At 70.8% G+C, this 56,458-nt stretch carries 56 protein-coding genes (2 of these 56 only partly in view); 25 read left to right on the top strand and 31 right to left on the bottom strand.

All coding sequences use genetic code 11. From position 1 onward, the window contains the following. The 4 genes from NE236_RS13885 to NE236_RS13870 form a co-directional block, all read left to right on the top strand. On the top strand, window positions 1-364 hold the 3' portion of the coding sequence (locus tag NE236_RS13885; RefSeq protein ID WP_252842358.1) for a LuxR C-terminal-related transcriptional regulator. It extends 308 nt beyond the left edge of the window; the window shows 364 of its 672 coding nt (coding positions 309-672); its start codon lies off the left edge, out of view; it ends in the stop codon at window positions 362-364. 166 nt (window positions 365-530) lie between these two features. After that, entirely contained in the window at window positions 531-1,238 is a 708-nt protein-coding gene (locus NE236_RS13880) for an ATP-binding protein (protein WP_252842357.1), read from the top strand. Continuing rightward, window positions 1,235-1,885, top strand: coding sequence for a response regulator (locus NE236_RS44470; RefSeq protein WP_252842356.1), 651 nt, complete (start codon window positions 1,235-1,237; stop codon window positions 1,883-1,885). The genes NE236_RS13880 and NE236_RS44470 overlap by 4 nt, the downstream gene beginning before the upstream one ends. Window positions 1,886-2,076: 191 nt before the next feature. Next, window positions 2,077-2,853 (top strand): DeoR/GlpR family DNA-binding transcription regulator, encoded by a 777-nt coding sequence (locus tag NE236_RS13870; protein ID WP_252842355.1) that lies wholly within the window; start codon window positions 2,077-2,079, stop codon window positions 2,851-2,853. A gap of 9 nt (window positions 2,854-2,862) precedes the next feature. Here the strand turns inward: NE236_RS13870 and NE236_RS13865 are convergent, their stop codons facing one another. Then, window positions 2,863-3,663: a DUF427 domain-containing protein gene (locus tag NE236_RS13865; protein ID WP_252842354.1), complete on the bottom strand. Its 801-nt coding sequence runs from the start codon at window positions 3,661-3,663 to the stop codon at window positions 2,863-2,865. 109 nt (window positions 3,664-3,772) lie between these two features. Next, complete coding sequence (locus NE236_RS13860; protein WP_252842353.1) at window positions 3,773-5,338, bottom strand: cellulose binding domain-containing protein; 1,566 nt, start codon at window positions 5,336-5,338, stop codon at window positions 3,773-3,775. A 242-nt stretch (window positions 5,339-5,580) separates the two neighbouring features. Here NE236_RS13860 and NE236_RS13855 point away from each other — a divergent pair, with 242 nt between their 5' ends. Continuing rightward, on the top strand, window positions 5,581-6,924 hold the full coding sequence (locus NE236_RS13855; RefSeq protein WP_252842352.1) for a cytochrome P450: 1,344 nt from the start codon (window positions 5,581-5,583) through the stop codon (window positions 6,922-6,924). Window positions 6,925-7,026: 102 nt separating this feature from the next. Here the strand turns inward: NE236_RS13855 and NE236_RS13850 are convergent, their stop codons facing one another. Continuing rightward, the gene (locus tag NE236_RS13850; RefSeq protein WP_252842351.1) at window positions 7,027-8,178 is read right to left on the bottom strand and encodes an alpha/beta hydrolase; all 1,152 of its coding nucleotides are present in this window, start codon (window positions 8,176-8,178) and stop codon (window positions 7,027-7,029) included. A 315-nt stretch (window positions 8,179-8,493) separates the two neighbouring features. Between NE236_RS13850 and NE236_RS13845 the strand changes: the two genes are divergently transcribed. After that, entirely contained in the window at window positions 8,494-9,708 is a 1,215-nt protein-coding gene (locus NE236_RS13845; RefSeq protein WP_252842350.1) for a sensor histidine kinase, read from the top strand. After that, window positions 9,705-10,370: a response regulator transcription factor gene (locus NE236_RS13840; RefSeq protein ID WP_252842349.1), complete on the top strand. Its 666-nt coding sequence runs from the start codon at window positions 9,705-9,707 to the stop codon at window positions 10,368-10,370. Before NE236_RS13845 ends, NE236_RS13840 begins: the two co-directional genes overlap by 4 nt. 25 nt (window positions 10,371-10,395) lie before the next feature. On the opposite strand, the gene NE236_RS13835 is transcribed toward NE236_RS13840, so the two are convergent. From NE236_RS13835 to NE236_RS13825, 3 genes are all read right to left on the bottom strand, one after another. Next, window positions 10,396-10,827 carry an ATP-binding protein gene (locus NE236_RS13835; RefSeq protein WP_252842348.1) on the bottom strand — a complete coding sequence of 144 codons (432 nt, stop codon included), beginning with the start codon at window positions 10,825-10,827 and terminating at the stop codon, window positions 10,396-10,398. Between the two features lie 124 nt (window positions 10,828-10,951). Then, on the bottom strand, window positions 10,952-12,802 hold the full coding sequence (locus NE236_RS13830; protein ID WP_252842347.1) for a serine/threonine-protein kinase: 1,851 nt from the start codon (window positions 12,800-12,802) through the stop codon (window positions 10,952-10,954). A gap of 52 nt (window positions 12,803-12,854) precedes the next feature. Then, the gene (locus NE236_RS13825) at window positions 12,855-13,931 is read right to left on the bottom strand and encodes a serine/threonine-protein kinase (RefSeq protein WP_252842346.1); all 1,077 of its coding nucleotides are present in this window, start codon (window positions 13,929-13,931) and stop codon (window positions 12,855-12,857) included. A gap of 100 nt (window positions 13,932-14,031) precedes the next feature. Between NE236_RS13825 and lysX the strand changes: the two genes are divergently transcribed. Together lysX and NE236_RS13815 are read left to right on the top strand one after the other, a co-directional pair. Further along, window positions 14,032-17,292, top strand: coding sequence for a bifunctional lysylphosphatidylglycerol synthetase/lysine--tRNA ligase LysX (gene lysX / locus NE236_RS13820; RefSeq protein ID WP_252842345.1), 3,261 nt, complete (start codon window positions 14,032-14,034; stop codon window positions 17,290-17,292). 71 nt (window positions 17,293-17,363) lie between these two features. After that, window positions 17,364-18,026 carry a hypothetical protein gene (locus NE236_RS13815; RefSeq protein ID WP_252842344.1) on the top strand — a complete coding sequence of 221 codons (663 nt, stop codon included), beginning with the start codon at window positions 17,364-17,366 and terminating at the stop codon, window positions 18,024-18,026. 310 nt (window positions 18,027-18,336) lie between these two features. Here NE236_RS13815 and NE236_RS13810 read toward each other — a convergent pair whose 3' ends face one another. Beyond that, window positions 18,337-19,539 carry a TIGR02679 family protein gene (locus NE236_RS13810; protein WP_252842343.1) on the bottom strand — a complete coding sequence of 401 codons (1,203 nt, stop codon included), beginning with the start codon at window positions 19,537-19,539 and terminating at the stop codon, window positions 18,337-18,339. 93 nt (window positions 19,540-19,632) lie between these two features. Then, on the bottom strand, window positions 19,633-19,809 hold the full coding sequence (locus NE236_RS13805; RefSeq protein ID WP_252842342.1) for a hypothetical protein: 177 nt from the start codon (window positions 19,807-19,809) through the stop codon (window positions 19,633-19,635). Between the two features lie 174 nt (window positions 19,810-19,983). Between NE236_RS13805 and NE236_RS13800 the strand changes: the two genes are divergently transcribed. Further along, the gene (locus NE236_RS13800) at window positions 19,984-20,343 is read left to right on the top strand and encodes a nucleotide pyrophosphohydrolase (protein WP_252842341.1); all 360 of its coding nucleotides are present in this window, start codon (window positions 19,984-19,986) and stop codon (window positions 20,341-20,343) included. 55 nt (window positions 20,344-20,398) lie between these two features. On the opposite strand, the gene NE236_RS13795 is transcribed toward NE236_RS13800, so the two are convergent. Both NE236_RS13795 and NE236_RS13790 read right to left on the bottom strand, forming a co-directional pair. Next, the gene (locus NE236_RS13795; RefSeq protein ID WP_252842340.1) at window positions 20,399-21,145 is read right to left on the bottom strand and encodes a C39 family peptidase; all 747 of its coding nucleotides are present in this window, start codon (window positions 21,143-21,145) and stop codon (window positions 20,399-20,401) included. 248 nt (window positions 21,146-21,393) lie between these two features. Further along, window positions 21,394-22,665, bottom strand: coding sequence for an extracellular catalytic domain type 1 short-chain-length polyhydroxyalkanoate depolymerase (locus tag NE236_RS13790; protein WP_252842339.1), 1,272 nt, complete (start codon window positions 22,663-22,665; stop codon window positions 21,394-21,396). A 365-nt stretch (window positions 22,666-23,030) separates the two neighbouring features. On the opposite strand from NE236_RS13790, the gene NE236_RS13785 reads away from it, so the two are divergent. Next, window positions 23,031-25,097, top strand: a complete 2,067-nt coding sequence (locus NE236_RS13785; RefSeq protein ID WP_252842338.1) for a cellulose binding domain-containing protein — start codon at window positions 23,031-23,033, stop codon at window positions 25,095-25,097. A gap of 572 nt (window positions 25,098-25,669) precedes the next feature. Here NE236_RS13785 and NE236_RS13780 read toward each other — a convergent pair. The 3 genes from NE236_RS13780 to NE236_RS13770 form a co-directional block, all read right to left on the bottom strand. Next, complete coding sequence (locus tag NE236_RS13780) at window positions 25,670-26,377, bottom strand: DUF433 domain-containing protein (protein WP_252842516.1); 708 nt, start codon at window positions 26,375-26,377, stop codon at window positions 25,670-25,672. 119 nt (window positions 26,378-26,496) lie between these two features. Continuing rightward, window positions 26,497-26,928: an ATP-binding protein gene (locus NE236_RS13775; protein ID WP_252842337.1), complete on the bottom strand. Its 432-nt coding sequence runs from the start codon at window positions 26,926-26,928 to the stop codon at window positions 26,497-26,499. Beyond that, window positions 26,913-27,173 (bottom strand): hypothetical protein, encoded by a 261-nt coding sequence (locus tag NE236_RS13770; RefSeq protein WP_252842336.1) that lies wholly within the window; start codon window positions 27,171-27,173, stop codon window positions 26,913-26,915. The genes NE236_RS13775 and NE236_RS13770 overlap by 16 nt, the downstream gene beginning before the upstream one ends. 76 nt (window positions 27,174-27,249) lie before the next feature. Here NE236_RS13770 and NE236_RS13765 point away from each other — a divergent pair, with 76 nt between their 5' ends. Continuing rightward, on the top strand, window positions 27,250-28,119 hold the full coding sequence (locus NE236_RS13765; RefSeq protein ID WP_252842335.1) for a helix-turn-helix domain-containing protein: 870 nt from the start codon (window positions 27,250-27,252) through the stop codon (window positions 28,117-28,119). 810 nt (window positions 28,120-28,929) lie between these two features. On the opposite strand, the gene NE236_RS13760 is transcribed toward NE236_RS13765, so the two are convergent. The 11 genes from NE236_RS13760 to NE236_RS13710 form a co-directional block, all read right to left on the bottom strand. Further along, complete coding sequence (locus NE236_RS13760) at window positions 28,930-29,556, bottom strand: LutC/YkgG family protein (protein WP_252842334.1); 627 nt, start codon at window positions 29,554-29,556, stop codon at window positions 28,930-28,932. Continuing rightward, window positions 29,553-30,971, bottom strand: a complete 1,419-nt coding sequence (locus NE236_RS13755) for a lactate utilization protein B (RefSeq protein ID WP_252842333.1) — start codon at window positions 30,969-30,971, stop codon at window positions 29,553-29,555. Before NE236_RS13755 ends, NE236_RS13760 begins: the two co-directional genes overlap by 4 nt. A 64-nt stretch (window positions 30,972-31,035) precedes the next feature. Beyond that, window positions 31,036-31,740, bottom strand: coding sequence for a (Fe-S)-binding protein (locus tag NE236_RS13750; RefSeq protein WP_252842332.1), 705 nt, complete (start codon window positions 31,738-31,740; stop codon window positions 31,036-31,038). A gap of 4 nt (window positions 31,741-31,744) precedes the next feature. Next, window positions 31,745-32,614: an amidohydrolase family protein gene (locus NE236_RS13745; RefSeq protein ID WP_252842331.1), complete on the bottom strand. Its 870-nt coding sequence runs from the start codon at window positions 32,612-32,614 to the stop codon at window positions 31,745-31,747. A gap of 9 nt (window positions 32,615-32,623) precedes the next feature. Then, window positions 32,624-33,541, bottom strand: coding sequence for an aldo/keto reductase (locus NE236_RS13740; RefSeq protein WP_252842330.1), 918 nt, complete (start codon window positions 33,539-33,541; stop codon window positions 32,624-32,626). A gap of 2 nt (window positions 33,542-33,543) precedes the next feature. Next, the gene (locus tag NE236_RS13735; protein ID WP_252842329.1) at window positions 33,544-34,557 is read right to left on the bottom strand and encodes an ABC transporter permease; all 1,014 of its coding nucleotides are present in this window, start codon (window positions 34,555-34,557) and stop codon (window positions 33,544-33,546) included. Then, entirely contained in the window at window positions 34,550-36,067 is a 1,518-nt protein-coding gene (locus NE236_RS13730; RefSeq protein ID WP_252842328.1) for a sugar ABC transporter ATP-binding protein, read from the bottom strand. Before NE236_RS13730 ends, NE236_RS13735 begins: the two co-directional genes overlap by 8 nt. Beyond that, window positions 36,064-37,122, bottom strand: coding sequence for a sugar ABC transporter substrate-binding protein (locus tag NE236_RS13725; RefSeq protein WP_252842327.1), 1,059 nt, complete (start codon window positions 37,120-37,122; stop codon window positions 36,064-36,066). Before NE236_RS13725 ends, NE236_RS13730 begins: the two co-directional genes overlap by 4 nt. A gap of 9 nt (window positions 37,123-37,131) precedes the next feature. Further along, window positions 37,132-37,878 (bottom strand): SDR family NAD(P)-dependent oxidoreductase, encoded by a 747-nt coding sequence (locus NE236_RS13720; RefSeq protein WP_252842326.1) that lies wholly within the window; start codon window positions 37,876-37,878, stop codon window positions 37,132-37,134. Window position 37,879: 1 nt separating this feature from the next. Beyond that, the gene (locus NE236_RS13715; RefSeq protein ID WP_252842325.1) at window positions 37,880-39,163 is read right to left on the bottom strand and encodes an enolase C-terminal domain-like protein; all 1,284 of its coding nucleotides are present in this window, start codon (window positions 39,161-39,163) and stop codon (window positions 37,880-37,882) included. Then, window positions 39,160-39,999: a fumarylacetoacetate hydrolase family protein gene (locus tag NE236_RS13710; RefSeq protein ID WP_252842324.1), complete on the bottom strand. Its 840-nt coding sequence runs from the start codon at window positions 39,997-39,999 to the stop codon at window positions 39,160-39,162. Before NE236_RS13710 ends, NE236_RS13715 begins: the two co-directional genes overlap by 4 nt. A 157-nt stretch (window positions 40,000-40,156) precedes the next feature. On the opposite strand from NE236_RS13710, the gene NE236_RS13705 reads away from it, so the two are divergent. Further along, on the top strand, window positions 40,157-40,894 hold the full coding sequence (locus NE236_RS13705) for a FadR/GntR family transcriptional regulator (protein WP_252842323.1): 738 nt from the start codon (window positions 40,157-40,159) through the stop codon (window positions 40,892-40,894). Window positions 40,895-40,896: 2 nt separating this feature from the next. After that, window positions 40,897-41,211: an L-rhamnose mutarotase gene (locus NE236_RS13700; protein WP_252842322.1), complete on the top strand. Its 315-nt coding sequence runs from the start codon at window positions 40,897-40,899 to the stop codon at window positions 41,209-41,211. Between the two features lie 123 nt (window positions 41,212-41,334). Here the strand turns inward: NE236_RS13700 and NE236_RS13695 are convergent, their stop codons facing one another. Both NE236_RS13695 and NE236_RS13690 read right to left on the bottom strand, forming a co-directional pair. Further along, window positions 41,335-41,514 carry a PspC domain-containing protein gene (locus NE236_RS13695; RefSeq protein ID WP_252842321.1) on the bottom strand — a complete coding sequence of 60 codons (180 nt, stop codon included), beginning with the start codon at window positions 41,512-41,514 and terminating at the stop codon, window positions 41,335-41,337. Between the two features lie 109 nt (window positions 41,515-41,623). Continuing rightward, entirely contained in the window at window positions 41,624-42,262 is a 639-nt protein-coding gene (locus NE236_RS13690) for an MBL fold metallo-hydrolase (protein ID WP_252842320.1), read from the bottom strand. Between the two features lie 133 nt (window positions 42,263-42,395). Between NE236_RS13690 and NE236_RS13685 the strand changes: the two genes are divergently transcribed. From NE236_RS13685 to NE236_RS13675, 3 genes are all read left to right on the top strand, one after another. Continuing rightward, window positions 42,396-43,493: a phosphotransferase family protein gene (locus NE236_RS13685; RefSeq protein ID WP_252842319.1), complete on the top strand. Its 1,098-nt coding sequence runs from the start codon at window positions 42,396-42,398 to the stop codon at window positions 43,491-43,493. After that, window positions 43,490-44,587 (top strand): Rv3169 family protein, encoded by a 1,098-nt coding sequence (locus NE236_RS13680; protein ID WP_252842318.1) that lies wholly within the window; start codon window positions 43,490-43,492, stop codon window positions 44,585-44,587. The genes NE236_RS13685 and NE236_RS13680 overlap by 4 nt, the downstream gene beginning before the upstream one ends. 80 nt (window positions 44,588-44,667) lie before the next feature. Beyond that, window positions 44,668-44,979 (top strand): hemolysin XhlA family protein, encoded by a 312-nt coding sequence (locus NE236_RS13675; RefSeq protein WP_252842317.1) that lies wholly within the window; start codon window positions 44,668-44,670, stop codon window positions 44,977-44,979. A gap of 67 nt (window positions 44,980-45,046) precedes the next feature. Here the strand turns inward: NE236_RS13675 and NE236_RS13670 are convergent, their stop codons facing one another. From NE236_RS13670 to NE236_RS13660, 3 genes are all read right to left on the bottom strand, one after another. After that, the gene (locus NE236_RS13670; RefSeq protein WP_252842316.1) at window positions 45,047-45,337 is read right to left on the bottom strand and encodes an iron-sulfur cluster biosynthesis family protein; all 291 of its coding nucleotides are present in this window, start codon (window positions 45,335-45,337) and stop codon (window positions 45,047-45,049) included. Window positions 45,338-45,472: 135 nt separating this feature from the next. Further along, window positions 45,473-46,417 carry an LLM class F420-dependent oxidoreductase gene (locus NE236_RS13665; RefSeq protein WP_252842315.1) on the bottom strand — a complete coding sequence of 315 codons (945 nt, stop codon included), beginning with the start codon at window positions 46,415-46,417 and terminating at the stop codon, window positions 45,473-45,475. 11 nt (window positions 46,418-46,428) lie between these two features. Further along, window positions 46,429-47,202: an SDR family oxidoreductase gene (locus NE236_RS13660; RefSeq protein WP_252842314.1), complete on the bottom strand. Its 774-nt coding sequence runs from the start codon at window positions 47,200-47,202 to the stop codon at window positions 46,429-46,431. Between the two features lie 82 nt (window positions 47,203-47,284). Between NE236_RS13660 and NE236_RS13655 the strand changes: the two genes are divergently transcribed. Next, window positions 47,285-48,067 carry an SDR family oxidoreductase gene (locus NE236_RS13655; protein ID WP_252842313.1) on the top strand — a complete coding sequence of 261 codons (783 nt, stop codon included), beginning with the start codon at window positions 47,285-47,287 and terminating at the stop codon, window positions 48,065-48,067. A 29-nt stretch (window positions 48,068-48,096) separates the two neighbouring features. Here NE236_RS13655 and NE236_RS13650 read toward each other — a convergent pair whose 3' ends face one another. Beyond that, complete coding sequence (locus NE236_RS13650) at window positions 48,097-48,957, bottom strand: LysR family transcriptional regulator (protein WP_252842312.1); 861 nt, start codon at window positions 48,955-48,957, stop codon at window positions 48,097-48,099. A gap of 71 nt (window positions 48,958-49,028) precedes the next feature. Between NE236_RS13650 and NE236_RS13645 the strand changes: the two genes are divergently transcribed. After that, the gene (locus tag NE236_RS13645) at window positions 49,029-50,309 is read left to right on the top strand and encodes an MFS transporter (RefSeq protein WP_252842311.1); all 1,281 of its coding nucleotides are present in this window, start codon (window positions 49,029-49,031) and stop codon (window positions 50,307-50,309) included. A 16-nt stretch (window positions 50,310-50,325) separates the two neighbouring features. Here the strand turns inward: NE236_RS13645 and NE236_RS13640 are convergent, their stop codons facing one another. Continuing rightward, the gene (locus tag NE236_RS13640; protein ID WP_252842310.1) at window positions 50,326-51,462 is read right to left on the bottom strand and encodes an alkene reductase; all 1,137 of its coding nucleotides are present in this window, start codon (window positions 51,460-51,462) and stop codon (window positions 50,326-50,328) included. An 88-nt stretch (window positions 51,463-51,550) separates the two neighbouring features. Between NE236_RS13640 and NE236_RS13635 the strand changes: the two genes are divergently transcribed. The 6 genes from NE236_RS13635 to menC form a co-directional block, all read left to right on the top strand. Continuing rightward, on the top strand, window positions 51,551-52,447 hold the full coding sequence (locus NE236_RS13635) for a LysR family transcriptional regulator (protein WP_252842309.1): 897 nt from the start codon (window positions 51,551-51,553) through the stop codon (window positions 52,445-52,447). 82 nt (window positions 52,448-52,529) lie between these two features. Next, entirely contained in the window at window positions 52,530-52,997 is a 468-nt protein-coding gene (locus tag NE236_RS13630) for a Zn-ribbon domain-containing OB-fold protein (protein ID WP_252842308.1), read from the top strand. Beyond that, window positions 52,994-54,190 (top strand): lipid-transfer protein, encoded by a 1,197-nt coding sequence (locus NE236_RS13625; protein ID WP_252842307.1) that lies wholly within the window; start codon window positions 52,994-52,996, stop codon window positions 54,188-54,190. The genes NE236_RS13630 and NE236_RS13625 overlap by 4 nt, the downstream gene beginning before the upstream one ends. A 228-nt stretch (window positions 54,191-54,418) precedes the next feature. Continuing rightward, complete coding sequence (locus NE236_RS13620; RefSeq protein ID WP_252842306.1) at window positions 54,419-55,516, top strand: MCE family protein; 1,098 nt, start codon at window positions 54,419-54,421, stop codon at window positions 55,514-55,516. A 49-nt stretch (window positions 55,517-55,565) separates the two neighbouring features. Then, window positions 55,566-56,330: a GNAT family N-acetyltransferase gene (locus NE236_RS13615; RefSeq protein WP_252842305.1), complete on the top strand. Its 765-nt coding sequence runs from the start codon at window positions 55,566-55,568 to the stop codon at window positions 56,328-56,330. Further along, window positions 56,327-56,458 carry the beginning of an o-succinylbenzoate synthase gene (menC, locus tag NE236_RS13610; protein WP_252842304.1) on the top strand. 969 nt of this gene lie beyond the right edge of the window, so the window shows 132 of its 1,101 coding nt (coding positions 1-132); its start codon is at window positions 56,327-56,329; its stop codon lies off the right edge, out of view. Before NE236_RS13615 ends, menC begins: the two co-directional genes overlap by 4 nt.

The raw sequence follows: 56,458 nt of genomic DNA, 5'->3' as shown, positions 1-56,458 counted from the left end.
GGTGCCCAAGACGGAGAGCGCCGATCTCGTCGCGCGAGTGATCCGCGGTGCGGCGGGGCGGGGCGGATGGATACCTCCGGACGTCCTCGGCGACGTGCTGCGCCGGTTGCTGGCCTCCGGCGAGGGGGACGGAGGGGTGCTCACCGGACTCACGCCCCGCGAGCGCGAGGTGCTGCAGGGCATGGTGGACGGGTTGAACCGGGCGCGGCTCGCCGAGCGGCTGGGCCTGTCGGCCAACACGGTCCGCACCCACACCCAGAATCTCCTCGCCAAGCTCGGCGCGCATTCGGCGGTGGAGGCCATCACGATCGCCATGCGCGCCGGGGTGACGCCCACCGATCCGCGCGAGGGGCCCGCTTCCTGACCCGCGATTCCATCAGGACGCCCGGATTTCAAGGCCGGTTCACGCACCGTGACGCCATGACCACCTGTGGCCAGGATGGGTCTGGTTGCGGCCACTCACCTGGACACCCGCGTCCTACAGAGTGACCGTCGAAACGGTCACACACTTCTGAAGACGGGGGTCTTTCATGATCAGTGCGCAGGCCCGGTCCTCGCCGCCGAACGCGCCCGCGCGCGTCAGCTGCGTCGCGGGCACCGCCATGCCCGAAATACCGCCGCTCGACACCGAGGCCGGCGATCCGTCGCTGTGGCGCAGCAGGATCCGGCACGACATCCGCCACGAGCTCGGCACGATCATCATGCTCGCGTCCGCCGTCGCGGTCTCCGACGACGTCGGCGCGGTGAGCCGCGAACGCGTCGAGGCGCTGCTCGGCGAGACGCGCTGGCTCGACCACCTGCTCCGGCAGCTGGAGGCGGACGAGGAGGGTCCCGTGCCGGCCGGCCCGGAACGAGTCCGGGTGGACGAGCTCGTCGGTGAGATCGCCGCCGGGCTGCGGCTGTCCTCGCCCCGGCGCATCGGGTACGCCGCCGGCCCGGCCTGGGCCCACATCGCTCCGCTCGCGCTGTGGCGCGCCGTTCGCAACGTCCTGGACAACGCCCACCGGATCGCCCGGGACCGCGTCGAGGTGCGCGTGAGCGTGGAGGCGGGCTGGACGGTCGTGCAGGTCGACGACGACGGCCCCGGTTTCGGTTCCGGGTCGAGCGGCCTGGCGTCTCTGGGCCTGGGCATCGTGAACGATCTGATCTCCGAGTACGAAGGCCTGATCGAGATACGGAGGTGCGAACTCGGCGGGGCGCGAGTACGGATACTGCTGCCCTCGGCGGACCGCCCGTGAAGGTGCTCATCTGCGACGACCACGCCGTGTTCGCCGACTCGCTCGCCCTCGTGCTGCGCGACAAGGGACACGACGTGGTCGGCGTCGTCTACTCCCCGAAGGCCGCGCTGCGGCTGTTGCCGGGCGTTCGCGCCGACGTGTGCCTGATCGACCTGCGGTTCCCCGGCGGTTCGGTGCTGGGCTGCCTGCCGGAGCTGGTCGCGGCGGCGCCCCGGACGAGGTTCGTGGTGCTGACCGGCGGGGCGGACCCCGGCACGGTCGAGACGGGCCTGGCCGCCGGGGTGCGCGGCTTCGCGCACAAGGGCCAGCAGGCCGGTGAGATCGTCGGCCTGCTGGCCCGGGTACACGCCGGGGAGGTGGTCGTCGATCCGGAGACGGCCGGCCGGCTGCCGTCCCGGCCCCCCACCGAGGCCCAGCGGCTCGCGAACTACCTCACGCCCCGCGAACGCGAGGTGCTGACCCGCCTGGTCCGCGGGGAGAACACCGCCGCTCTCGCGCGCAGCATGAAGATCACCCGCAGCACCGCCCGCAGTCACGTGCAGAGCGTGCTCACCAAGCTCGGCGTCCACTCGCAGCGGGAGGCCGTCATCGTCGCCGCGCGGCACGGTCTGGTCAGCGTCAGCACCGGCGAGTGGCTGTTGCCGTGAGCCCGCCGGGACGCCTGGCTCGTCCCCTTCGACACAGCGTGGAAGGAACACTCCCTTAACTCCGGCCGCATGCACATTCGTGCGCGGTGCAGGCGATGTACGATCAATAAAGCTCAGGCGTGGCAAGTGGTCTAATCGTTGACCTGCGCCCTGCCTAACCGCACTGAGCAACGGGCGGAAGGGAGGCGCGGGTGAGCAGATACGAGCGCTGGAACGACCTGCTGTCGCTACTGGCGAGCCGAGGGCGTCTCAGCGTCGAGGAGGCCGCCGCCGAGCTGGCCGTCTCGACGGCGACCATCCGCCGGGACTTCGACCAGCTCGCGCAGCAGCAGATGCTGACCCGCACGCGCGGCGGGGCGGTCGCCCACACGGTCACCTACGACCTGCCGCTGCGGTACAAGAGCGCGCGGCGGGCCTCGGAGAAGCAGCGGATCGCGGCGGCCGCCGCCGAGCTCGTGCAGCCGGGCGCGGTCATCGGCGTCAACGGCGGCACGACCACCACCGAGGTCGCGCGGGCCCTCGCCACCCGCGCCGACCTGCACGCCGAGAACGGTTCGTTCGCCATCACCATCGTGACGAACGCGCTGAACATCGCCAACGAGCTCGTCGTACGGCCGCACGTGAAGATCGTGCTGACCGGCGGGGTGGCGCTGCCGCAGTCGTACGAGCTGGTGGGGCCGCTCGCCAAAGGGGTGTTCGACCAGGTGACGCTCGACATCGCGTTCCTCGGCGTCAGCGGCCTCGACGTCGAGCGCGGTGCCACCTGCCACAACGAGGACGAGGCGAGCATCAACCGGCAGATGGCGGTCCGCGCGGAGCGGGTCGTCGTGGCGGCGGACGGTTCCAAGCTCGGCGAGCGCGCCTTCGCCAAGATCTGCGGAATCGGCGAGATCGACGCGCTCGTCACCGACACGAACGCCGACACCCACGCCTTCGAGGAGGCCGGCGTCAAGGTCGTCCACGCCTGATCCGGAGGGTCAGGACCAGCGGGACGGCGGGCGCTCCTGCGGTTCGCCGTCGATCTCCAGGTCGACCCTCTCGTTGTAGAAGCACACCAGGTCCCGGACGCGCTCGCCGTCGTGCAGCGGCTCCTCGTACGTCCAGGCGACGTCCTCGCCGCCGTGGGACCAGTGGCGCGCCCGCCCCTTGTACGCGCACCAGCTGACGGTCTCGGACGGCTCCAGCAGCTCCACGCGCACGTCCTCACGCGCCAGGTAGTAGCGGACCGGCAGGCCGGTCTCGAACAGCACCATGGGCCGCTCGGACTCGGCGAGCACGGTGCCGCCCACGCTCACCCGTACACGCCGGGAGCCGCGCAGCACGTCGATGCGGCTGTACGGGTCGTGCGGATGGGCGAAGACCTGCTCGTCCTCTTCGTACCAGGCGTCCATCGCGTCCCAGAAGAAGGCGACGAAGCCCTCCAGCCAGGGCGCGATCGGGTCGGGGTAGCCCCACACCGCGTTCTCGGCGGTACGGCCGCCGGCGGACACCGTCCAGTACGACGCCTGCCCCTTCACGGGGCAGTGGGTCGCGTGGTCGGTCGGCCGCAGCAGGTCCATGCGCACGTCGGCGACCGGGAAGTAGTAGACCGGCAGGAGCCCGGTCTCGAACAGCAGGTGCGCGCCGGTGCTGTCGGCGATCGTCTCGCCGCCGAACTCCACACGGATCCGCTTCGGGGTGGCTTCGAAATAGAGCAGGTGACGGGGGGCCGTGACGTCCCCGTTGAACACTCCGGCAGGCTTTCCGGACAGTGGCGCTCCAGGCAGCGTGAGGCTCATACCCGGGAGAACCTCCGCGCCGCGCGAGGAATTCCGGTGGCGCGGTCGGGGGCGGAACGGCCGCGGGGCGGGAACGGCCGCGATGACCGTTCCCGCCCGCGCCGATGGGTCAGGAGTACTGCGCCACGATCTTGGTGTAGTCCCACGGCTGCTGCGCGACGCCGCTGCACGCGTCGGCGCCGGTGCCGCCGCCGCAGGGGCGGTCGCGGTTGACCGACCAGAACGTGAACCGGCTGAGCCCGTGCTGCTGGGCGTACGACCGCATCGTGGTGAAGTCCGCGGTCGTCACCGTCTCACTCTGGTCGGTCGTGCCGTTCATCGACGAGATGCCCTGCATGGCGTACAGCTCGGCGTCCGTCCTGCCGGGGTAGTTCTGCTTCAGCACGCTGTGCAGGCCCTCCGACGCCTGGATCGACAGCTGCCCCATGTTCCCCGAGCCGCCGCCGAAGTCGAACGGCATGATGGTGAACGTGTCGATCGGCACGCCGAGCGCCGCCGCCTGCTGCACCAGGCGCGTGCCCCACCAGTTCGGACCGCTCGTGGTCGTGCCGAAGGTGAGGATCGCCTTGAGGCCGGAGTTGTTCTGCTTGACGATCTTCAGTGCCTGCAGGACGCGGTCCTGGTTGGCCTCGCTCTCGAACTCGGTGCTCTCGATGTCGATGTCGATCGCCTTGAGCGCGTAGGCGTTGATCACCTTCTGGTACGCGCCGGCCAGATCCTGCGCGGTCGAGCAGTGCTCCCCCAGCTTGTTGCCGCTCCAGCCGCCGAACGAGGGGATGACGTCACCGCCGGCCGCCCGGATCTGCTGGATCTTGGTGGCGTCGTCCCCGGTCAGCGACCGGGTGCCGTCCCAGGCGGGGTTGCAGCCGCCGTCGGACAGGACGAACGCCAGGGTGAACCACTTGACCCCCGTCGCGGACATGACCGTCGCCGGGTCGGGCGGGCTCCCCCAGCCGAAGTAGAGGTACGGCGCCGCGGCCATCGCTCCCGGCGGGGTGCCGCCGCCGCCCTGCTGGGTGGTCGCGGTGACCGAACCGCTCTTGGCGGACTCGTTGCCCGCCGCGTCGTACGCGCTGACCTGGTAGGTGTGCGAACTGCTCGCCGCCAAGCCGCCGACGGTGGCACTCGTCGAGGAGACGTTCGCGACGACGGAGGACCCCTCGTACACCTTGTAGCCGGTGACGCCGACGTTGTCGGTCGAGGCGGTCCACGCCAGCGAGATCGAACTGGAGGTCGTACCGGTGGCCCGCAGGCCGGTCGGCGCCGACGGGGCCGTGGTGTCACCCGATCCGCCGCCGCCGGTGCAGGACTGGCCGTTCAGTGCGCAGTTCGCGGGCACGGCGGACGACGGCGAGCCGATGAAGCCGAAGCTCACCGAGCCGCCCGCGGGGATCTGGGCGTTGTAGTCGCGGTTCGTGAAGGTGTAGTGGGATCCGCTCTGGGTCATGAGCGCGTCCCAGTACGAGCCGACCGATCCGCCGGAGGGCAGGTCGAACTCGACCTTCCAGCCGTTGATCGCGGAACTGCCGGCAGTGATCGTGTACTTGGCCTCGTAGCCGGTGCCCCAGTCGGAGGTCTTGGCGAAGGCGGCGGTCGGTGCTGCGGCGGCGTGGGCGGCGGCCGGGACCAGCAGGGCCGCCAGGAGACAGAGAAGGAACGGGATGGTACGTCTCACGGTCACTCCTGGTGTGGCGGGAAGACCTGGAGGGCGGGACGAGCCGGTCGGCAGTCCCGCACGGGACCCCGATATCGATGCACTTACAGGAAACTTTCCTATAAGTAGGCTGAAGGCTAACCCTCCCGTACTCACCCGTCAACGGACCTCGGTCGCCGGGGCGCCCTGAACGACGGCCGGAACCGGCCCTTGGTCCGGGGCAGGCGCGCGGGATACGGTCCTTAAACGCGGGAGGGGAACTCATGACTCAACGACGAGTCGCCACGCCGGTCTCCGATACCGACACCATCTACAGCCCCGACACCTACGTGCGGGGCGTGCCGTACGACGCGCTGGCCCGCCTGCGCGGCTCGACACCGGTCGCCTGGGTGGAGGAGAGGCCGGTCGACGACGAGCCCGCCGGCCCCGGGTTCTGGGCGGTGCTCCGGCACGCCGACGCGTGCCACGTCCTGCGCAACCCGAAGCTGTTCTCGCCGCGCGGGCCCGCGGACAAGGACCTCGGTCACGGGCGCGGCAGGACGCCCGTCGTGGATCCGCCCGCGCGTTCCCGGCTCCGCAGACGGCTGCCCAAGGCGTTCGGCGCACGGACCGTCGCCCACCTGTCCGAGCGCATCGCGTGCCGGGCGCAGGCCCTGGTGGACGCGGTGGCCGAGAAGGGAGAGGCGGACTTCGCCGCGGAGATCGCGGCGGAGCTGCCCCTGCTGAGCGCCGCCGACCTGCTCGGGGTCCCCGAAGCGGACCGGTGGCTGCTGTCGGACTGGTCCGACCGCGTCACCCGCCGCTCGGCCGCCGGGTACCCCGTCGGATACTCCCCGGAGGCCCCGTTCGATCCGGTCGGCTGCACCGGAATGGCCCGCCGGGCCGTCGCCGCGCGGCCGCACGGCCCGTCCGATACGGAAGCGCCCGGCCCGGCCGAGGAGACGGGAGGGGAGCTGCCCGATCTGCGCCTCTACGCCCGAGAGCTGGCCGAGCACAAGCGCCTGCACCCCGGCGACGACCTCATGACCGCCCTCGTGCAGCACGCCGGCGGCAAGAACGGCCCGGCTCCGGACGAAGAGTTCGAGAACCTCTTCCGCGTGTTCGCGGCGGCCGCGAACGACATCGTCCGCGGCGGGCTGTCCGGCGGGATGCTCGCCCTGCTGAAGAATCCGGCCGAGACCGCCCGGCTGCGCGCCGATCGGGGCCTCCTCGACTCCGCGGTCGAGGAGATGCTGCGCTGGTGGTCCCCTGTCATGTGCCTCGGGCGCACGGCCGTCACCGACACCGTCGTCGGCAACGTTCCGGTCCGCAAGGGCGAACGGCTCGTCGTCTGGCTCGTCTCGGCCAACCGCGACGAGCCGGTGTTCGCCGAGCCGACCCGCTTCGACGTGGGACGCGCCCCGAACGACCACCTCGCGCTCGGCCTCGGGCCGCGGGCCTGCCTCGGCACGCACTTGGTCCGGATGCAGATGCGCGCGATGTTCGGGGCCGTCCTCGACCGCTTCGACGCCCTCGAGCCGGCCGGTGAGCCCCGGCGACTGCGGTCCAACGTTCACAACGGCATCAAGCACCTGCCGATCCGCTGGCGGCCCAAGCCGGCCGGCTGACGCGCGCGGACCGCGCCGAGGCCGCCGGCGCGCGAGGACACCACTGGCTCCAGGGGGTCCCTTCCGGCCGACGCCCGTCGCTCCGCGGGCGCCGACGGTCGGTCAGGAGCCCTCGTGGGCCAGGTGGGCGCTCATCCACTGCAGGGCGCTCGGCGTGACCCGCTTCCACGTGTGCGGGTTGTGGCCGCCACCGGGCACCATGATCTTGTCCGTGGTCAGGGGCGCCGTGGCAAGCTGGAGGAACTTCCGCGCCTCCCCGAAGTCACGCTCGCCGTCCTTGCTCGTGGTGACGAGCACGGAGACCGGGGGCGGCGGCAGGTGCTGCAGCCGCCAGATCAGGCTGTTGTCCATCTTGACCTGCTTACTGCCGCCGTACAGGTCGCCGGTCTGCCAGTCCTGCCGCGGGTAGAAGTAACCGGCCATCGAGACCGCCGCGGTGAACCGGTCGGACCGCTCCATGGCCAGCTTGACCGCGCAGTACCCGCCGGTCGAGTCGCCCATCACGCCCCAGCTCCGGTAGCCGGCCGCCACCCGGTAGGTCGACATGATGCGTTCCGGCACGTCCTGGGAGTAGAAGGTCAGCACCTGCGGGCCGCCGGGAACGTCCGTGCACTCGGTGTCCCTCGGCATCACCGACGTCGGCGACGGGCGCATCATCACGATGACCATCGGCTGCACCCGCCCGGCGTTCATCTCCTTGGCGGCGATCGCCGGGACGCCCAACCGGGTGATGAGCTGCTCGGGGACGCCGGGGAAGCCCGTGAAGTCGTACATCACCGGGAAGTGGCGCTTGTTGAACTTCTTCTGGAAGTACTGCGGAGGCAGGTAGACGTACGCCTGGGTGGTCAGGCCTGTGCGGTCGCCCCGGATCTGCACCTGCTCGATCTGGCCGTCCTTGGCGGGGTCGGCCTTGTGCTTCTGCCCGATGGTCGTCATCTGGCGGGCCAGCGGCCGTCCGCCGCCCTGGGGCTTGGTGGCAGTGCTGGCGTTGTTGTTGTTCAGCTGCACGTTGACGGCCTGGTGGTTGGTGCCCATCAGGTCGGACCACGACGCGTAGAACAGGAAGTAGTTGTTCACCCCGACGAGCAGCACCATGATCAGCGTGACCTGGGCGGTCAGGAAGATCCCGATCCGGGCGAGGAACGGACCGATGCCGGACCCGGCGAACTTCGCCCACCACCAGATGGTCACACCCGTCACCACCACGGCCACCAAGATCAGAAAACCGAAGAAGCCCCCGCTCGTCAGTCCCACTGGTGTCCTCTCAGACTCGGCTCGCCCGCTGACGGAGCGCGCCTGAAGTTAAGCAAGTTCTCAGCATGGCCCAATGCCGCGCCCAGCCGATTACGGTATCCGCGAACCCATGCTTCCCTTCACAAGATGCCTGAGTTGCCGGAAAAGTTGCCTTCGGCACCTAGATCGTCCTGCGATGCCACCAGTGTCCGTGCTGGAGGGCTATCGGCCGGTAAATCATATGGTTCGCGGCGGCGTGGGTACTCCCCACGGCGTACGCGAGGTGCCCACCAGGACCGGATGCCCCGGCGGGCGTCCACGACTTAGAGTCCGAATGTGAGCGACGAGGGGACGACGGCCCGATGGCGGCCCGGTGCGCTGCCGGTGTTCGCGGTTCCCCTGATCGTCGGTCTGATCCAGGTGATGGGCTCAACGGGCGCCAACTGGAACATGCACTACCAGGCCCGGCACCTGGACATACCGGCGTACGCCCTGCTCGTCGCGGGGCCGGTCGCCCTGCTCGCACGGCGGCGCCTCCCGGTCACGACGCTCGCGGCCGTCCTGGCGGTGACCGACTGCTACATCCTTCGCGGGTACGTCCTCGGGCCGGTCTTCCTCAGCATGGTCGTCGCCATCGTGGCCGCGGTGAGCACCGGGCGGCGCGCCGCCACATGGATCGTCACCGGGGCCGGATTCGCCGTGCTCAGCGTCCTGGGCCCGCTGGCGCCGTTCGGTCCGTTCCGGCTGCACGGCTGGTCGGCCGGGCACGCCCTGGTCATGCTGACCTGGCTGCTCCTGGTCCTGACCGGGGCCGAACTGGTGCGCATCCGCAGCGAACGGGCGGCCGAGACGCGCCGCACCCGCGCGGAGGAGCAACGTCGGCAGGCGAGCGAGGAACGGCTCCGCATCGCGCGGGAACTGCACGACGTGCTGGCGCACAACATCTCGATGATCAACGTTCAGGCGGGCGTGGCCCTGCATCTCATGGACGAACGGCCCGAGCAGGCACGGACGGCCCTGGCCGCGATCAAGGAGGCCAGCAAGGAGGCGCTGACCGAGGTGCGGTCCGTGCTCGGGGTCCTGCGGCAGGTGGACGAGGACGCCCCCAGAGCACCGGCCCCGGGCCTGGGACGAATGGACGACCTGGTCTCCCGCGCGCGTGCGGCGGGCATCACGGTGCGCACCCGCGTGACCGGGCGACCGTACTCGCTGCCCGCGGGGATCGACCTGGCGGCCTTCCGCATCGTCCAGGAGGCGCTGACCAACGTCACACGGCACGCCGGGCCGGGGGTGAGCGCCACCGTGCGCGTCACGTACGGCGAAGACGACCTCCGGCTGGAGATCGAGGACGACGGACGGGGCGCCCCCGGAGACCTGCCCGGGGGCGGCGACGGGATTCCCGGGATGCGCGAACGCGTCACCGCCCTCGGCGGGGACCTCGTGGCGGGGCGGCGGTCGGGCACCGACGGATTCCGGGTTCGCGCGACGCTCCCGGTGCCCGTGAAGGGAACGGACGCGGGAATCCCCGCCCTGGACAAGGAGCACGATTGATCCGCGTACTGCTCGCCGACGACCAGGCCCTGGTCCGGGCCGGATTCCGGGCGCTCCTCGACGCCCAGCCCGACGTCGAGGTCGTCGGCGAGGCCGGGGACGGCGCCGAGGCCGTACGCCTGGCCCGGCGAGAGCGGCCCGACGTCGTGCTCATGGACATCCGGATGCCGGTGCTCGACGGTCTCGCCGCGACGCGGGAGATCATCGGTGACGACCGGCTGACGGACACCAGGGTCGTCATCCTCACGACGTTCGAGCTCGACGAGTACGTCTTCGAGGCGCTGCGCGGCGGGGCCAGCGGTTTCCTGGTCAAGGACACCGAGCCGACCGACCTGATCCGCGGCGTGCGCGAGGTGGCCTCCGGCGACGCGCTGCTGTCGCCCGGCGTGACCCGGCGCCTCATCGCGGAGTTCGCCGCGAAGGCGAAGAAGCCCCGGTCCGCGGCGGAGCTGCGCGGCCTGACCGACCGGGAGCGCGAGGTCATGGCGCTGGTGGCCGAGGGACTGTCCAACGAGGAGATCGCCGCGCGCCTCGTGGTCAGCCCGGCCACCGCCAAGACCCACGTGAGCCGCACCATGGTGAAGCTGCACGCCCGCGACCGCGCCCAGCTCGTCGTTATGGCGTACGAGACGGGCCTGGTCAAGCCGGGATGGCTCGATTAGGAACCCGGCTCGGCGCGCCCCGCCTTCATTCCACCGATGCCGCGCAGCGACAGGTCACCGACGCCCAGTCCGACGCCGCCCGGGTGGGGAGTCGGAACCACACCGTCTTGGACTCCGCGGCGTACGACACTCCCCAGGCGGCGGCCAGCAGGACCGGCATCAGCAGCCCGCGCCCGCTGACACTGAGGTCGCAGCCCTCCCGGGGCGCGGGCAGCACCCTGGTCGGTTCGCGGTCGATCACCTCCACCTGGACGGAGGAGTCGGTCACACGGCAGATCACCTCGAACGAGGTCCCCGCGTGCGTGATGGCGTTGGTCGCCAGCTCGCTCGTCAGCAGAACCGCGTCGTCGATCGCATCTTCGGCCCCCCACGCCATGAGCGTGTTCCGGACGAACCGGCGCGCCTGCGCCACGGCGGTGCGGTCCGCCGGATAGGCCGCCCGCACAGTCGTATGCACGGGAGCTCCCTTCACGAGTCTCTCGCCTCACCTGGCCCTACATCGTGACAGAGAGTGTTGATCGATTACTCGTTGTGAGAGAAATAGCGCCGGAAGAAGCGTGGTCGCCCTCAGCGGACGGGTGTCACCGGCGGCCCGGCTGGAAGGACGTGAACGCCTTGCCGAAGTAGCCATTGGCAACGGAGCGGTCCTTGTCGGCGGCCATGAGGGAGTACTGGGTGCCGTTGGCTGTGAAGCCCCGGTCGAAGGCGTACAGCTTCCCGTGGCTGCCGGAGTCCCAGCTGTACTCGGCGTCGCCCGCCTTCCAGCCGCGCTCCGTCTCGTAGTTGGGTGGGTCGACCCATTGGAACCCTGGGAGGTTCTTCGGCGCGTCCTCGCCCCACTTCATCCAGTGCTTCACCGGGTCGGCCGTACCCCAGGGGATGGTGTCGAGCTGGACGTGGCTTCCCGTCCGTGAGTCGATCCAGAGCTCGGACTGCGGGCTATTGATCTTGTGCACCCACCCCTTGGGCACCACGAGCCTCGCCCCGTCCTGGGCGGTGACCTCGTGGTAGCCCTTCGGGACGGCAGGGGGCGTGGGCGAGGCCTTGGTCGACGGCGTGCTCGACGGTGTGCTCGACGGCGAGGCCCCCGACGTCTGCGGTTTCTCGTGGGACGGGTCATCGTTCTTCTTCGAGAAGTGGAGGAACAGCGCCAGCGCGAGACCGGCCGCGACGAGGACGGCCCCGAGGGAGAGGACCACTGCCTTCGCTCTGGGCCCGTTCTGTCCGGTGCCGACGGTGGCGGGCCCGCCCGTGGGCCGGTCGTAGGTCCGCATCCACGACTCGTCCTGCGAGCCCCCCGCGGCGTTCGAGACGGCGCCGGCGGCGTTCGAGACGGCGCCGGCGCCTCGTGGGTCCGCCGACGGCCCGCCCGGGTCCGGGCGGCCGGCCCCGGAGGGGACCGGCTCCCGCGCGGGGGTCGGGCCGTACGCCCGCGAGCCGGCTCCGGGCGCGGTGACGGCGGCGGAGGGCTCGTACGGCGGCGCAGGCTCGGCGGTGAGACGCCGTCCGCCCGGCCGTTCGTGTCCGAGGGCCGTGCCCTGGCCGTTGCCGGCCATCGCGGCCGGGTCCGGGGCCGGCAGGGGCCGGGTGCTGTGCGCGGCGCGGGTCAGGCCCTCCGCGACCTGCTCGGCCGTCAGGCGCGTGGCCGGGTCCTTCACGAGCAGGCCCATCAGCACCGGCGCGAGCGGCCCGGCGTGGCGTGGCGGCGGTGCCTCCTCGGAGATGATCGAGGTGAGCGCCGCCATCGCCTCGGACCGGTGATGGGGCGAACGCCCCTCGACGGCGGCGTAGAGCGTGGCGCCCAGCGCCCACAGGTCGGAGGCCGGCGAGGCCTTGTCGCCCCGTGCGCGCTCGGGGGCGATGTAGGCCGGCGACCCCATGATCAGGCCGGTCTGGGTCAGCGTCGAGTCGCCCTCCATCGTGGCGATGCCGAAGTCGGTGATGACCACGCGGGTGGAGCGGGAGATCGGCTCGGCCGCATCCCCGGCGAGCAGCACGTTGGCCGGTTTGACGTCGCGGTGCGTGATGCCCGCGGCGTGCGCGGTGCGCAGGGCGGCCAGCACCTGGGCGCCGATCTCGGCGACCTGGATGGGCGGGAGCCGGTCCTCCTGGTCGAGGACCTCCTGGAGGGAACGCGCGCGGACGAACTCCATCACGATGCAGGGACGGCCGTCCTCCTCGACCACGTCGTGCACCGTGACGATCCCCGGGTGGTTGAGCCGCGCCGCCGAGCGCGCCTCCCGGAGCGTGCGCTCGTACATCACCTTGTGCTCGTCATCGGTGAGGCCGGGCGGGAAGAGGACCTCCTTCACGGCGACGTCGCGCGCGAGAAGATCGTCGTGGGCATGCCAGACGGTGCCCATGCCGCCTCGCCCGATCTGCGAGAGCAGGCGGTAACGACGGCCGAGTACGGAACCCTCCCCCAGTGGCATAGCTGATGACGATACCGATCGGTGATGACGGATCAGCATCGTTTGCCGGGAGTCAGGTCACGCGGGTAAGGATGATCAGACCCAGGAGGATCAGCGCGATGACGGCGGCGATCGCCAGGTTGCCGTTCCGGCCGGAGAGCCAGACCGGCCGGGCTTCCTCGGTCCCCGTGTCGTCGGTCACCGTCTCGTCGGGCTCCGGCGGGGTCATGACCTGGCCGGTGACCGGCATGTCCGACGGCTCGTCCGGCTCGGTCCGTGCCGCCAACGACTCGACGTTGACCGTTCCCATCACCCGCGTCGCGCCCTCCCTCTCCATGAGGATCCGCTCGAGCATGACGGCCGCCTCCGCGGCGCTCAGCCGCGTGTCCTGGTCCTTGTGGAGCAGACCGGCGATCACCGGCGCCAGCGGGCCGGCGTGCGGGGCCGGCGCGGGCTCCTCGGTGAGCACGGCCACCAGGCTCGCCATCGCCTCGGTCCGCTCGAACGGCGACTTGCCCTCCACGGCGGCGTACATCGTCGCGCCGAGCGACCACAGGTCGGAGGCGGGCACCGCCACGCGGCCGCGTGCGCGTTCGGGCGCGATGTAGGCCGGAGAGCCGATCAGCATGCCGGTCTGGGTGAGCGTCGCGTCGCTCTGCGCCCGCGCGATGCCGAAGTCGGTGAGCACGGCGCGGATCGAACGCGTGTCGGAGACCAGCACGTTGCTCGGCTTGACGTCGCGGTGCAGGATGCCCGCCTCATGGGCGGTCATCAGTGCGCTCACCATCTGCCGCCCGATCTCGGCGGCGCGCCGGGGCGAGAGCGGGCCGTCCTGCTTGATCATCTGCTCGAGGGAGCGGGCCCGGATCAGCTCCATGACGATCCAGGGGCGTCCGTCCTCTTCGACGACGTCATAGACGGTCACGACGCCGGGATGGCTGAGCCGGGCGGCGGTGCGCGCCTCACGGAAGGTCCGCTTGTGCTGGATCTCCCGTTCCTCGTCGGAGAAGCCGTGCGGGAGGATCACCTCTTTGACGGCGACGTCGCGGCCGAGCGCTTCATCTCGGGCGTGCCAGACCGTCCCCATACCGCCACGCCCCACTTCGGTGAGCAGGCGGTAACGCTGGGCAAGAAGGGGTTTTTCCGGCATAGTCCATGCACGATACCGACAGGAGGAGCGTTCATTTGGCGTGACGCTCACCTAATCCCCGGTACAAAGAAAGAATGTGCGGCATGACGACGGGGGCGCGATGAGGACGAAGGTGGCGGAGACATGGCAACGGGTCGTCGATGCCGTACCCACCGCGCTCTTCTGGTATCTCCGAGTATCGGGCGTTTTGTCCGTTCTTGCCTGGTTGAGCGCCAGCCTGATCGAGTGGCTGTCCGGCATCTGGCTGCTCCGCTCGATCAACTACTTCGGCTGGTACCCGAGCCTCCCGTACGGCCTGCTGCTCTTCCTGCTGTCGGTGGGCGTACGCCGCCGTAAGAAGGCCGCCTGGCGCATCAGCCTCGTGTTCTTCCTGGTGTTCTTCGGCGTCTGGGCACTCGCCGGCATCGTCGGCGGCGGCGGCGAACTGGCCACGGCCATCGCGTTCGGAGGCGCCGTCGTCCTGCTGGTGGCCGCCCGCGGGCACTTCTCCGCGCTGCCCGACCGCGCGAACCGGCGGCTCGCCCTCGTGGTGTTCTCCGGACTCCTCGTCGTCGGCGGCGTCGTCGGCACCAGCCTGGTCTTCCTCACCGACCGCAACCCGCGCGGCGCCGGGTGGACGCACCTCGTCTACGCCGCCCTGCAGACCCTCCTCGGCGCCGGCGTCAGCGGCGAGGAGCTCTACGTCAACGTGCCCGGCTGGGTCGACGGCATCCTCGGCGTGCTCGGCAGCGGCCTGCTCGTGGTCACGGTCTGGGTGCTGTTCCGGCCGGGGCAGCGCCGCGCCGTGCTCACCCCCGACGAGGAGCTGCCCGCCCGCGCCCTGCTGGCCGAGTGGGGCGAGCAGGACTCCCTGAGCTACTTCGCGCTCCGCCGCGACAAGGACATCATCTTCTCCCCCAACGGCCGCGCCGCCATCTCCTACCGCGTCGAGGGCTCGGTGTCCCTGGCCAGCGGGGACCCCCTCGGCGACCCGGAGGCGTGGGACGCCGCGATCAACGAGTGGCTGACCGAGTGCCGCGCGCACGCGTGGATCCCCGGCGTGATCGGTGCCAGCGAACGCGCCGCCGCCGCGTACGGACGGTGCGGCCTGGACGCTCTCGAGCTCGGCGACGAGGCGATCCTCGACCTGCGCGAGTTCAACCTCGAGGGCCGCGACATGCGGCAGGTCCGGCAGGCCGTCCGCCGCGTCGAGCGCGCCGGTTACACCGTCCGGATCCGGCGGCACGGGGCGATCGGCCCCGAGGAGATGGCCGAGCTGATCGCCGACGCCGACCGCTGGCGCGACGGCCACACCGAGCGCGGCTTCTCCATGGCGATCGGCCGCCTGGGCGACCCCACGGACGAGCGGTGCGTGATGGTCGAGGCGTTCGACGGCGCGGGCCGGCGGCGCGGCCTGCTGAGCTTCGTCCCCTGGGGCCGGCCCGGCCTGTCCCTGGACCTCATGCGACGCGACCGCGACGCCGAGAACGGCCTCAACGAGTTCATGGTCGCCAAGCTCGCCGAGAACGCCGCCGTCGTGGGCGTGACCCGTGTCTCGCTGAACTTCGCCATGCTGCGGTCGGTGTTCGAGCGCGGCTCGGCGATCGGCGCCGGTCCCATCAGCCGGCTGGCCTACCGGCTGCTCTCCTTCGCCTCCAAGTTCTGGCAGCTGGAGTCGCTGTTCCTGGCGAACGCCAAGTACAACCCGGTGTGGACGCCGCGGTTCGTGTGCTTCGAGCAGAACCGCGAGCTCATCCGCATCGGGCTCGCCATGGCCCGAGCCGAGGGATTCCTGCCGACAGTGTTCGGGCCCGGCCTCGACACTCCGACACCCTCCCCGGCGCTTGTGGAGAGGATCAAGTCGATCGAGGAGTCCGCGGAGGCCGCGCGGCTGCCGACGCGCCGCCTCTCGGAGCAGGAGCGGGTGCGCCACGCCAAGCTCGACCGGCTGCGCGAGGCCGGTATCGAGCCCTACCCCCTCGGCTTCGAACGTACGGCGACCGCCGCCGAGGTCAGGGAGCGGTTCGGCGACCTCGCCCCCGACACCCACACCGGCGAGCAGGTGGCGATCGCCGGACGGGTCATGCTCGCCCGCGAGCACGGCAGGCTGATCTTCGCGCGGCTGCGCGACGAGACCGGCGACCTGCAGGTGATGCTCGCGGCGGACGTCGTCGACCCCGAGGCCCTGCGGCGGTGGAAACAGCTGATCGACCTGGGCGACCAGGTCGGGGTGCGCGGCGAGGTCATCACCTCCCGCACCGGCGAGCTGTCGGTTCTGGCCTCCTCCTGGGCCCTCACCGCCAAGTGCCTGCGCCCCCTCCCCACCGGCTCCGGCGGGCCCGGCAGGGCCCTGTCCGACGAGACACGGGTCCGCCAGCGGTACGTCGACCTGATCGTCAATGACGAGAGCCGGCGGATGCTGCGCATGCGCGGCGAGGTCGTCGGCGCCCTGCGCGACCGCCTCCGCCGGAGCGGCTTCCTCGAAGTGGAGACGCCCATGCTGCAGCCGGTGCACGGCGGCGCGGCGGCGCGGCCGTTCACGACGAAGATGAACGCCTACAACATGGACCTCTTCCTGCGCATCGCGCCCGAGCTGTACCTCAAGCGCCTGCTCGTCGGCGGCGCCGGCAAGGTGTTCGAACTCAACCGCAACTTCCGCAACGAGGGCGTGTCCCCGCGGCACAATCCCGAGTTCACGATGCTGGAGGCGTACGAACCGTACGGCGACTACGACACGATGGCGGCGCTCACCCACGACCTCGTCACCGAGGCGGCCCGCGCGGCCAACGGCACGACCGTCGTCGTCCGCGACGGCGTGGAGTACGACTTCGGCGGGCCGTGGCGCGAGGTCACCGTCTACGGCTCGGTGTCCGAGGCGCTCGGCGAGCAGGTGACGCCGGGCACCACCCTGCGCACGGTCCAGAAGCACGCCGACCGGGTCGGCCTCGCGTACGACCCGTCGTGGGAGCAGGGCAAGCTCGTCCAGGAGCTCTTCGAGGCGCTGGTGGAGCACACCCTGCAGGCGCCCACCTTCGTCCGCGACTACCCGGCCGCCACCTCCCCGCTCACGCGTCCCCACCGCGACGACCCACGGCTCGCCGAGAAGTGGGACCTGATCGTCTTCGGTCTCGAGCTCGGAACGGCGTACTCCGAGCTCATCGACCCCATCGTCCAGCGCCGCAACCTCACTGAGCAGTCACTGCTGGCCGCCGGCGGCGACCCGGAGGCGATGGACCTGGACGAGGACTTCCTGCGCGCCCTCGAGTACGGCATGCCTCCCTCCGGCGGCCTGGGCATGGGCGTCGACCGCCTGCTCATCACGCTCACCGGCCGCAACATCCGGGAGACCATCCCGTTCCCGCTGCTGCGACCGGGCTCGTAAGCGAGGGCTCCGACCGCCCGCAGGTTCCGCAACCGGCGATCTCGCTCGGCGAACGCCAGTACAGTCGTGTCGTGAGCGACAAGGACGATAACGTCACACGGCTCCCGACGAGCGAGGTGGAGGGCTACGACGACCTCCTCGAGTTCGACGCGGACGAGTTCCTGCGAGAGTGGCAGGAGGCCGACCGCGTCGCGGTGGAACTCCTCCGGGAGGCACTGCCCGAGGTGGTGGGCACCGCCGTTCCCGCCGAGCACCTGCACCCGGCCGTCGAACGCATCCGCGGCCGGCTGAAAGACTGGCCGTACCGCCACCTTGTGGCGGCCGCCGGCTGGCGCGACGGTCCGCCCGCGGACGACGAGGCCCTGTGGACCCAGGCCGCCGGAGCACTGATCGCCATGAACGGCGAGTCCGGGCTTGGCACCCACGAGGAGAGCGCGCTGATGACCCTGCAGCACGCCGACTGGGCGGGTGCGGTCATCGGCCTGGCCAGGGCCGGCGTCGGCGCCCGCGCCTGGCCGGAGGACCTGTTCGACTACGCGGACCGCTGCCCCGAGATCGAGGGCTCTTACGACCCGGACGACCGTGAACCGGTCGTGCAGGGGTTCGAGCTGATCGTGCCCGTCTGGGAGGCCGTCGGTGCGCTGGACGAGCACCGGCGCCTCACGCCGCTCGGGCACTGGGGCCTGCCTCGCGCCCTGGCCTGGGCCTGGGACGGATCTCTCGACGAGAACTGACCGCTGTGGGCGAAGCCCCGGAGGGCGCCCGCCCGAACGGAGGCGAGGGCCGCGTCGCCGGACCGACGCGGCCCTCTGTCTTTCAGCCGTAGCCGAAGACCCTGTTCAAGGATGGAATGTTCCGGCCGGGGCTCACTAGATCCTGCGGTCCTCATTTGAATCGGGACTCCAGACCCAGTGACGCGCCGCCCTTCTCGCGGCGGCGCGCCCCAGCGACGGATCCGTCGGCCCCCGGCCCGTCCGGATGCGGCCAACCTGCCGCTGTAGTACAGCGAGTGGCGAAGCCCGCCGACCGGCGGGCGCGTGGAGATCACTCCCCCCTGGCGTCGGCCCGCAGATCTTCCAGCAGTACGGGGACGAGGTGCTCCTCGCGGACGGCGCGCCGCTCCCTGGCCATCTCCACCGCGAGGCGTTCGTCCCACGGCGTGGCGGCCCGCGCTCCGCACAACGGATCGCCTCCCGCGCGCACGGCCTCCAGATAGTCCTCGGCGCCCATCCGCCACGGCACGGCGGCGTACCGGTGGACGGCCGCGGCCGTCGTCCGCAGGGCCGCCCAGTCGAAGTCGCCGTGCCACCGGATCCGCGCCCCGGAAGCGGCCGCGGCCGTGAGAAGACGACGGCAGGCGACCGACACCCGGCCCTCCGTGCACACGAGGGCCGCGCAGCGTACGCCCAGCCGCGCGGCCGCCGCTCGGACCACCGCCGTGCTCTGGCAGACGAAGATCTCCCGGTCCTCGGGCGTCGGCGGGCAGCTCATCAGCTGCTGCAGAGTGAGCCGGAAGGGAAGACCCGCGGACGCCGCGTCACCCAGCCACCGGGCGAGCGCGTGATCTTCGGCCACCCGCAGGTTCAGCACCAGGACCTGACTCGCCAGGTCGTCCACGACGACCCCCGCGTCATCCCAGATCCGGTGTTCGACCGCAGGGTCGGACGGCGGCGCCGCACCCTGCCACAGCCGGAGCGCCCGCAGCACCAGGTCGGCGAGCGGAGTGGCGTACAACGCCGTCGCGTCCCCCGTGGCCCACTCCGCGAGCACGGGCAGCGGCAGGTCGTTCGCCGGCAGCCGATCGAGTACGGCCGCGGCGCGGGCGAGGACCTCCCCTTGCCCCTCCCGTACGAGCCGGGCGACGGTACCGTCCCGCGACATCTGACCGAGCCACGCCGAATACCACCCCTCGCCCGCGTGGCGGCCCCGCAACGCGGCCTGCAGCGCGGCGACCGTTCCCGCCGGCCGTTCCGGCGCGTCGATCCGCGCGAGCGCGACGAGCAGGCCGGCGCCGTACGCCCGGCGCAGCATGCGGTCGAGTTCGCCCAGCGAGACGGTGACGCGCCGGGGCCGCTGCCCGCCGCGGTACCGGTCGGTGATGCGGTCGACGACGCGGCGTTCGGCGTCGGTGGGATCGGTGAGCCCGGCGGAGCCGACCGGCTCCCCACCGGTCTTGTCCAGCCTGCGGCGCGCCGCGGCCAGCAACCGCTGCCATTCCGCGGCCCGCAGCTCGGCGAGCTCCTTCATGGGAATCAGTCTGCCCCGCCCGGTCCGCGCCGGACCGGTGGTTCTGGGACGTTCGTGCGGACGGCGCGGCCTCGGGGGCACCGGCGCGACCGCTCAGCCGCCGGCCGCGGTGCTCGCGCCGCTCGCGATCACCGCCGCCGCCACCGCGGCCTGGGTCGCCGCCCGGAGCCCGGCCACACCGCAGTCCAGCTCGGTGGAGCCGACCAGCGCCCTGCCCCCCTCCTCCGGCAGGGCCAGCAGAAGAAGCTCGTCGGCCAGTGTCAGCTGCACGTCGTCCACCTCACCGTCTCGAGGGCGATCCGGACGGTCTCCTACCCACTCGGCGGCACCCGACGAACGGAAGATCGCCACACTGTCCCCTCGACGTCACCGATCCGGCCCAGGGTTCCCGGGCGTGCGCTCCGGGGCGACGGCCGGGCACGGCCGACCCCTTACGGTGGGCTCGTGACGACGGCACTGGAGGAGCTGGCGGTCCGGCTGCGGGAGTTCGCTGCCGCGCGGGACTGGGAACAGTTCCACACACCCAAGAACCTCGCCATGGCGCTGGCCGGTGAGACCGGTGAACTGCTGGCCGAGCTACAGTGGCTGACCCCCGAGGAGTCCGCCCGGGTCATGCGGGATCCCGAGGCGGCGCGACGGGTGCGCTCGGAGCTGGCCGACATCGCCACCTACCTCGTCCGCCTGGCCGACGTACTGGGCGTCGACCTCCTCGATGCCGCCCACGCCAAACTCGACGAGAGCGAACAGCGCTACGACGCCGACACCTACCGCGGCTCCGCTCGCAAGGCTCCGCCGTTGTCCTAATCCGGGAGAAAGCGGCGGGAGGCGGACCGGGTCCGACTCCCGCCGATCAGGCCGGTCAGAACTTGGTGCCGGTCCACGCGACGACGAAGCGGCCGGCGTAGGCGATCTTCTGCCACTGGGTCGCCTTGAGCTGACGCTTACCGTGCGCGGGGTCCCAGATGAGGTAGGTCGACTGGTCCCAGTTCGTGGTGTCGTCGAAGCCGTAGATCACCACGTAGTGGGCCATGGTCGTCGGCGCCTTCGGATACCAGCTCTTCCTGGAATAGACGGTGATGATGACCGGGCCGGTGTTGTAGAAATACGAGCCGCGGACCCCGTCCCATAGGTTCGGGTTCGTGATACTCCGGTATGTCTTGTACTTGGTGCCCTTCTTCTTCCATGCCTTGTTGATGTAGTTGGTCATCTCGCGGCCCAACGCGATCGGCGAAGTGAATCCGATCTTGTTGGTGCCCATCTTCTTCGCGAGGTAGGCCTGGGTGCCCGAGTTGACCTTGACGTCCGGCTGCTTCGTCAGGGCCGAGGCTGCCGCGGCCGGGCCGCACCAGTTGCTCTTCTTCTGCTTCTGGCCCTTGATGGACATGGACTTCCAGTAGTGGGCCGCCACCGTGGCGTCCGACGGCGGCTCCGCGAGCAGCTTCCAGTGGTGACCACTGGCGTCGGCCTGCGAAGCCGCCGCAGCGCCGGCGGGGGCCTTCGGGGCGGCGGGAGCCTGGGGAGCGGCGGATGCCAGGGACGGGGTGGCCGCCGCGACACTGGCGGCGGCGATCAGAACGGAAGCGACACGAGTCGAGGTACGCGCCAAGATTCCTCCTCGGCAAGAGGGTGGGAGGTGCCAAGCTCGGAGGATCGTTTCACTCCGCGATCCGGGCACGACAGGGACTCACGGCTCAATTACTTTTGTGACCAGAGGTCCATCAATTTGGCGCGTACTTTAGTGACCAGAGGTCCCATCCATTTGGCGCGCGGCGAGAGCGATCGGCCTTAATTCCTGGCGCATGCTGCGTTTCTTTACGCAGCATGCGCCAGGGATCTGGCTTTCGTCGGCCGCCTTCAGGCGACCGCGCAGGCGGTGCCGTTCAGCGTGAACGCGGTCGGCGTGGCCGTGTTGCCGGTGTGGGTGGCCTGGAAGCCGACGCTCGTCGACGCGCCCGCGGCCAGGGAGCCGTTGTAGGAGACATTCGTGGCGGTGACCTGGCCACCGGAGGAGGTGAAGGTCGCGTTCCAGCCGGACGTGATCGTCTGACCGCCGGGCAGAGTGAAGGCCAGGGACCAGCCGTTGATCGCCGACGTGCCGGTGTTCGTGATGGTGATGCTCTCGGTCAGGCCGGTGTTCCAGGCGTTGACCGTGGCGCCGACCCGGCAGGCGCCCGTCCCGCCTCCGGGCGGCGGAGTCGACGTGTCGCCGATGAGGCCCATGAACCGCAGGGCCAGTTCGCCCATGCCGGAGCCGTAGATGTTGTGGCTGCCGCCCTGGACGCTGATCGCCTCGACCGGGGCGGTGGTGCCCGTGCCGCCGTATCGGGTGCGGGTCCACGTGGACTGTGGGTGGTCGGTGAAACTCGGTGTCTGACTCACACCGAGCACGTTGGTCCACTGCTTGGTCTCTTCACCGAAGTTCGCGTAGTACAGCGTGGTGTCGTTCGTCCCGTGCCAGAGCTGCATGCGTGGCCGGGGCCCGGTGTAGCCGGGGTAAGCGCCGCGGACCAGGTCGCCCCACTGCTGCGGGGTCTTGGTGACGGTCCCGTTCGCGCAGGCGCTGTTCCACAGCGAACCGTCGGTGGTGGCGAAGCACGCGAACGGCACACCCGCGAACGCCGCGCCCGCCTTGAACACGTCCGGGTAGTCGCCGAGCAGCACGTTGGTCATCATCGCGCCGGAGGAGATGCCCGTGACGTACACGCGACTCGCGTCGCCGTTCCGGTGCTGCTCCTCCCACTGGACCATCGACACGATGCCCGCCGGGTCGCTGTTGCCGTTGTGGGTGAGCGCGCCCGGCGTCGAGACGTCGAAGCAGTGGCCGTCGCGCGTCGCCTCGGGGTACACGGCGATGAAGCCGTAGCGGTCCGCCAGGGAGGCGAACTCCGTACCCGAGTACATCGCCGGTCCCGAGCCGGTGCAGTAGTGCACGGCCACGAGGATCGCCGGGTGTGCCGTCACGCTCGCCGGGACGTACTCGTACATGCGCAGGCCGGTGGGGTCGGCGCCGAAGCCGGTCACCTCGGTCAGCGACGCGGCCGACGCCCGGCGCGCCGACGCGAACCCACCGCCCGCCGCCAGCACCACGGCGAGCAGTGTCGCCAGAATCCTCGTCCTCAGCTTCATGACCGGTTCGGTCCTCCTCACGATGGGGCGGGCTGGGTGGGACGGCCCTGTGCGGTGCGGAAGTCGCCCGGTATCCCGGACCTGCCGAACGCTAAGAACCGTCCATCGGACCGGTCAACGCCGCGTGTGGAGAGGCCTCCGCCACCTGGTGTCCCGCGCGAAAGTTTCACGCCCGGCGCATTGGGCGCGCCCGGCCCGCGGCATGGATCCGCCGGCGTCCGCCCGAGCCCGGACCAGGCCGGATGCCCCGCCCACGCCGGCGACCCGTCCGCTCCGGCCGGGCCGTACGCCGTCGCGTTCCGTTGACAGGCCTCGGCCGGGATCTGAGCATGAGGCGACTTTGATCACCGGTGATTGGACTGCCGATGCGGATTCGCCCACGCCCCGCCGTCGCCGCGACGGTGACCGCGCTCGTCACGGCCGTGTCACTGGTCGGGCCCGCCTCGCCGGGCGCGAGAGCGGCCGACACGTCCGTCAAGGTCACCGTGAACGCCCGAGCGGGGCTGGCGACCATGCCCGACACCGGGCTGGGCGTCAACGACGCGGTCTGGGACGCCGAGCTCGGCACGCCGGCCGTGTCGGATCTGCTGAAGACCGCCGGCGTACGGATGATCCGGTATCCGGGCGGCTCGTACGGCGACATCTTCCACTGGAAGACCAACACGGCGCCGGGCGGCTACGTCGCCCCGAACACCGACTTCGACACCTTCATGGCCTCCGTACGGCGCGTCGGCGCCCAGCCGATGATCATCGCGAACTACGGCACCGGTACTCCCGATGAGGCGGCCGACTGGGTGCGGTACGCCAACGTGACGAAGGGGTACGGCGCCAAGTACTGGACCATCGGCAACGAGAACTACGGCAACGGCCACTACGGGTCGAGCTGGGAGGCCGACGACCACAGCGACAAGAGCCCGGCGGCGTACGCCAGGGGCGTCGTCGCGTTCGCCGACGCGATGAAGGCGGTGGACCCCACCATCAAGGTCGGTGCGGTGCTCACCACGCCGGCGAACTGGCCGGACGGGGTGGTCGCCGGCGGTGACGCGGGCACGTGGAACAAGACCGTGCTCTCCATCGCCGGACCGAAGATCGACTTCGTGGATCTGCACTGGTACCCCGGCGGCGGCACGGCCGCCGAGGCGCTGACGAAGCCGGAGCAGATCGACGACGCCGTCTACCTGGCACGCCGTCAGATCGACCAGTACGCCGGGGCCGGCGCCGACCGCATCGGCATCAGCCTCACCGAGACGAACGTGGGCGTCGGCCAGGACACCCAGCCGGCCGCCATCTTCCTCGCCGACGCGTACAGCGGCCTCATGGAGAACGGCGTGTTCACCGTCGACTGGTGGAACGTGCACAACGGGATCGGGACGGTGTCCACGGTGGCCGGGCAGACCGACTACGGCGACTTCGGCCTGCTCTCCAGCGCCGGCTGCACCTCCGACGGGAAGACCTGCGAGCCGGCCCTCAACACACCCTTCGCGCCATACCACGGCCTGTCCATGATGAACGCCTTCGCCCGCCCCGGCGACCAGTTCGTCCGGGCCGGCACGGACCAGTCACCGGTCACCGCGCACGCCGCACGCCGCCCCGACGGCGACGTCGCGGTGCTGCTGGTGAACAAGGACCCGGACAACGCCCGCTCGGTCACCATCGACTACTCCGGCTTCAGCCCGGCCGACGGCGCGCCGTCCGTCTACTCGTACGTGAACGGCGGCACCTCCGTCACCTCGGCCCGGACCGGCAGCGCGACGGCCCAGACGCTCCCGCCGTACTCACTGACCACGATCGTGCTGCACCCGGACGGCACGCCCACCGGAGCACCCGGGACGCCCGGCCGGCCCACCGCCTCCGGGGTCACCGACCGGACCGCGACCCTCTCCTGGCCGGCGGCCGCCGCAGGCGCTCATCCGATCGCCAAGTACGAGGTGTACCGGCAGAACGGCGCGATCAGCGAGGAACTCGGCGAGACCATCGGTACGTCGCTCGCCGTCGGGAACCTCACGCCCGGCACCCGGTACACCGTCAACGTCCTGGCCCGCGACACCGCCGGGAAGGTCTCCTGGGCCTCACCGCCGCTGACCTTCACCACCGGCAGCCCCGCGACGAGCACCTGCACGGTCCGCTTCACGGACGCCAGCGACTGGGCCAGCGGCTACGTCGCGAACGTGGACATCACCAACAACGGCCCCGACCCGATCGACGGCTGGACGCTCACCTTCACCTGGCCGACCGGCCGGCAGCAGATGAACAGCGGCTGGAACGCCACCTGGACGCAGAGCGGCCGCGACGTCAAGGCCACCAGCCTCGACTCGAACGGAAAGCTCGCCGCCGGAGCGAGCGTGAGCACCGGCTTCGTCGCCGCCTACACCGGCCCGAACATCCCCCCGTCAGTGTTCACCCTCAACGGCACCGTCTGCACCACCGCCTGAGCCGCTACGTCAGGTGTCCGCGCTAAAGGACTTCTCAGGAGACCTCGATCACGCCGAGGTATTAGGCCAGGCGAACCTGAACCTGCGTCGGTAGTTCCGGATCGAGAGCTCCTGATCGCTCCTCAAGTGCGGCCTTCAACCGCAGCGCCTTGCGACTGAGGAGATTTGACCCCACCCGCCAGATATGGACGTTCTAGTCATCCAGCAAACGATGATTGGCTTCTCGGCGCAGGTCCGCCAGTTGGTCGATCTCCCAGGCCAGGTCCTCACCACCGCCAGGCTCATCGTCGGGTAGCGGCATTCGCTCGGCTATCTGCTGGAGCCGCCTGAGGCCCACCACCAGATCCCCGAAACGGTTATATCTGGCCAAATCGTCTCGAACCTCACTACTTTCGATCAAGGCCAACGGCTACGGCCGAACGTCCCGCCGCATCGCCCACCGCCGAACGCAGGGCGGCAACAAACGAACGCTTGTTGTGGGTGAGCGTAGGCGCCGCCGTCATGGTGCTCTACCGGATGCTCCGCGGTTGCATCGGTCCAGGACCCGCCCCAGGCTGCGGTCGACGAAGAACTTAAGCGGCTGCTCTTGTTGCGACACGCAGGGCGTCCTCGACTTCGGCCTGGGTGAGTCCGAATTCCTCGGCGACGGTCTGGATGGGTTCCCCTGCCTGGAAGAGATCGATCACGTCTTCCAACTTGGCGCCTCCGTGGGCGAATCGCGGCCTGCCGAAGGCGTGTTCCGCATCGATGAGAACATCGGCGACGCGGTACTGCGGCAGCCGGATCACCTGGGCGTATCCGTCGTCCGCGAACTCCACGCGGCGTAGGTAGTCTTCGACGACCTCGGCGAAGACCCGCTGGTTGTTGCGGACCACGACGAGTTCCCTGGCCGAGACGCCTTCGGGGGTATCCGCCGCGTGTTCGGCGTAGTCGTACAGCACCTCTGCCCCGTCGGTGAACAGCTGCCTGCTGGCCAGCGCGTACTCCAAGCCGAGTTCTCGCTTGAGCGCGTCGATGGCCGGCCTGATCCGCTGCAGGGGAACACCGGCATGGCGGAAGGCCGCCAGTGCGTACCCCTCGGCCAAGCCGACGAACGGGACCGCCGGCTCGTTGCGCCGAGCCGGGTGGACCGCGGTGATAACAGGCCGCGCACTCACCAGCCCACCGCCGGGCCTCTTGCGCTCATAGCCGAAGGCCCACGTCGTGAACGTCGACGCGGGGACCGCAAGGTAGTGCGCAGCCTCGGCGATCCCGTAGAGCGGTGTGGAGAATCGATCCACGGCCAAGCCAGTCACCTCCGACCTCGACTTCCCAGAATGAAGCATCCTGGCAGACAGGGGAAGGAACGACGCCACCGTCCCGGCCCGATCCCCGCCGCGCCGAGCAGTCCTGAGAGCGTTCATGAGAACGACTCCCCACACAACTCGGGGGTCTGGTCGGGAGACGCGCAGCGCTCCAGTTCGAACCACACGGTGCTGCCGACTCCTTCGCGGAGGACACCCCAGCGGGCGGCAAGGCTGTCCAGGAGTTCGGTCCCCCGCCCGTTGGTGGCATCCTGACCCGCACGGCACCAGCAAGGCAGTCTGGATGAACCGCCATCGCATACGCTGATGCGCGCCCAGGTGCCGGTGCACTCGACGCGCAGGGTGAACTTCCCCCCGGCCATCCCGCTGCCGGAATGGGTGATGGCGTTCGTGGCCGTCTCGCTGCTGAGCAGTAAGGCGTCATCAAGGCACGGGTGGCCGTCACCGAGCGCGGCACCGACGATGCGCCGCACCCTGCGCACCTGGTCTGGCGTGCCGGGAAGGATCTCCGTCATCGTCTGAACCACGCCAGCTCCTTCTGGATCATTGCCGGCGCGTGCCGGTCGTCGGTGAGAGCCCAGCCGCGCGACCACACATACGCCCAGCGACCGTCAGGTGTCAGCACGCAGGCGACGAACATCACCCGCCGGCCACGTGACACCCGCAATAGCTCCGCACCGTCGCAGATGGCCGGGACGGCCACCAGACCTCGGACGAGAAGCTTGTCCGCTAAACGACGCAACATGACGCGGTATAGCGCGGTACTCTCCATGAACCGAGCATGCGGTAGCCAACTGTGGTCATGCAACTGCTTTGAGTCGATAGCCCCGAGATTCTTTGGACGGATCATGAGCGCGCGAGAGTCATCCCCCACCGCCCGCCGTCGCCGGCTCGGCGCGGAGCTGCGTCGCCTTCGCGAGACCGCCGGCCTGACCAGCTATGAGGCCTCCGAACGCCTCGGCTGGTCGTCGAACTCCAAGACCTCCCGCATCGAGAACGGCCGCATCTCGGTCGCCTGGGGCGACGTCTCCGACATGCTCGACCTGTACGGAGTCGGCCCCGGCGAGACCCACAACCGCCTCATCGCCCTCGCCCGCAAGTCGAAAGAGAAGAGCTGGTGGCAGCCGTTCAGCGACCTACTCGACAAGGAGTACGCCACCGTCATCGACCTGGAGACGGCCGCTTCCCAGCTCCGCATCTTCCAAGCCCTGGCCATACCTGGCCTACTCCAGACCCCCGACTACGCCCGAGCCATCATTACCCGCAGCGGACCACTCGACCTCGACGAAGAGGAGGTCGAACGCCGCGTCCAGCTACGCATGCAACGCCAAGCCATCCTTGCCAGGGACGGCGACCTCGGACTCTGGGTCGTACTCGACGAAGCGGCCCTGCGACGAGTGATCGGCAGCTCTCAGATCATGCACGGGCAACTCATCCATCTCGCCAGGGAAGCACGCCAGCCAAATGTCACCGTTCAGGTGATCCCGTACGACGTTGGTCCACATGCGTCGCTTCCAGGATCAGCTGGGATTTTTTCGTTCCCGCAACCCCGCGACCGCGACGTTGTCTTCGTCGACACCCTTGCGGGCACACTCTTCCTCGAACGCGAAGCAGATGTACGAGCGGCTACCCTCGGATTTGATCATCTCCGCGCATCGGCGTTGAGCGTTGCCGAATCGGTAGAAATGATCAGCGCAGTGGCGGAGTCATACCGGTGAACGAGAGAGGCAGTTTATGGCGAACATCGCCATTGACCTCAGCAACGCCATATGGCGCAAGGCAAGTCTCACACAGACCCAGAATGATCAGTGCGTCGAAGTGGCGACCACCATGACTCGATGATCGAGTCTCCGACCGTGCGGCGCCACTGCCAAGAGAGCGATGACCAGTGATCCTTGGTGAGCGGTGCTGTTCTTGAGGCTGTCGCACTACTCGCGATCTTGATTGCTCAAGGCCATGGCGATGCAGCGAGCTGGCGCGCAAAGGCTGCGAATCGGGCTGCCGCCGGCGCGGTTCGGTGTGCTGAAAGCTCGGCGAACGACCGTGCGGTTCATCCCGTTAAGGGGACGCGGCGGGGCAATTCGGCTCGCCGTAGGGGTGTTCTCCGAGAGTTCTGCACGGTGGCGGCCGTGGCGAGGCCGGGGCGACATCCGGAGGGGTCGGCGGGCTCGCGGCGTCGGTCGGGCTCCGCCGGGTGGGTCGGCCGGTCACCGTGCTGGAACGGGCGGCCGACGAGCTGAGCCGAGGGCGGGCAGAACGCTCGGCGAAGGCCACGCGCGGCCCACCTCACCAACGGCAAACCCGGGCGAACCGGGCCGCTGCCGGTTTGTTCCCGAGCGTTCTGCGCGCCGCCCTCCGCCGGGTACACACGTCCGCGTCGGCCGACCGATGCCCGCACCCGGTCGAGGACGCCTTCGCCAGGGTTTTTAAATCCCTCCCAGCGTGACAGCCCAGGGCACACTGGCCCGCCTGAGCGGCCTGGTTCGGAGTTAGGCGACAGCCTCTCTTACCGCACCGATCGCCAATGATCAGCTGACAGCGCGCACGATGAGGACCTCCAACGTGCGGGGGCCGTGGACGCCCTCCACCCGGTTCAGCTCGATGTCGCTGGTGGCCGACGGGCCGCTGATCCAGGTCTGGGGGCGGGACGGGTCGAGGCGTTCGAGGGCCTCGGGGACCGTGCGGACGATCTGGTCCCGCCGTACGACGCACAGATGGTAGTCGGGGATCAGGGTGAGCGCACGGCGGCCCTGGTCGTCGCCGCCGTCCAGGACGATGGTGCCGGTCTCGGCGATGGCGACCGCGCAGCCGGTCACCACGCCGTCCAGGGCGTCGAGGTCAGCGGCGGACAGGGCCGGGTCGTCGCGGATCGCCTCCGCGTCGCCGAACCACTCCGCGGGGATGCCCACCGGTGCGGCCACCCGGCGGGCCGCGCGCCCGCGCAGGGCGTCCGCGACCGCCGCCGCGACGTCGGTGGCCTCGTGGACGACCGCCTTGTAGTCGACGAGGCGGTCGACCAGGAGTTCGACGACGTCCGGGCCGGAGCGGGTCCGGTCGTAGTCGCGGGGCACCTCGACGTCCTCCGGCCGTTCCGTACGGGGCACGTCGGCCAGCGCCGACCGTACGCGGGCCAGGATGCGGTCACGGGAGCTCATCGATCTCCCTCCTGGTTCGGCCGCCGCACCCACCAGTCGCGGAAGGACTCGCGGGGCGGTACGGGCACCTCACGGGTGTCGGACCAGGCCGACAGCGGACCGGGCAGGCGGCGCGGGGCCCAGCGGCGCAGGCGGCCGGCGGAACGCTGCGCCATCGCGAGCCACTTCGGGTTGTCCAGCACACGGCGAGCGGCGCCCATCGCGAGGCGCTCACCGCGGTGCCCCTTCGTGACCACCTTGGCGCGCAGGTCGAGGAGCACCTCGGGGATGTCGATGGCGACCGGGCAGACCTCGTAGCACGCGCCGCAGAGCGTGGAGGCGTACGGCAGCGACTCCTCCAGCGGCCCGGCGATGCCGTGCAGCTGCGGGGTGAGGATCGCGCCGATCGGCCCGGGGTACACCGAGCCGTACGCGTGGCCGCCCGCCCGCTCGTAGACGGGACAGACGTTCAGGCAGGCGGAGCAGCGGATGCAGCGCAGCGCCTGGCGGCCGACCCGGTCGGCGAGCACCGAGGTGCGCCCGTTGTCGACCAGGACGAGGTGGAAGTCCTGGCCCTCGGTCGCCCCGGTCCACGTCGAGGTGTACGGGTTCATCCGCTCCCCCGTCGACGAGCGGGGCAGCAGTTGCATGAAGACCTCGAGGTCCCGCCAGGTCGGCACGATCTTCTCGATGCCGACCACCGAGATGAGCGTCTCGGGAAGGGTCAGGCACATCCGGCCGTTGCCCTCGGACTCCAGGACGACGAGGGTGCCGGTCTCGGCGACCGCGAAGTTGGCGCCGGAGATGCCGACCTTGGCGGACAGGAAGCGCTCGCGCAGGTGCAGGCGGGCGGCCTCGGCGAGCGCGCGCGGATCGTCCTCGAGGTTCTCCGGCGCGGGACGTCCCCAGGCGGCCATGCGGCCGGTGAAGATCTCCCGGATCTCCGCGCGGTTGCGGTGGATGGCCGGGACGAGGATGTGGGAGGGCAGATCGTCGCCGAGCTGCACGATCAGCTCGGCGAGGTCGGTCTCGTACGCGCGGATGCCGGCGGCGGCCAGCGCGGAGTTCAGCTCGATCTCCTGCGTGGCCATCGACTTGACCTTGACGACCTCGGTCTCGCCGGTCGCCTTCACCAGGTCGACGATGATCCGGTTGGCCTCGGCGGCGTCCTCGGCCCAGTGCACGTGCCCGCCGGCCGCCGTGACGGCCGACTCCAGTCGTTCGAGGTAGACGTCGAGGTGCCGGAGCGTACGGTCCTTGATCGCCGCACCCGCGGCGCGCAGCTCGGCCCAGTCGGGCTGCTCGCCGACGACGGCCGCGCGCCTGGCGCGGATCGTGTGGGTCGCCTTGCGCAGGTTGTAGCGCAGCTGCGCGTCGTCGACCGCCCGCGACGACGCCTCCGGAAACGCCGGCATCCCGACGAACGTGCCGCTCATGCGGCCTCCTTCGTCGGAGGAGTGACCGGGCGCGCCATGCTCATGATTCGCTCGCTCCGCTCGCTCATGCTGGATCCTCCTCCGTCGAGGCGAGGATCTCGGCCAGGTGCACGACGCGGACGCCGGTGCGCTGGCGGGCCAGGGATCCGCCGATGTGCATGAGGCAGGAGTTGTCGGCGGCGCACAGCACCTCGGCGCCGGTGTCGAGCACGCCCCGCACCTTGTCGGCGCACATCGCGGCCGACACGGCCGAGTTCTTCAGCGAGAACGTGCCGCCGAACCCGCAGCACTCGTCGGCGCCGCCCAGGGGCACGAGGGTGAGCCCGCGCACCTGGGACAGCAGATCGAACGGCCTCGAGCCGACCTTCAGCGACCGGAGCGAATGGCAGGTCGGGTGGTAGGTCACCGTGTGCGGGAAGTACGCGCCGACGTCGGTGACCTTCAGGACGTCGACCAGGAACTCCGACAGCTCGTAGACCCCGGCCGGCGGCTCGACGCCGAGCGAGGGGTACCACTCGCGGACCATCGCCGCGCACGACCCGGACGGCACCACGACCGCGTCGTAGCCGTCGAACACCGCGGTGAAGCGGCGGGCGAGCGGCCGGGCGTCGTCGCGGTAGCCGGTGTTGAAGTGCATCTGACCGCAGCAGGTCTGCTCGAGCGGGAACTCGACCGTGCAGCCGAGCCGCTCCAGCAGCCGGACGGTCGCCCGCCCGGTGCCGGGGAAGAGCGTGTCGTTCACGCAGGTGACGAAGAGGGCGACCCGCATGGTCTCAACCCAGCCCGTACGCGCGTCGGGCGGTTCCGCCGAAGACGGCGTCCCGGTCGCCCGGCGGCACCGCCTCGCGGGCCAGATCGAGGACCTGTTCGTAGGACGCGGCGAGCGTGCAGACCGGCCAGTCGGAGCCGTACATGACGCGGTCGGCGCCGAAGGAGTGCAGCACGTGGCGAGCGTACGGGAGGATGTCGTCCGGTTTCCAGTCGGGGGCGGCCTCGGTGACCAGGCCGGACAGCTTGACGGTCACGTTGGGCAGCGCCGCCAGCGAGGTGATCCAGGTCGCCCACGGCTCCCACACGCCGCCGGCGATGTCGGGCTTGCCGGCGTGGTCGAGGACGAAGGAGACCTCCGGCAGCCGGCGCATGAGCGCCAGGGCCGCCGCGGCCTGCGGCGGCCGGACCAACACGTCGTACACCAGGCCGGCGGCCCCGACGGCCTGGACGCCGCGCTGGACGTCCTGCCGCAGCAGCCACTCGGGGTCCGGTTCGTCCTGCGCCGCGTGCCGGACCCCGACGAGCAGGTGACCGGACGGGCTCTCGCGTACCTCGGCCATCCGGTCCGCGACGTCGGACGCGGTCAGATCCACCCAGCCGACCACGCCCACGATCGGGCCCGGTTCGTCGCCGTACTCGGTCTCGACCGGATTGTCCCCGGCGAACAGCAGGTCGTACGTCTCGCCGACGTCCTGCAGCGCCTGGACGACGATCGAGTCGCGCACACCGTACGGCCTGGTCAGATCGGTGTAGCGGGCGGCGTCGAACCGGCCTCGGAGGGGATCGGCCCAGGGGCCGTCCATCCACGGGTAGTCCCGGACGGCCGTGTCCCACAGGTGGTGGTGTGCGTCCACCGGCCCGAGCTCACTCACGCGTCCTCCTCACAGTTCCGCCCACAGCGTCTCGGGGATCTCCATCTCGAACAGCTCCGCGTTGTCGTCGACCTCGGCCGTGTTCCGGCAGCCGACGAGGACGCTCGCCACGGCCGGATGCCGGAGGGGGAACCGCAGCGCGGCAGCGCGCAGCGGCACGCCGTGTTCGGCGCACACCCGCTCCAGGCCGGCGACGCGCTCCAGCATCTCCGGCGGGGCGGGCGCGTAGTCGTACGTCGTGCCGCCGGCCAGCAGGCCGGAGTTGTAGGCGCCACCGATGACGACGGACGTGCCACGCCGTTCGCACGCGGGCAGCAGGTCCTTCTCGGCCGACCGGTCGAGAAGGGTGTACCGCCCCGCGCACAGCACGACGTCCAGGTCGAGGCGCTCGACGAACCGGGTGAGCATGGCGGTCTGGTTCATCCCGGCGCCGATCGCGCCGACCACGCCCTCGTCGCGGAGGGCGGCCAGCGCCGGGTACGCCGTCGCGTAGACCTCGCCCTCGTGGTCGTCGGGGTCGTGCAGGTAAACGACGTCGACGCGGTCGACGCCGAGGCGTCGCAGCGACTCCTCCAGGGACCGGCGGATGCCGTCGGCGCTCCAGTCCCAGACCCGCTTGTACGGCGGCGGGTCGGTGAACCCTTCCGGCTCGGGCGGCTCCCCGGGCTCCAGGGGGACGAGGAGCCGTCCGACCTTGGTCGACAGGACGTACTCGCCGGACAGGGCGGCGCCGAGGCGGCGTTCGCTGCGCCCGGCACCGTAGTGCGGCGCGGTGTCGAAGTACCCGATGCCGCGTTCCTGCGCGCGGCGGACGGCCGCCGTCACGTCGGCGTCGGACACCGGGGCGTAGAGCCCGCCGATGGCCGCACCACCGAATGACAGCGTTGTCACCTCGACCGGTGAGGATCCGAGTCTGCGGTGCTCCATCGCTACTCCTGTGCCTGGCCCGACGTGATACGGCTGATGATCAGGGCGACGAGGATGATGCCGCCGTTGAGCGCGCCGATCCACTGCGCCGGGACGCCCGCCAGCGTGAGGACGTTCTGGATCATGTAGAGCAGCAGGATGCCGGTGAAGGCCCCGAAGATCGTGCCCTTGCCGCCGTTGAGCGAGACGCCGCCGATGACCGCCGCCGCGAACACGGTGAAGATCGCGCCGTTGCCCTGGCTCGCGGCCACGGACGCGAGGCGGCCGGTGAGCAGCAGGCCGCCGAGGGCGGCCAGCGCGCTCGCCAGGACGAGCGTCGTCCACAGCACGCGGTCGACGCGGATGCCGGCGGCGCGGGCGGCGTCGGGGTTGCCGCCGACGGCGTACAGCGACCGTCCGAAGCGGGTGTATCCGGTCACCGCGATCGCGGCAGCGTACAGGATCAGGCAGATCCAGATCGACGCCGGCAGCCCCAGCCAGACGGCGTTCCCCAGGTAGATCATCGAGGACGGCAGGTTGAAGAAGGTCTTGCCGCCGCTGATGCCGGTCAGCAGGCCGCGCAGCACGATCAGCATGCCCAGGGTGACGATGAAGCCGTTGAGCCGGAACCGGACGATCAGCAGGCCGTTGACCCAGCCGATGACGAGGCCGACGGCGAGCGTCACCGGGATCGACCAGGCGCCGGACAACCAGTGGACGCCGTGCGTGATCCCGGGGGCGAGCACCAGCCAGGCGGCGACGCCCGGTGCGAGGCCGAACGTCGACTCCAGCGACAGGTCCATCCGGCCGCAGATCAGCACCAGCGCCTCGGCGAGCACGAGCAGCGAGATCTCCGACTGCTGCTGCAGCACGTTGACCAGGTTGTCCCAGTGCAGGAACACCGGATTGACCAGATATCCGACGATCCCGATCACGATGATCGCCGGCACCAGCGCCAGGTCGCGCAGGCGCGCGAGCCGTGGCGCGGCGATCCGGCCCCGGGCCGGCGCGGCCAACGCCGTCTGTGTCTCAGTCACCGATACCCTCCATCGCGGCGATCAGTTCGTTGTCGTCCCAGCCCTTCGCCATCTCGGCGACGACGGCGCCCTTGAACAGGACGATGACCCGGTCGCAGGGACGCAGGTCGTCGAGGTCGTCCGAGATCATGAGTACCCCGGCACCGCCGACGGCCGCCGCGGCGGCCGTGCCGAGGAGCGTCTCCTTGGCCTTGACGTCGACCCCGGCGGTGGGCTGCATGAGCACCAGCACCTTGGGCTCGTTGGCGAGGGCGCGGGCCATGACGACCTTCTGCTGGTTGCCGCCGGACAGCGCGGACACGGGCTGCTCGGGTCCGGCCGCCTTGATGTCCAGGTCGCCGATGGCCTTGACGCCGAGTTCGTCGCGTCGCCGGGAGCCGACGAACCCGAAGCGGCCGAGCCGCTCTGGCACGGTGAGCGTGGCGTTCTCGGCGATGGACAGGCCCGGCACCAGACCCTCGCGATGCCGGTCCTGCGGGACGAACCCGATGCCGACCCGCAGCGCGGCCGGCACGCTGCCCGGCCGGGGCGTCACACCGCCGATCTTCACGGTGCCCTGCCCGGCCCGGCGGAGGCCGACGATCGACTCGCCGACCGCCATCTTCCCGGAGCCGACGGCCCCGGCCAGCCCGACGATCTCGCCGGGCGCCACGGACAGGGACACGTCCTCGAAGACGCCGGGAACGCCGAGCCCGGTGACGGTGAGCGCGCGTTCCTCGCCGGCCGCCGGCGTGGGCCGGTCCGCGCCGAGATCGATCAGGCCGGTCGCCTCGCCGGTCATCGCGGTGATGAGGTCGGCCTTGCCCAGCTCCGGGACGGGGGACGTCATGATGTGCCGGGCATCGCGCATCACGGTGACGGTGTCGCAGACCTCGTACACCTCGTCGAGGTGGTGGCTGATGAACAGGAAGGTCACCCCGGACTCACGCAGCGACCGCATCCGGTCGAACAGCCGCTCGATCGCCTGGCCGTCGAGCTGGGCGGTCGGCTCGTCCAGGATGATGAACCGCGAGCCGTGCGACAGCGCCCGCGCGATCTCCACCAGCTGGCGTTGCTCGACGCTGAGGCGTGCGGCCGGCGCCTGGACGTCGACGTCGACCTCCCACGTCTCCAGCAGCTCGCGGGCACGGCGACGCAGCGCCCCCCACGAGATCAAGCCGCGTCCCTGGCGGTTCAGGAAGAGGTTCTCGGCCACCGACAGCGAGGGGATGACCGTCGACTTCTGGTAGACGCAGGCGACCCGCTGCCGCCACGCCTCGCGGTCCGCGAGCGGGGGCGCGGACCGGCCGTCGAACTCCACTGAGCCGGAGTCCGGCGCGACGAGGCCGGTGAGCACCGACACGAGCGTCGACTTCCCGGCGCCGTTCCGGCCGACGAGGGCGTGCACGTCCCCGTCCCGGACGGTCAGGGAGACGTCGTCGAGCGCGACGGTCACGCCGAACCGTTTATCGATCCTGTGGGCCGCCGCGACCGGCCGGGGGCCGGCCGCGGCACTGGCTGGAACGCTCATTTGACTTGGTTGCCCCAAAGCTGCGGGTCGGTCGACTTCAGCGAACCCGGGTAGCTCCCGTCCTTGGTGACCAGCGGCGCGGGCAGCTGGTCCTCGAGCAGACCGGGCCGCGGCGCGACGATCGTCGAGTCGTGGTCGGTCTTGCCCGGAGCGAACTTCTTCCCGTCGATGGCCGCCTTGATGTAGTACAGGGCGTACTTGGCGTACAGGTCGGCGGGTTGCGACACGGTGGCGTCGATCTGCCCGGCGCCGATCGCCTTCATCTCCTCGGGGATGCCGTCATTGGACACGATGGCGATGTGCTTCGGGTTGCCCGGCGGGAAGATCAGGCCCTTCTGCTTGAGCACGTTCAGCGTCGGGGCGAGGAACGCGCCGCCGGCCTGCATGTAGATGCCGCCGAGGTCGGGGTTGGCGGCCAGCGTGGTCTGCAGCTTGTTCGCGCCGACGTCACCCTTCCACTCGGTGGGCAGGCCGATGACCTTGATGCCCTTGTAGTTCTGGGCCATGCACTGGTTGAAGGCCTCAGTACGGTCGCGGCCGTTGATCGAGGCCAGGTCGCCCTCGAGCATCGCGACCTTGCCCTTGCCCTTCAGGGTGTCCCCGAGGAACTTGCAGGCCTTCTCGCCGTACGCGCGGTTGTCGGCGCGGACGACCATGTACACGTCGCCGGTGTCGGGGCGGGTGTCGACGGTGACGGCCGGGATCTTCTTCGTCTTGAGCTGGCCGAGCGTCGGCGCGACCGCGGCGGTGTCCTGCGGCGCCAGCACGACGCCCTTGACGCCCTGGCCGATGAGCGTCTGCACGTTGGCGGCGAGCTTGGAGACGTCGTTCTCGGAGTTGGTCGTCTTCAGGTCGAGGCCGAACTGCTTGCCGTACTGGGGCACGTACTTGATGTAGGAGTTCCAGAAGTCGGTGTCCGACCGGGGGTAGTCGACCCCGACGACAGCGCTGCCACCGCCGGACGATCCGCTGCTGCCCTCGCTGTTGTCGCAGCCGGCCAGCAGCACCGCGGCCGCCGCGAACGCGGCACCGGCCGCGAGCATCTTTCGCTTCATCGCGTCCTCTCAGAATTTCTCTGGGCGAAGTCGCAGGCCGGCCATGCCCCCATCGACCGCCAGCGCCGTTCCTGTCGTCGCCGACGCCAGCGGGCTGGCCAGGTAGGCGATCGCCACAGCGACCTCCTCGGCGCTGACCAGCCGCCCGCTCGGCTGGCGGGCCGCCAGTGCGGCCCGCTCCGCCTCCGGATCGTCGGTCGCGGCGAGCAGCCGGCCGACCCAGGGCGTGTCGGCGGTGCCCGGGTTGACGCATGTCACCCGGACCCCGTCGCGCAGGTGATCCGCCGCCATCGCCAGAGTGAGCGACTGAACGGCACCTTTGGTCGCCGAGTACAGCGCGCGCTGCGGCAGCCCGGCGGTGGCCGCGATCGAACAGGTGTTGACGATCGCGGCGTGCTCGGATCGGCGCAGGTGCGGCAGGGCGGCCCGGCTCACCCGCACCATGCCGAACACGTTGACGTCGAAGACGTTGCGCCACTCGTCGTCTTCGTTGTCCTCGACCGTGCCCTGCGCGCCGATCCCGGCGTTGTTGACGAGCACGTCCAGGCCGCCGAGGTGGTCCACCGCGGCCGAGACCGCCGCGCGGACCGACGCGTCGTCCCGTACGTCCGTCCGCACACCGTGCAGGGGCTCGGGCGGGGCGGACAGGTCGAGGCAGCTCACCGTGGCGCCTCGCTCGGTCATCAGGCGCGCCGTGGCGAGCCCGATGCCGGAGGCCCCTCCGGTGACGATGGCCCTGATACCGCTGAACTCCACGTCAAGACCTCCAGGCGGCGCCGTCGGGGTAGGCGTATTCGAGCAGGCTCTCGGCCTTGATCTGTGCGGACATGCCGGGGGCCGTCGGCGCGAGGTAGTGGCCGTCGCGGACCCGCACCGGGTCGGTGAAATGTTCGTGCAGGTGGTCGACGTACTCGATCACGCGGTTCTCGGTGCTCCCGCTGACCGCCAGGTAGTCGAACATCGACAGGTGCTGCACGACCTCGCAGAGCCCGACGCCTCCGGCGTGGGGACAGACCGGCACGCCGTACTTCGCGGCGAGCAGGAGGATCGCGACGTTCTCCGGCACGCCCGCGACGCGGCAGGCGTCGATCTGCAGCACGTCGAGCGCCTCGGCCTGCAGCATCTGCTTGAAGATCACACGGTTCGCCACGTGCTCGCCGGTCGCCACCCGGACGGGCCGGACGGACCTGCGCACGGCGGCGTGGCCGAGAATGTCGTCGGGGCTGGTCGGCTCCTCGATCCACCACGGGTCGTACGGCTTGAGCGCCTCGACCCACTCGATCGCCTGGCCGACGTCCCACCGCTGGTTCGCGTCGATCGCGATGCGGATGTCGGGTCCGACCGTCTGGCGGGCCAGCTCCAGGCGGCGCACGTCGTCCGCCAGGTCGCCGCCGACCTTCAGCTTGATCTGGGTGAAACCCTCCTCGACGGCCTCCCGGGCCAGGGTCACCAGTTTCTCGTCGGTGTAACCGAGCCAGCCGGGGGTCGTCGTGTAGGCGGGGTAGCCGGTGGCCAGTAGTGCGGCCTCGCGTTCCTCCCGCCCGGCGCGGGCCGCCGTCAGCAGGTCGACGGCCTCCTCCGGACGGAGGGCGTCGGTGAGGTACCTCCAGTCGGCCAGGTCGACGATCTGCTCGGGCGTCAGGTCCGCCAGCAGCCGCCAGACGGGTTTGCCGGCGACGCGCCCGGCGAGGTCGAACGCCGCGTTGATGACGGCGGCGGCGGCCATGTGGACCGCGCCCTTCTCCGGGCCGAGCCAGCGCAGCTGCGAGTCGTGGACCAGCCGACGCGCGAACCCGCCGAGGTCGGACAGGTCGATGTCGAGGCCGACGACGAGGGGTGCGTACGCGTTGATCGCCGCGACGCACACCTCCGTGCCGCGCCCGATCGTGAACGTGAACCCGTGGCCCTCGGCACCGTCGTCCGTGCGGAGCACGGCGTACGCGGCCGAGTAGTCCGGATCCGGGTTCATGGCGTCCGAGCCGTCCAGCTGCCGCGAGGTCGGGAACCGGATGTCGTAGGCGTCGAGTGCGATGACCTTCATGCGAGCCTCTGCCGTTGCCGCCCGAGCCCGTCGATCTCGAGTTCCACGATGTCACCCTGACGAAGGAAGGAGATACCCGGGCTGCCGAGCGCGACGCCGGCCGGGGTGCCGGTGTTGATGACGTCACCGGGGTCCAGGACCATGAACTGGCTGAGGTACCAGATCAGATGGTCGACCGGGAAGATCATGTTCTTCGTGTCGCCGTCCTGGCGGAGCTCGCCGTTGACCCAGAGGCGCAGGCCGAGGTTCTGCGGATCCTCGATCTCGTCGGCGGTCACCAGGTGCGGCCCGAGGGGGTTGAAGGTCTCACAGGACTTGCCCTTGTCCCACGTGCCGCCGCGCTCCAGCTGGAACTCCCGCTCGGAGACGTCGTTGCTGATCGCGTACCCCGCGATGAGCGCACGGGCGTCCTCGGGGGACTCCAGGTAGCGGGCCCGGCCGCCCAGGACGACGGCGAGCTCGACCTCATAGTCGGTCTTCTCGCTGCCCCGGGGGATGAGCACGTCGTCGTTCGGGCCGACGACGGTGTTCGACGCCTTCATGAAGATGATTGGCTCCGCCGGGAGCTCGGCGCCCGTCTCCTCCGCGTGGTCCCGGTAGTTCAGGCCGATGCACACGACCTTGCCGGGCCGGGCCACCGGTGCGCCGATCCGCTTGGTGTTCTGGATGGGCGGCAGCTCGCCTGCCGCGTACGCCGACCTGGCGCGGTCCAGGCCCGTGGCGAGGAAGTCGCCGTCGACGTCGCGGGTCAGGCCGGACAGATCGAGGAGCGAGCCGTCCTCCGCCAGGACCGCGGGCCGTTCGGCGCCTTCCGCTCCGACACGCAGCAGCTTCACGTAGTCGTACCCCCTGCTCGTCGGTTGGTCCGACCTCTCAGCGATTCATCGGACCTCTTACGGGGACATAAGACCACTACACGGCAACCTTCTGGCAATACCCCGTGACAGACTTGTTACTTTGAGAAATTGGTACGACCACTTACCGTCCGGCAAGATGAGTTCGCAGTCGGAGGAGGGAGCGCGCGTGCCGGACGACACGGGTGCCAGGACCACCGTCACCCAGCGGGCGATCGACGAGATCAAGACCAGGATCGCCATGGGTGAGCTCGCGCCCGGCCAGCGCCTACCGACCGAGCGCGATCTCGCCGCCGACCTGGGGCTGTCCCGAAGCTCGATGCGCGAGGCGATCCGCGCCCTCACCGTCATGGGAGTCCTCGAGGCCCGGCACGGCGCCGGCATCTACGTCACCCAGCTGAAACCGGGCGACCTGCTGGACACCTTCGGCGTCGTCGCGGAGATCTCGCGGGGCGACACCCTGCTGCACCTCGTCCAGGTGCGCAAGATCCTGGAGCCCGCGGCCGCCGCCGCGGCGGCGGCGCGCATCGACGAAGAGGGACTCATCCGCCTGCGCGCCGAGATGACGGCGATGGAGCGCGGCACGACCGCCGAGGAGATCGTCGGGCACGACCTGGAATTCCATCGCATCATCACCGAGGCCGCCGGCAACCCGGTGCTCGCCGCGATCCTCGGCGGGCTGAACAGCCGCACCTTCCGCGCCCGCGTCTGGCGCGGATACCGGGAGGAGGGTGTCTTCCCCCGCACCTTCCGCGAGCACGACGAGATCTACCGTTCCCTGATCGAACGCGACCCCGACGGCGCCCGCATCGCCACCGCCGTGCACATCGGCGCGGTCGAGGAGTGGGCCCGCCGCCAGAAGGACGATGAGGAGTGAGGATGCGCGTCGCGCTGCACACCCGGCTCAGGGCCGGCCAGGAGGAGGAGTACGAGAAGGCGCACCGGGAGGTGCCTTCGGACCTCGTCCAGGCGATCAAGGACGCCGGCGCGCACGAGTGGACGATCTGGCGCAGCGGGCTCGACCTGTTCCACGTCATCGACTGCGACGACTACGCCGCACTGCTGGCCGCCCTGGAGGACCTGCCGGTCAACGTCGCCTGGCAGGCGCGCATGGCCGGCTACCTCGACGTCGTCCACGACTATTCCGGCGAGGGCGCCGCCAAGGGCCTCCCCGTCGCCTGGCGCCTGGAGTGACCGAGGGGCGCGCCCGACCTCGACGGTGGTGGCCCCAGACCGGGCTGGGGGCGACCCTCAGTGATCTGCCAGGGTCGAGCCCGTAGATGCGGGACGACGAGCCGGCTGTGGCGGCCTGACGCCCTACTCGCCGGGCATCATGATCCAGAGGATGATGTAGATCACGAACTGCGGTCCGGGCAGCAGACAGGACAGGATCGCCAGCAGCCGGACGGTCCACGGCGACATGCCGTACCTGCGGGCGAGTCCGGCACAGACGCCGGCGATGACACGTCCCTGACGCGGGCGGGAAAGACCGTTCATTGCGACACCCCTTTGCGATGGCCTACGAACCACGCTAGGCCGCGCGTCTCCCGCGCGCATCGCTCGCGGGATCGATCCGGGCTCATCCCACGGACCTACGGGCGACCCCTTAGGGGATGTCGACCGACTCCCCCGGCTGGAGACGCCGGAAGTCCGCGTTCTGGCGCTCGCCTTCGCCCTTGAGCTGGTTGTCCAGCAACCCGAGCCCGAACTCGTTGAGCAGGCCGTCGTGGACCGCGAACGCGCGCCGGGGCGTCACCGCCCGCAGGTACTCGATCATCTCAGGGGCCTTCATCCAGGGCGCCTGGCCGGGGACGAGCAGCGTCGGCACCTCCAGGACGGTGAACGCGTCACCGGGATGGAAGACCTCCCCGTCGATGAGGAACCCGATGTTCTCGACCCGGGGGACGTCGGGGTGGACGATCTCATGCTTCTGCCCGGCCACGGCGACCTCGAAGCCGGCGATCGTCAGCGCGTCCCCCTCACCGACCGCGCGGACCCGGTCGCCAAGGTCACCGAGGTCGGCGGCGACGGCGCGGCAGGTGTAGACCGTCAGCCGCGGATCGTCCGCGAGGGCCTTGCGCAGCCGGTCGGCCGCGTAGTGGTCGAAGTGCTCGTGGGTGATGAGGACGGCCTCCGCACCCGCGAACGCGTCGCCCTGCGGAGTCAGGCCGCCCGGGTCGATGACGAGGGTCCGGTCGTCCTTGCGGACGCGGACACAGGAGTGTCCGAGCTTCGTCAACCTCATCCTCCGATCGTGCCACGGCTTCCGTGACCGACTGCGGCGCCCCCGGGCAACGGTTGACGAGCAAGTGACCGGTTGGTAAATACGGATCAAGGTCGGGGACGCGTTCGGCCTTGCGGACGAGGAGGCCCGGACCATGCCCGTTCCCGACCAGCGGGATCCCGAGGTGACCCGTACGGTCCTGGCACGGTGGCTGACCGAACGGCTGCCAGGCGGCGATGTGACGGTGTCCGGGCTGCGGATCCCCCAGACGACCGGGTTCTCCGCCGAGACGCTGCTCTTCGACGCCGAGTGCGGCGACCGCACGGAGCGGCTCGTCGCCAAGGTCGCACCGGTCCGCTACCAGGTCTTCCCCGACCCGCTGCCGTACGCCGACCAGTATCGGCTGCTGCGCATCCTCGACGAGCGGACCGGCGTCCCCGTACCGCGGATGCGCTGGTACGAGGGCGACGCGACGCTACTGGGCGCCCCCTTCTTCGTCATCGACCAGGTGGACGGCCTGGCGCCGGAGGACAACCCGCCGTATCACGGGTCGGGATGGGTCGCCGAGGCCGACCCCGAGCGACGACGCCGCATGTGGACGGCGGGGCTGGAGATCCTCGCCGAGGTGCACCGGCTGGCCCCGGAGCCCTTCGCGTTCCTCGACCGGAGAAAGTACGGGCCGGCGGGGCTGCGGCAGCGGCTCGGCTACTACGCCCACTACATGGGCTGGGCGTACCACGGCCCACAGCCGACCTGCCTGGAGGCGCTGCGGTGGCTGCGGGAGAACCGGCCGCCCGAACCGGACCCGCCGGTGCTGCTGTGGGGCGACTCACGCATCGGCAACATCCTCTACGGCGACGACGGCGCACCGCGGGCGGTGCTGGACTGGGAGATCGCCACTCTCGGCGCGCCGGAAGAGGACCTCGCCTGGTTCATGTTCCTCGACCGCCACCATTCGGAAGGGATCGGCGTCCCCCGCCTGCCCGGCTTCCCGTCCTACGCCGACACCGTCGCGTTCTACGAGGAACTGACACGCCGGCCGATGCGGCACATGGCCTATTACGAGGTGCTGTCGGCCTTCAAGTTCGCAGTGATCATGGCGCGGGTCGGACAGGCGTTCATCGACTTCGGTCTCGTACCCCCCGACAGCGACTTCCCGGTCGACAACACCGCCTCCCGGCTCCTGGCCGGACTCCTCGACCTGCCCGCTCCCGGTCCCACGACCGCCCCTCCGTCCGGAGACCCCCGATGACGCTCTCCCCGCTCGACGACTACCCGGTCCACCAGATCCCCGACGTCATGCGGCACGTGGCCACCTCCGACCGCAACTTCTACGACCGGTACTACTTCAACTGCCACTCCTGCTCGGACGAGCTCATGCTGATCGTGGGTCTCGGCCAGTACCCCAACCTCGGGGTCACCGACGCGTTCGCCCTGGTCCGTTACGGCCCCCTCCACCGGGTCGTCCGGGCATCGCGCGAGCTCGGTGACGACCGCATGGACACGACGGTCGGACCGCTCCGCGTCGAGGTCCTGAAGGGGCTGAGGCGCCTGCGGGTCACCTGCGAGCCGAACGACCACGGCCTGTCGTTCGACCTGACGTGGGAAGGGGCGATCCCGGCCCAGCTGGAACCGCCGCACTTCATCCGCGCTCAGGAGCGCGTGGTGTTCGACTCCCGCCGGCTCGCGCAGACCGGCCGGTGGACCGGCTCGATCACCGTGGACGACACGACGCTGCCGGTGACGCCGGACCGCTGGTGGGGCAGCCGCGACCGGTCCTGGGGCATCCGCCCGGTCGGCGAGGGGGAGCCACCGGGGATCCAGGCCAAGAACCCGGCGAGCTTCTACTGGCTGTACGCGCCGATGCAGTTCGAGGACCACGCCATCCTGTGCATCGTGCAGGAGGACGCGCGGGGCCGGCGGATCCTGGAGGAGGCCCTCCGCGTGTGGCCGGACGATCGGGAGCCGGAATACCTCGGCCGTCCCGACTACCGGCCGGCCTACGCCCCGGGGACCCGCGACGTCACCGAGGCGGTGATCTCCTTCGCTCCGCCGGGCGGCAAGCCGTTCGACGTGCACGTCGCCCCGCTCCTGCCCGTTCACCTGATGGTCGGGAGCGGCTACGGTCTCGAACCCGACTGGCGGCACGGGATGTACCAGGGGCCCGAGCCGAAGGTCCAGGGCGTGACGTACGACCTGCGGCGCGTGGAGGACGCCGCCCGGATGTGGGGCATGGTCGACGCCGTGGCCCGGTTCGAGTACGACGGCGGTGTGGGGCACGGCCTGTTCGAGTACTGGGCCCTCGGCGCCCATCCCGCCTTCCCGGAGGACATCACCGAATCCTGACCCCGGCTTTGTCGGCAGCACATGATGTAGTCGCTTCGTCGCCCATCGTGAGAATGGGCCGAGTGGAAGGTGCTACGGTCATGCTCGTGTCGAACCTCGAAGAGCGGGTCAGCGCACTCGAGAAGGACGTTCAGGTCCTGCGGATGGCGAGCCATGGGTGGGCGGAGGTGGCGCTCGGCGCGGACCGTAAGGTCGGCGGCGTCTCCGAGCTGCTCAACCTGATCTACCGCGAGATCGCAGCGATCAAGGAAACGCTCGCCCGTCACGAAGAGCGATTCACCGCGATCGAAACCCGCCTCGACAGGGTCGAGACCCGGCTCGAAAAGGTCGAGACCCGGCTCGAGGGGATGGACTCCAAGCTGGACCTGATCCTGGACCGCCTGGCGGCCTGATCACGAAAAGGCCCCGGGCGTCGACCGATCGTCTCGGTGCGCGCCCGGGGCCTGTCCGTTAACACGGTCACCCTTGTTCCGCGAGGCGGAAGGTCACGTCTCCGTTCTGGTCGACGCTCGCGTCGAGCGTCATCTCGTCGAGGATCGTCGCGGCGTCCGGTTCCAGGTAGACGCGCGCGCCCTGCTCCTCGACGATCTCGTCGCCGGCCTGTGGGCCTTCGGCCACCGCCAGGGAGAGGGTGCCCGCCTCGTCTGTCTGGCCCTGGGTGGCGATCCTCAGTCCGGTCTGCGGTGAAAGCTCGGGCTGGCTGGTGACGGTACGGATCACCTGGACCGCCGAATCGGTCAGCGTCAGCACTGTCGACAGCTCCTTAGGTTCGATTGCAGGTCAACACGGTGCGCGGCCCCGTGCATGGGCCCTGCCATGCCCGACCCTTCCTGGGGGCAAACATCCAGGATCTTGCGATTTGTCGCCCAACCCCCGAGTCGCAACCTAGGGAGCGAGCGCGGGAACGGCGTTCGTGACCGAGATCTCGTTGTTCGGGAGTACGGCGATCACGGGGGTGTCCAGCCCCGCCGCGACGTACTCACGGATGCGCTCCCGGCACACGTCCGGTGCGCCGTGCACGACGAGGTCGTCGACGACGTCATCCGGGATCGCGTCGAGGGCGGCCCCGCGGTCCCCGGCGGCCCAGGCCTCGTTCATCGCGGCGAGCCGCTCGCCGCGGCCGAGCCACTGGTGGAAGGCCGCGTAGACGGGCACCGTCAGATAGGCCGCGATCAGCCGGCGGCCGAGTGCCCGCGCCTCCTCGGCGTTCGACGTCGGGCAGACGAAGATCCGGGCGATCAGCTCCTTCTCCGTGCCGAACTCGGCACGGACCTTGCGGACGTCCTGCGGCGCCAGCCAGTTGGTGATCGCTCCGTCGGCCTCGCGGGCCGCCAGCCGGAGCATGCCGGGGCGCAGCGCGGCGAGCACGATCGGCGGCGGCGTCTTCGGCGGGGCGTCCAGCCTGAAACCCGTCACGCCGAGCGCCTCGTCGGTGACCTTCTCCCCCGCCAGGGCCCGGCGCAGGAACCGCAGGGTGTCCCGGACCCGCTGGTACGGCTCGGTGAAGGGGATGCCGTTCCAGCGCTCCACGATGACCGGCGACGACGTGCCGATCCCCAGCACGAACCGGCCGGGCGCGAGGTCGGCGAGCGTGGCGGCCTGCTGGGCCAGCAGGGCGGGGCCGCGCGTGTAGACGGGCACGATCGCCGGTCCGAGCCGCAGCTCCGGCGCCCACTGCGAGGCGAGCGCGAGCGGCGTGAACGCGTCGGCTCCGTTGGTCTCCGCCGACCAGGCGTCGGTGTATCCGAGGCCGGTCAGACCCTCGACGACCTTGCGGTGCTCGGCCAGGGGTACGCCGATGAGCGGAATCGTCAGTCCCCATCGAGACATGCGGAGCCTCCTCAGGCGATGGACGGGCGCACGGTCGCGCCACCGTCGACGACAAGGGTCTGCCCGGTCAGCCAGCTCGCCGTGTCGCCGGCGAGGAAGACGACCGCCTTGGCGATGTCCTCGGGTTCGCCGAGGCGGCCGAGCGGCATGAACCCGGCGATCTTCTCCTCGTTGTCCTCCCACAGTGCCCGGGCGAGCTGGGTCTTGACCAGTCCCGGGGCGACGGCGTTGACGCGCACGGACGGGGCCAGCTCGACCGCGAACTGCCGGGTGAGGTGGATCACGGCGGCCTTGGTGGCGTTGTAGTAGCCGATGCCGTGCTCGGTCGCCATGCCGCCGACGGAGGAGATGTTGACGATCGCCCCGCCCCGCGCCTCCATGGACAGCTTCCAGGCGAGCTGCGTCCACAGCACGACGGCGAACTGGTTGACCTGAACCGTCTTGTCGGCCCTGGCGGCGTCGAGGTCGACCATGGGGCCGAAGTACGGGCTGGTGCCCGCGTTGTTGACGAGGACGTCCACGCTCCCGAACTCGGCGACGGCGGCCTCGACGCAGGCCCGCGCGGCGTCCTCGTCACCCACGTGTGCGGCCTTCGGCAGGACGCCCACCCCGGGGTGAGCGGCCCGGATGGCCTTCGCGACCTCCTCGAGGGCGTCCTGCTTCCGCGAGGAGAGGACGACGTTGCAGCCCTCCGCGGCCAGCGCCTCCGCGGTGGCGCGCCCGATGCCGCGCGAAGCGCCGGTGATGAGGGCGGTTCTGCCCGCCAGGCCGGTCTCGAGTGCCATGGTGCTGCCTTTCGTACTGACGCCTGGAGCTTACTGACAACCGAATCGGGTTCAGCCTAGTCTCGGATGTTACGTTCCTGCCATGCAGATCACCGGGAAGAACATCGTGATCACCGGCTCGAGCAGCGGGATCGGGGCCGCGCTGGCGCGCCGGTTCGCCGCCGAGGGCGCGGCGGCGCTGTGCCTGGCCGGCATCGATGACGACGGCTTGGAGCGGGTCGCCACGTCGCTGGAGTGCCGCACCATGACCGTCCGCGCCGACGTCGGCGACGAGGCCCAGGTCCGGGCGATGATCGACAAGGCGGCCGAGCTCGGCCCGATCGATCTGGTGTGCTCGAACGCGGGCATCGGAACCGGCGCCGGACTGGAGGCGACGCCGGAGCAGTGGGCCGCGTCCTGGGCGGTCAACGTCCAGGCCCACGTGTACGCCGCACGCGCGGCGCTGCCCCGCATGCTCGAACGCGGCGAGGGTTACTTCCTGAACACCTGTTCGGCCGCCGGCCTGCTCACCCAGCCCGGCGACGCCCCGTACGCGGTGACGAAGCACGCCGCCGTGGCCTTCGCCGAGTGGCTCGCGCTGACCTACGGCGACCAGGGCATCAAGGTGAGCGCGCTGTGCCCGCAGGGCGTCCGTACCCCCTTGCTCACCGAGGCCCTGGACGGCATCGCGGGCCGGGTCGTCGCCGCGGCCGGCCGGGTGCTCGAGCCCGACGACGTCGCCGGCATGGTCGTGGCGGGACTCGCGGCCGAGACGTTCTTGATCCTCCCTCACCCGGAGGTGGCCGAGTTCGAGCGCGGCAAGGTCGCCGACCGCGATCGCTGGCTCGGCGGGATGCGCCGGATGGTCGCCGCCCTGCAGACCTGAGCGGCCGCCGGGCCGTTCCCGGGGGACGTTCAGGCCGGGGCGCGGGCGAGGACGAAACGACGGAAGCCCTCGGCGACGGGCGGGCGCGTCCGGCCGGCCACCCAGGCGAGGCCGATCGTCCGCCGCGCCCCGGTGATGACCACCTCGCAGACCCCGGGCGTCGGGTCGCCCGGCGGCACGATCGCGACGCCGAGCCCCGCGGCGACCAGCCCGCGGAGCGTGGCGGCCTCCTCACCCTCGAACGCGATGTCGGGGCGGATGCCCTCGCTGCGGAACAGCTCGTCGGTGATGGAGCGCAGCCCGTACCCGCGTCTCATCAGGATGAACGGCTCGCCGGCCGCCTCGGACAGGCGTAGCCTGTCGCGCCCGGCGAGCCGGTGCCCGGCCGGAACGGCGAGGCGGAGGCGTTCGGTCGCGAGCGGGTGCCAGGCCAGCTCCGCCGGGCGCGGGCTGGTGATCGCCAGGTCCGCCCGGCCCTCGATGACGGCCGCCTCGATGTGCTCGCTGCTGCCCTGGCTCAGGCGGAACGTCACGCGCGGGTGCTCCCGCCGGTAGTCACGGAGCAGCTCCGGGACGAGCGCGGTGCCCTGGGTGTGCAGGAACGCCAGTCCGACCTCGCCGCTGCCGGGGTCGGCGGCCTGGGTCAGGGCGTGGCGTGCCGCCTTCTCCTCGGCGACCAGCCGCTCGGCGTGCCCTCGGAAGATCTCGCCGTACGGGCTCAGCCGGAGCGTTCGCCCCTCGCGATCGAACAGCCGCACGCCCAGCTCGCGCTCGAGACGGGCGATCGCGCGGGACAGGCCCGGCTGGGAGATCCGGAGCTCGGCCGCCGTCCGGGTGACGTGCCCGTGCTCGGCGACCGCGAGGAACCAGCGGACCGTTTCCAAGTCCATGACTGTTGAGCATAGTTCTCAGGAAGAACTTTCATTGGACGCATCGCTTCGGTGCGGCGCAGCCTGGAGAGGTGCTCCTCGCCTCACCCGCGGACCTCGACCGGCGACATCGGCGCGGCTCCCACGGACTGCGCCGGGTGAACCTCGCGCTGTTCGCGGCGGGCCTGACCACGTTCATGTCGCTGTACTCGACCCAGGCGCTGCTGCCGGAGCTGTCGCGGGTCTTCGGCGTCTCCCCCACGACGTCGAGCCTGCTGGTCTCCCTGTCGACCGGCACGCTCGCGCTCGCGGTGGTCCCGGTGAGTTCGCTGTCGGAGTGCTTCGGCCGGACCCGGATCATGGCGGTCTCCTCGGTGACGGCGGCCGTGCTCGGCCTGCTCCTGCCGCTCGCCCCGTCGTTCCCCGCGCTCGCGGCGGTCCGCGCGGCGCAGGGGATCGCGCTCGCCGGCGTGCCGGCCGTGGCGATGGCCTACCTCGCCGACGAGGTGCATCCCGAGGCGCTGGGCGGGGCGATGGGCCGCTACATCGCTGGGAACACCGTCGGCGGCCTGCTGGGGCGGCTCGTCCCCGGTTTCGTGACCGACCTGGCGGGCTGGCGGTGGGCGCTCGGCGTCACCGCCCTCGGAGCACTGCTCCTCACCCTCATCTTCTGGACGCTGCTACCGCGCTCCCGCTGCTTCCGCCCGGCCCGGACCGGCCCGGGACCGCTACTCCTGCATCTCCGCGATCCCGCGATGCGCCGGCTCTACCTGATCGGGCTGGTGCTGATGGCCGGATTCGTCACCGTCTACAACTACCTGGGCTACCGCCTGCTCGCCGCGCCGTTCGGCCTGCCGCAGTGGGTCACCGGCCTGGTCTTCCTGATGTACCTCGCGGGCACCGTCAGTTCGCCGGCCGCCGGGTCGCTCGCCGACCGGGTCGGCCGCCGTCCCGTGCTGTTCGGCGCGTTCGCCCTGGCCGCCGCCGGGCTGCTGGCGACCCTGCCGCACACGCTGCCCGTCCTGGCCGTCGGACTGTTCGTCTTCACCGCGGGCTTCTTCGCGGCGCACTCGGTCGCCAGCGGCTGGGTGGGACGGCGTGCCACGGCCGGGAAGGCGCAGGCGTCCGCGCTGTACCTGTTCGCGTACTACGCCGGCAGCAGCCTCGGCGGCTCGGCCGGCGGCCTCGCGTACGAGCACGGCCACTGGACGGCCACGGTCGCATACGCCCTGGCCCTCATCGCCGTCGCCGCACTGGCCGCCCTGCGCCTGTCCGCGCCGGCCGGCGGGAGCTCCGGGTCCGCCGGCGCCGGGTCGCGGCTCGCCGGAGGCGCGACCGCGAACGCGCGCGGGTCGGGCGCGCCCGTCTCCTGAGCCGGCGCGGCCGGTGTCAGACCGTGGCCGGCTCGGGCGCCTCGACCTGGCCGGGGGCGGTGGCCAGCGTCGGATAGTCGGTGTATCCGGCCTCTCCTCCGACATACATCAGGTTGTCCCGTACGGGGTTGAGCGGTGCACCCCGGCGGAATCGGTGGACCAGGTCCGGGTTGGCCAGGAAGGCGCGGCCGAGGGCGATCAGGTCGGCTCCGGCGGCCAGCAGCCGCTCGCCCTCGTGGCGCCCGCCGCCGGCGGGCAACGGCCCGGGCCACGGCAGAGTGGGGTTGGCGATCAGGGCGCCCGGCCAGTTCCGGCGGATGTCGTGGAAGAGGGCCTGGCCGGGATCTGCGAAGACGACGTGCAGGTAGGCGATGCCGGTGCCGGCCAGCGCGTCGATCAGTGTCGGGTAGATCTGATCGGTGTCGCCCTCATCGATGCCGTTGACGGTGACGCCCGGCGAGATGCGCAGGCCCACGCGCTCCGGGCCGATCGCGTCGGCCACGGCCTGGACCACCTCGACGGTGAGGCGGATGCGGTTGCCCACCGGGCCGCCGTACGCGTCGGTGCGATGGTTGGTGCCCTGCGCCGTGAACTGGTGCAACAGGTAGCCGTTGGCGCCATGGACCTCCACACCCGCGAAGCCCGCCTCGACGGCGTTGCGTGCGGCGGCGGCGAAGTCGGCCACGGTGGAACGGATCTCGTCGCGGGTCATCTCCCGCGGCACCACCGAGGGTTGGTGCCCGCCGGGCGTGTGGATCGTGTCCGGAAGCGCGACGGGAGACGGCGCGACCGGCGTTAGGCCGCTGTTGTCGGGGTGGCCGATCCGGCCGCCGTGCTGCAGCTGCAGGAACATCCGCCCGCCGGCGGCGCGGACGGCGTCGGTGACGCGGCGCCAGCCGGTGACGTGCGCGTCGTCGTAGATGGCGGGGATGTTCGGGTAGGTCTGCCCGACCGCGTTCGGAGTGGACGCCTCAGCGATGATCAGCCCGGCCGACACGCGCTGGGCGTAGTAGGTCGCCATGATCGGCTGGGGAACACCGTCCGCTCCGGCGCGCGTACGGGTCATCGGCGCCATCACCAGACGGTTCGGCAGCCGGAGAGGTCCGATGGTGGCGGGTTCGAACAGACGCGAGGAGATGGGTTCGTCGGTCATGGGCCTCAGGATCGACCACCTCGGCGACCTGGAACAATGCCATAATTTTCCATGATTCATCACCTGGGCTAATCGATGAGGGGATCGGGTGGAGCGGCACGAGATGGAGATCTTCCTGACCCTCGCCGAGGAGCTGCACTTCGGCCGTACCGCCGAGCGCCTCGGCATCTCCCAGGGGCGGGTCAGCCAGACCATCAAGAGGCTGGAGCGCCGCTTCGGCGTGCTGCTGTTCGAGCGGACCAGCCGGCGCGTGACGCTCACTCCGGCCGGCCGGCGCTTCCGCGACGATCTCCTTCCCGCCCACCGGCAGATCCAGCAGGCGATCGCCCGGGTGATCGCGGCCGGACGGGGCATCACCGGCACGCTGCGCGTCGGCTACTCCTCGCAGATGGCGGGCGATGTCGTCCTCCGGGCGGCGGAGAAGTTCCAGGCGGGCCATCCCGACTGCCAGGTAGAGATCCGGGAGGTCCAGCTAGGCGACCCCTACGGACGGCTGCGCGCCGGCGACCTGGACCTGCAGCTGACCGAGTTCCCGGTCGACGAGCCGGACATCACCGTCGGCCCGGTCGTCCTCTCCGAACCGCGGGCGCTCCTCGTCCCGGTCGGCCATCCGCTCGCCGGCCGGGAGTCGGTGTCGCTCGAGGACTACGCGGACACGACTCTGATCGCGGTGACCGGTGCCGTCCCCCAACTCTGGCTCGACCACCACTACCCGCGCACCACCCCCTCGGGCCGGAGTGTCCCCCACGGCCCTACGGCACCCCACTTCCAGGAGGTGCTCGCGCTCGTCGCCGCCGGAAGGGGCGTCTCACCGGTCAGCCTTGTGGCGGCCGCCTACTACTCCCGTCCCGGAATCGTCTACGTCCCCTTCCATGACGCTCCGCCGATCGAGTACGGGCTCATGTGGCCGGCGACCGGCGAGACCGCCCGCGTCCGCGCCTTCGTCCAGGCCGTCCGTGATGCCGCCGGCCGGGGCGCCGAGTAGCCCTCTCGCACTGCCGCCCTTCCACTGGGAGTAGAACACGTTATAGATTTGAGCGGGCGCTTGGTCAACTAGGAGGTCGCCGGTGGCGCAGAACCGACCCGGGGACGAACCCGCGACGGCCAAAGCCGGTCCGGGGCCGGTCAGCGTGGTCGACGGCTGGTTCACCGTCGACCCGCCGCGGCTGACCGGGACCCGCTGCACCGCCTGCGGGACCGTCTACTTCCCGCCACAGACCCTGACGTGCCGCAATCCCGCCTGCGACGGCGACGAGCTGGTCACGACCCCGTTGTCCGACCGCGGCCGGATCTGGTCGTACGCCGACGCGCGCTACCGGCCCCCGCCGCCGTACGTCTCGGGCGAGGACTTCGAGCCGTACGCCATCGCCGCCGTCGAGCTGGCGGCCGAGCGCATCGTCGTCCTGGGCCAGGTGGTACGCGGCGTGGGCATCGACGACCTGGCCGTCGGCATGGAGGTCGAGCTCGTCGTCGAGGAGCTCGATCCCGGTCACCTCGTCTGGAAGTGGCGCCCGGTGAGCGAGGAGGGCGAATGAACACCGGCGGAGAGGTCGCCGTCCTCGGCGCGGGCATGCACCCGTGGGGCAAGTGGGGGCGGAACTTCGTGGAGTACGGCCTGGCGGCGGCGCGCGACGCGCTGAAGGACGCCGGGCTCGCCTGGACGGACATCGACTACGTCGCGGGCGCCGACACGATCCGCAACGGCTACCCGGGGTTCATCGCGGGGGCGACGTTCGCCCAGGCGCTGGGCTGGTCGGGCGCGCGCGTGTCGAGCTGCTACGCGGCGTGCGCCTCGGGCGCGCAGGCGATGAGCACGGCGCGGGCCCAGATCCTCGCGGGTCTCGTGGACGTCGCGCTGGTGGTCGGCGCCGACGCCGCCCCCAAGGGGTTCTTCGCCCCCGTCGGCGGCGACCGGCCCGACGACCCGGACTGGCTGCGGTTCCGGGTGCTGGGCGCGACCAATCCGGTGTACTTCGCGCTGTACGCGCGGCGGCGCATGGCGACCTACGGCGCCACCCGGGACGACTTCACCGCCGTGAAGATCAAGAACGCCCGCCACGGCCGGCACAACCCGTACGCGCGGTACCGGAAGGAGGTCACGGCGGCCGACGTCGCCGGGTCGCCGGTGGTCGCCGATCCGCTGCGGCTGCTGGACATCTGCGCCACCAGCGACGGGGGCGCCGCGGTCGTCCTGTCCAGCGTCGAGTACGCGAGGAGGCGCGGCCACCGGGCTCCCGTGCGCATCGGCGCGATCGCGACGGCCACTCCGACCTTCCCGAACACCGCCCTCGAACTGCCGAACTTCGCGACCGACTCCAGCGTGGCGGTCGATCCGCCCGAGCGGCCGTTCCGGGCGGCGAACGCGGCGGCGGCGTACGAGGAGGCGGGGCTGGGACCGGAGGATCTGTCACTCGCCGAGGTGTACGACCTGTCCACGGCGCTGGAGCTGGACTGGTACGAGGACATCGGCCTGTGCAAGCCCGGTGAGGCGGAGGGGCTGCTGCGCGACGGCGTGACCGCGCTCGGCGGCCGGATTCCGGTGAACCCGAGCGGCGGGCTGGCCTGTTTCGGTGAGGCGATCCCCGCGCAGGCGATCGCCCAGGTCTGCGAGCTGACCTGGCAGCTGCGCGGGCAGGCGGGAAAACGCCAGGTGGAGGGGGCACGAGCGGGCATCGCCGTGAACCAGGGTCTGTTCGGGCACGGATCGGCGATCATCGCCCGAACGTGAGTTACGTCACTCGGCGCCGCTAGTAAGGCATTGCTGACCTGGGCGGACGCGGCGTTGTGCGCAGGTATGCGGTGGATCGAGCACAGTGGGTTCTTGTCGGCCACGCTACGCGTCAGTACCTTTCACTGACGCGCCAGGGTTCTCTGCCCGTCACACGCGTTCCCGCGTGGACGCCGGGCCCTGACCGCGCGCCCAGTCCGCCGAGATTCGACGCGAGGTGCCGCGCTGATGCGTCCATTCCGGGAGCGCAACCCGCTGCCGATCGGCATCGCCGGCCTGGCGACCGCCGGCCTGGCCACACTGCTCGCGTTCAACCTGCAGCACTTCGCCGGTGGCACGACGTACTCCGCGGCGTTCAGCGAGGCGGCCGGGCTGAAGCCCGGGGAAGAGGTCCGGATCGCCGGCGTGAAGGTCGGCAAGGTCAGCAGCGTCGACCTCGACGGCGACCATGTGAAGGTGAAGTTCACCGCCAGCGCGCACTTCGGGACGCAGACCCGGGCACAGATCAAGATCAAGACGCTGCTCGGCTCCCACTTCCTCTCCCTCGACCCGAAGGGTCCCGGGCGGCAGCCGACGGACCACGAGATCCCGCTCTCGCGCACCACGGCACCGTACGAGGTGGTTCCCGCCCTCCAGGACGCGAGCGCGCAACTCGGTCAGATCGACACCAAGCAGCTGGCCAAGGCGATGGACACCCTGACGCAGACCATGGAGGGCTCCCCGGAGAACGTCCGGCGGACCCTTGCGGGCCTGCAGAAGATCTCCCGGGCGGTGTCCTCCCGCGATGACGAGCTGAACCAGCTCCTGAAGCACTCCAGCAATGTCACCTCACTGCTGGCCTCCCGCAGCGGCGACCTCGCCGTGCTGGTCCAGAACGGCGGCCTGCTGCTGCAGGAGATCAACGACCGGCGGACGGTGATCGACCAGCTGCTGACCGGCACCGTCTCTCTGTCCCAGCAGATCACCGCGACGATCAACGAGAACCAGGCGACCCTCGGCCCCACGCTGCAGAACCTGCACCGGGTCGTACAGATCCTGCAGCGGAACCAGGGCAACCTGGAGAAGGCCCTGCAGGCGATGGGCCCGTTCGGGAACGAGACCGCCGACCTGACCGGCAGCGGCCGGTGGTTCGACGTCTACATCCAGAACCTCATTCCCCTGCCCGTCTCCATCGCGCCGCCGAGCACGCGGAACGACGCCGCACAGCCGACCACGAAGCGGCGGACCGGGAAGGGAACGTCCGGCGGTACGCCGAAGGGCACCAAGACCCCCGCCCCGTCTCCGTCCACGTCCAAGACCGGGAACCCGCTGCCGGTCATCCCCTGACCCGGACCCCGGTGCGCCCACGGTATCGATGAGACGTCACGATCGGTATATGGACGTACGCGAGCTGACGGCCGCGACGGAGCTCTTCACCGCTTCGGCGCTGCTCGCCGAGATCTGGCGGCCGACCGACCCGATGCCGTACGAGATGCTGCAGGTGACCCGCCACATCGGCGGCTACGTGTCCGGGGCCTTCGACGGCAACACCATGATCGGCGCATGCGCGGCCTTCCCGACGGCGGACGGCGGTCTGCACTCCCACGTCACCGGCGTCGCCGTCCAGGGCCGGGGCGTCGGGTTCGCGATCAAGGTGCACCAGCGCGAGTGGGCGCTGGCCCGGGGCGTCAGGACGATCAGTTGGACCTTCGACCCGCTGGCTCGGCGCAACGCCCACTTCAACCTGGCCAAACTGGCGGCCCACGCCGTTAGGTACCTCGAGGACTTCTACGGTGAGATGCCCGACGAGCTGAACATGGGCGATCCCAGTGACCGTCTCCTCGTGACCTGGCCGCTCGACAGCCCGGAGGTGACGGCGGCCGTCGCGGGCACCCCGGTGACGCCGGAGCCCGGCGAGGACACCGCGATCACGCTGGACGAGGACTCGATGGGCCGCCCCGAGCGACACGACCCGGCCGGCGCCCTCACGGTGGCGGTCGGAACGCCCGCCGACATCACCACCATGCGGGCCTGCTACCCGGACGCCGCCCGGGAGTGGCGTCAGGCCCAGCGCGACGCGCTGGGCGGCGCGCTCGCCGCCGGTTATCGTGTCACCGGCTTCACCCTCACCGGTTACTACCTCCTGGAGGGCCCTCGATGAAGCTCGCCGGAGTGGAGTTGCGGCGGATCCGCATGCCTCTGGTGGCGCCGTTCCGCACGTCCTTCGGGACGGACGTCGACCGAGAGGTCCTGCTCGTCCGGGTGTTCGGCGACGAGGCGGAGGGCTGG

It is taken from the genome of Actinoallomurus purpureus (genome assembly GCF_024055795.1).
Classification (GTDB): domain Bacteria; phylum Actinomycetota; class Actinomycetes; order Streptosporangiales; family Streptosporangiaceae; genus Actinoallomurus; species Actinoallomurus purpureus.
The sequence above is the reverse complement of the archived record's forward strand: the minus strand, read 5'-3'. Positions and strand labels throughout refer to the sequence as shown.

Excerpts from the sequence above, each read along its gene's own strand:
- NE236_RS13880 (WP_252842357.1), top strand. The coding sequence starts at position 531 with ATGATCAGTGCGCAGGCCCGGTCCTCGCCGCCGAACGCGCCCGCGCGC.
- NE236_RS13865 (WP_252842354.1), bottom strand. The coding sequence starts at position 3,663 with ATGAGCCTCACGCTGCCTGGAGCGCCACTGTCCGGAAAGCCTGCCGGA.
- NE236_RS13855 (WP_252842352.1), top strand. The coding sequence starts at position 5,581 with ATGACTCAACGACGAGTCGCCACGCCGGTCTCCGATACCGACACCATC.
- NE236_RS13830 (WP_252842347.1), bottom strand. The coding sequence starts at position 12,802 with ATGCCACTGGGGGAGGGTTCCGTACTCGGCCGTCGTTACCGCCTGCTC.
- NE236_RS13825 (WP_252842346.1), bottom strand. The coding sequence starts at position 13,931 with ATGCCGGAAAAACCCCTTCTTGCCCAGCGTTACCGCCTGCTCACCGAA.
- lysX (WP_252842345.1), top strand. The coding sequence starts at position 14,032 with ATGAGGACGAAGGTGGCGGAGACATGGCAACGGGTCGTCGATGCCGTA.
- NE236_RS13810 (WP_252842343.1), bottom strand. The coding sequence starts at position 19,539 with ATGAAGGAGCTCGCCGAGCTGCGGGCCGCGGAATGGCAGCGGTTGCTG.
- NE236_RS13790 (WP_252842339.1), bottom strand. The coding sequence starts at position 22,665 with ATGAAGCTGAGGACGAGGATTCTGGCGACACTGCTCGCCGTGGTGCTG.
- NE236_RS13785 (WP_252842338.1), top strand. The coding sequence starts at position 23,031 with ATGCGGATTCGCCCACGCCCCGCCGTCGCCGCGACGGTGACCGCGCTC.
- NE236_RS13770 (WP_252842336.1), bottom strand. The coding sequence starts at position 27,173 with ATGGAGAGTACCGCGCTATACCGCGTCATGTTGCGTCGTTTAGCGGAC.
- NE236_RS13765 (WP_252842335.1), top strand. The coding sequence starts at position 27,250 with ATGAGCGCGCGAGAGTCATCCCCCACCGCCCGCCGTCGCCGGCTCGGC.
- NE236_RS13760 (WP_252842334.1), bottom strand. The coding sequence starts at position 29,556 with ATGAGCTCCCGTGACCGCATCCTGGCCCGCGTACGGTCGGCGCTGGCC.
- NE236_RS13755 (WP_252842333.1), bottom strand. The coding sequence starts at position 30,971 with ATGAGCGGCACGTTCGTCGGGATGCCGGCGTTTCCGGAGGCGTCGTCG.
- NE236_RS13750 (WP_252842332.1), bottom strand. The coding sequence starts at position 31,740 with ATGCGGGTCGCCCTCTTCGTCACCTGCGTGAACGACACGCTCTTCCCC.
- NE236_RS13740 (WP_252842330.1), bottom strand. The coding sequence starts at position 33,541 with ATGGAGCACCGCAGACTCGGATCCTCACCGGTCGAGGTGACAACGCTG.
- NE236_RS13730 (WP_252842328.1), bottom strand. The coding sequence starts at position 36,067 with ATGAGCGTTCCAGCCAGTGCCGCGGCCGGCCCCCGGCCGGTCGCGGCG.
- NE236_RS13725 (WP_252842327.1), bottom strand. The coding sequence starts at position 37,122 with ATGAAGCGAAAGATGCTCGCGGCCGGTGCCGCGTTCGCGGCGGCCGCG.
- NE236_RS13715 (WP_252842325.1), bottom strand. The coding sequence starts at position 39,163 with ATGAAGGTCATCGCACTCGACGCCTACGACATCCGGTTCCCGACCTCG.
- NE236_RS13705 (WP_252842323.1), top strand. The coding sequence starts at position 40,157 with ATGAGTTCGCAGTCGGAGGAGGGAGCGCGCGTGCCGGACGACACGGGT.
- NE236_RS13700 (WP_252842322.1), top strand. The coding sequence starts at position 40,897 with ATGCGCGTCGCGCTGCACACCCGGCTCAGGGCCGGCCAGGAGGAGGAG.
- NE236_RS13695 (WP_252842321.1), bottom strand. The coding sequence starts at position 41,514 with ATGAACGGTCTTTCCCGCCCGCGTCAGGGACGTGTCATCGCCGGCGTC.
- NE236_RS13690 (WP_252842320.1), bottom strand. The coding sequence starts at position 42,262 with ATGAGGTTGACGAAGCTCGGACACTCCTGTGTCCGCGTCCGCAAGGAC.
- NE236_RS13685 (WP_252842319.1), top strand. The coding sequence starts at position 42,396 with ATGCCCGTTCCCGACCAGCGGGATCCCGAGGTGACCCGTACGGTCCTG.
- NE236_RS13680 (WP_252842318.1), top strand. The coding sequence starts at position 43,490 with ATGACGCTCTCCCCGCTCGACGACTACCCGGTCCACCAGATCCCCGAC.
- NE236_RS13675 (WP_252842317.1), top strand. The coding sequence starts at position 44,668 with ATGCTCGTGTCGAACCTCGAAGAGCGGGTCAGCGCACTCGAGAAGGAC.
- NE236_RS13665 (WP_252842315.1), bottom strand. The coding sequence starts at position 46,417 with ATGTCTCGATGGGGACTGACGATTCCGCTCATCGGCGTACCCCTGGCC.
- NE236_RS13660 (WP_252842314.1), bottom strand. The coding sequence starts at position 47,202 with ATGGCACTCGAGACCGGCCTGGCGGGCAGAACCGCCCTCATCACCGGC.
- NE236_RS13655 (WP_252842313.1), top strand. The coding sequence starts at position 47,285 with ATGCAGATCACCGGGAAGAACATCGTGATCACCGGCTCGAGCAGCGGG.
- NE236_RS13650 (WP_252842312.1), bottom strand. The coding sequence starts at position 48,957 with ATGGACTTGGAAACGGTCCGCTGGTTCCTCGCGGTCGCCGAGCACGGG.
- NE236_RS13640 (WP_252842310.1), bottom strand. The coding sequence starts at position 51,462 with ATGACCGACGAACCCATCTCCTCGCGTCTGTTCGAACCCGCCACCATC.
- NE236_RS13625 (WP_252842307.1), top strand. The coding sequence starts at position 52,994 with ATGAACACCGGCGGAGAGGTCGCCGTCCTCGGCGCGGGCATGCACCCG.
- NE236_RS13620 (WP_252842306.1), top strand. The coding sequence starts at position 54,419 with ATGCGTCCATTCCGGGAGCGCAACCCGCTGCCGATCGGCATCGCCGGC.
- NE236_RS13615 (WP_252842305.1), top strand. The coding sequence starts at position 55,566 with ATGGACGTACGCGAGCTGACGGCCGCGACGGAGCTCTTCACCGCTTCG.